Source organism: Tenacibaculum finnmarkense genomovar ulcerans (assembly GCF_900239495.1).
GTDB lineage: Bacteria > Bacteroidota > Bacteroidia > Flavobacteriales > Flavobacteriaceae > Polaribacter > Polaribacter ulcerans.
This window is the reverse complement of sequence record NZ_OENE01000010.1, coordinates 1-57,671: the sequence shown is the minus strand read 5'-3', so window position 1 is coordinate 57,671 and position 57,671 is coordinate 1. Positions and strand designations below refer to the sequence as shown.

The window sequence follows — 57,671 nt, the reverse complement described above, 5'->3', positions numbered from 1 at the left end:
TTACTGATCGCCTATAGTTATGAATTTAAAATCAATCAAAAATACCCCTTATTATAAAGTAATAACAAATCCTTATGCTCTTATTTTAACCGTGTTTGTAATTTGGATGGGGTTTTTTGATGAAAATTCATATCTTACACATAGAGAATTTAATAAAGAGATTGAAAAGTTAAATCTTTGGATAGCTTATCATCAAAAAAAAATAAAAAAAGATAAAGAAACCATAAATAAGCTTCAAAATTCTGTACAACTAGAGCATTATGCCCGAGAAAGGTATTTAATGAAAAAAGAAAATGAAGATCTTTATATTATAGAATTTGATACGATACCTAAATAATGAGTGACGACCTATTTAACGAGTTTCAAGAAAGTAGCGCTGCACAATGGAAGCAGAAAATTCAAGTTGACCTGAATGGGGATGACTATAATAACACGCTACTCTGGAAAACCGATGAAGGAATTACCGTTAGGCCTTTTTACACAAAAGACGATCAAACAAACACCAATATAAATACGCCTGAAAAAGGATTTACCATTTGCCAATCAATTTATATTGAAGATGCTGAAAAAGCAAATAATTTTGCAATCGATTCTTTAAAAAGAGGTGCAAAAGCCATTGAATTTAAAGCAAAAACACCTTTTGATTATAAAATTCTTTTAAAAAATATCGATGTAAAAAACACCTTATTATACTTTAATTTAAAGTTTTTAACGGCTGATTTTGTCATTGAATTATCAACATTTATAAACTCTAAAAATTGTTATTTCAATATTGATCTTATTGGTAATTTAGCAAGTACAGGAAATTGGTTTAGCCATTCGAGTAACGGTATTAAAGAGCTTAAAAAAATTATAGAACATAGCTGTAATACTATTTGCATCAACGCTTCTATATATCAAAATGCGGGGGCAACGATTACCCAACAACTCGCCTACACCCTAGCCCATGCTAATGAATATTTAAATTATTTTGGCGGTAAAATAGCCAATCAAATTCATTTTAATTTTTCGGTAGGTAGTAATTATTTCTTCGAAATTGCAAAACTTAGGGCTTTCAGAATTTTATGGGAAGCACTTTTAAAAGAATATGACGTTGTTAATAATAAAGCGCATGTATTTGTAAAGCCAACTTCCCGAAATAAAACTATGTACGATTATAATGTAAATATGCTTCGAAGCACGTCGGAATGTATGAGTGCTATTTTAGGAGGAGCTGATACCGTTAGTAATATTTCTTATGATGATATTTTTCATCATTCAAATGAATTTGGAGAGCGTATTTCAAGAAATCAACTGTTAATTTTACAGCAAGAAGCCGAATTGTCAGAGGCTCAAAATTTTGCTGATGGTACGTATTATATTGAATCGATAACAAAACAACTTTCACAAAATGCTTTAGTAGTCTTTAAAACCATTGAAAAAGGCGGTGGCTTTTTAAAACAATTAAAAGAAGGCATTGTTCAACGAAAAATTAAAGATTCTTCGGATAAAGAACAAGCAAAATTTGATGCTGGCGAAATCATATTAATAGGTTCTAATAAAACAGCAAACGATAAAGATATAATGAGTCATAATTTATCGCTTTTTCCGTTTATCAAAATTAGAAATGATAAAACCCTTATCTTACCTATTATACAAAAAAGATTGGCAGAAAAGCTAGAGCAAAAAAGGTTAGGCAATGAGTAGAAAAAACATCGCTAACATACAGTTAAATTTAAACGAAAAACAAACCGTTGCACACAAAAAACATGAAGATTTTGTAGCTGGTATTGCACCAAATCTGCGAGGTCCTTACGCTACAATGTATGTTAATAAACCTTGGACGATTCGTCAGTATGCAGGATTTTCTACTGCACAAGAAAGCAATGCTTTTTACAGAAAAAACTTAGCTGCAGGTCAAAAAGGACTTTCTGTGGCTTTTGATTTAGCAACACATCGTGGTTACGATTCTGATCATCATCGTGTGCAAGGAGATGTTGGTAAAGCAGGTGTAGCTATTGATTCGGTGGAAGATATGAAAATACTATTCGACCAAATCCCGTTAGATAAAATGTCTGTTTCCATGACCATGAATGGTGCAGTTTTACCCATTTTAGCCTTTTATATTGTAGCAGCCCAAGAGCAAGGTGTAGCTCCTGAATTATTATCAGGAACTATTCAAAATGATATTTTAAAGGAATTTATGGTGCGTAATACCTACATTTATCCGCCAACTCCTTCCATGAAAATTATTGCTGATATTTTTAAATATACGGCTGAAAAAATGCCTAAATATAATTCCATTTCTATTTCTGGCTATCACATGCAAGAAGCAGGTGCTACCCCCGAAATTGAATTAGCTTATACGCTTGCCGATGGTTTAGAGTATCTTAGAAAAGGGCTTTCCGTAGGAATGGATATTGATACTTTTGCTCCTAGACTCTCTTTTTTCTGGGGAATTGGCATGAATCATTTTACAGAAATTGCAAAAATGCGTGCAGGAAGAATGTTGTGGGCTAAAATAGTACAACAATTTAATCCTAAAAATCAGAAATCATTAGCTTTACGAGCACATTGCCAAACAAGCGGATGGTCATTAACTGCCCAAGACCCTTTTAATAACATAGCACGTACCACTATTGAAGCAATGGCTGCTGTATTTGGCGGCACACAAAGTTTACACACCAATGCCTTAGATGAAGCGATGGCTTTACCTACCGATTTTTCGGCACGTATTGCTCGTAATACCCAACTATATTTACAAGAAGAAACACATATTACCAAAACAGTCGATCCTTGGGCAGGAAGTTATCATTTAGAACAATTAACCCAAGATATTAGCAATAAAGCATGGGAATTAATTCAAGAAATTGAAGCTTTCGGTGGTATGACTAAAGCCATTGAAAAAGGAATTCCTAAAATGCGTATTGAACAAGCAGCAGCTAAAAAACAAGCACGAATTGACAGTGGTCAAGATGTAATTATAGGTGTTAATAAATACCCCTTAAGTAAGGAAACCCCAATTCCTATTTTAGAGGTTGATAACCAGGCGGTACGTTTATCTCAAATAAAAAGATTAAACGACATCAAAAGTAAAAGAGATAACGATCGTGTTCAAAAATCGTTAACTAATTTAACCAATTGTGCTATATCAAATAAAGGAAACTTATTAGATTTAGCCATAAAAGCAGCAAGAAATAGGGCTACTTTAGGAGAAATTTCAACAGCTTTAGAAGGTGTTTTTAAACGTCATAAAGCAGTCCCTAAAACTATTTCAGGAGTCTATGCTGCCGAAATTAAAACCGATAAAACATTTAAAGAAGCTGCTAAATTAGTTTATAAATTCAAAAAAACACAAGGCGTAAAACCCCGAATAATGCTAACTAAATTAGGGCAAGACGGGCATGATAGAGGCGTAAAAATAGTCGCTACCGCTTTTACCGACTTAGGTTTTGACGTATTTATTGCTCCTTTATTTCAAACACCTGAAGAAGCTAGCAAACAAGCTATTGAACACAATGTTCATATTTTAGGCGTTTCATCATTAACTGCGGGGCATAAAACCTTAGTTCCACAAGTAATTAATGCTTTAAAAAAACACGATTCTGAAAATATCATGGTCGTTGTTGGTGGTGTAATTCCTACAAAAGATTATCCATTTTTATTTGACACAGGTGCTGTTGGTGTTTTTGGTCCTGGAACCAAAATTGCACAAGCAGCCATTGATATTTTAACTATTTTAATTGATCGCACAGAAGCGTAAGCGTTATGAAAATACAATTTATTGACAGAAAATCAGGAAATAAAATTACAGAAACACCTCCAGGTGAAGGTTTTTTAAAATTATTATATCATAATCCATTTGGTAAAATGGCGCTTTTACCAATTGTAAAACGTAAATTTTTATCTTCTTGGTATGGCAAACTAATGAACAAACCCAATTCGGTTACTAAAATTGAAGGTTTTGTAAACGATTTAGGTATCGACATGAATGAAGCGCAAAAACCAATAGAAGAGTATGTTTCTTTTAATGATTTTTTCTACAGAAAACTAAAACGAGGCGCACGTCCTATTGAAAACGGATTCGTTTCGCCTGGCGATGGAAAAATGTTGGCTTTTGAAAATATTGCTGATATTGATAACTTTTTTGTAAAAGGACGACAATTTACACTAAAAGAGTTTTTAGGAAATGATGCTTTAGCCGAAAAACACAAAAATTCATCGTTAATTATTTTACGATTAGCACCAAACGATTATCATCGTTATCATTTTCCGTTTAAAGGAACGCCTTCAAAAATGACTAAAATAAAAGGTAGTTATTTTTCTGTTTCGCCCTATGCCCTAGCCGCTAATTTTACCAAAGTTTTTTGTGAAAACAAGCGAGAGTACTGTATTTTATCATCCCAAGTAAAAGGCGATATTATTATAGCCCCTGTTGGCGCTACCATGGTTGGAAGTATTATAGAAACCTATACAGCTAATCTACCTGTAAAAAAAGGAGATGAAATGGGTTATTTTGCTTTTGGAGGCTCAACGATTGTTTTAATTGTTGATAAAAAAAACATCAAAATAGATGCCGATATTTTAAAAAACACTAAAAATCGTATTGAAACCTTTGTTAAAATGGGTGAAAAAATAGGCTTATAATTTACTTTTATTTTAACTTTTTCTTTGTTTAAAAATGATTAAAATCTTAAACGTATTAACGCATTAATATGTAAATTTGCCAAGTTTTACACATAGCAGATTTACAGATGAAAAAAATCTTTGACATTCTTTACTCTACCCGCTTAACAGCCGTATTATTCTTCATTTTCGCAATAGCAATGGGAGTTGCAACTTTTATAGAAAATGATTTTGGAACACAAACTTCTAAAGCCCTGGTATATAATGCTTGGTGGTTTGAGTTAATTCAAGTGTTTTTCGTGGTTAATTTCTTTGGAAACATCTTCAGATATCGATTATACAAAAAAGAAAAATGGGCTGTACTATTATTTCACGTAGCCTTTTTATTGATTTTAATTGGCGCAGGAATTACCCGTTATATTAGTTATGAAGGATTAATGATTATTGATGAAGGAGAAACTACCAATACTTTTTTATCTGATATTAATTATTTAAACGTAGTTATTGATAATAACGAATTTCAAAAAGAAACAAATAACAAGCTACTATTAACTGCTTTAGGGAGTAATTCGGCAAATTTCACTGAGTATTTTCAGCCAAAAAAAGATGGTGAAAATCATAAAATAACATTTAATTTAGTCGATTATATTCCTTGGGCTGAAGAAAAATTGGTTGAAGACCAAAATGGTACTGAGCATCTTTTATTTGTAGAGAGTTCTAGCGGAAGCAGACATGAACACTATATTAAACGTGGTACAATTGAAAATATTCATAATATTTTAGTTGGTTTTGATGCTAAATCAGAGGACACAAATATTAATATTTTCAAACAAAACGATACCTTAAAAATACAAACCAAATCGGCAGGTAGTTATCAAGTAATGGCAACCCAACGCAAAGGATTGGTTAAAAAAGATAGCATTCAAAATTTTAACCTTCGATCTTTATACCAAATTTCGGGGCTTCCTTTTGTGGTTCCTCAGCCTGCTGTTAAAGGAGAAATGAAAATTCTTAGAGGTGAAAAAAATGACCAAAAATTTGACATGGTTGTTTTTGATGCTACTTTTAATAACAAAACAGAACGTGTAAAATTAACTGGTGGTAGCTTTAATGTTGAAGGAAAAAAGCAATTTAGTATTGATGGCTTAAATTTTAGAGCTTGGTACGGTGCAAAGCAACGCCAAACACCTTTTAGTGTTAAATTAAATGACTTTCAATTACAAAAATACCCTGGTTCAGAAAATGCCGCTTCTTTTGCTAGTGAAGTAACGGTTATCGACAAGAAGGAAACATTTGATTATCGAATTTTTATGAACAATATTTTAGATTATAAAGGCTATAAATTATTTCAATCTAGCTATAAAATTGAAGGAGATAAAGAACAAACTCACTTATCTGTAAACCATGATTATATGGGAACTTTGGTTACTTATATAGGTTATTTCTTATTGTTTTTTGGTTTAATTGCATCATTATTTGTTAAAAATACTCGTTTTGATTACTTGAAAAAATCATTAATTAAAATTAGAACAAAAAAAGCGACCCTTACAATCTTATTTTTAGCAAGTAGTTTTTTAAGTTTTTCACAGCATCAGGAACAACAACATCAACAAGCTAAAAAGTTATCAGAAAACGAAATTGAAACGGTTTTAAAAAAATCGGTTGTAAACAAAGAACACGCTGCTTTATTTAGTGAATTGGTAATACAAGATACAGGCGGACGTATGAAACCCGCACATACTTTTGCTTCAGAATTGGTTCGAAAAGTAGCGCATACTAACAGCTTTAAAGACTTAACACCAAGTCAAATTTTAGTTTCTATTACCGAGTCGCCCATGTTTTGGTTAAATGTTCCTTTTATTTATCTAGAGAAAGGAAACACCAAAATCCGTGAAATATTAGGTGTTAAAAAAGAGGCTGTATATGCTTGTTTTATAGATTTTTATGACAAAAACGGAACCTCTAAAATTAGCAATCTTGTTATTGAAGCTCAAAAAAAACAAATTCAAAGTAAATTTGAAAAAGATGTTATAAAAATAGAACATCGTGTGTGGCTGTTATCACAAGCATTGGGTGGTGGAATTTTAAAAATTTTCCCAATTCCTAATGATGAACAACATAAATGGGTATCACAACCTGAAACTTCACAAGCAAATTTTAAAGGAACAGATTCTGTTTTTGTAAGACAATCATTGCCTGTCTATTTTCAATTATTACAAGAAGCTAAAAAAACAGGAAATTATACCGAAACTAATAAAATTTTAGACGGAATTAAAAAATTCCAACGAAAATTTGGTAAAGAAGTTATTCCTTCTGAAAATAAAATAAGCCTAGAAATAGCCTATAATAAAACCAATATATTTGTAAAATTATCTAAATACTACGGATTTATTAGTTTTTTAATGCTTGTTTTTGTCTTTTTTCAAATATTTAACAACAAGCCTTGGATAAACTACGTTATAAAAGCCTTAATAGGGATTGTTATTATCCTTTTTATAGTGCATATTTTAGGGCTAGCTTCTCGCTGGCAAATTAGCGGAAATGCCCCTTGGAGTAACGCTTATGAGTCAATTATATTTGTAGGGCTTGCAACCATGTTATTTGGTTTATTATTAGGGAAAAATTCGGCATTAACAATTACTGCTACCACATTTTTAACGTCTATTATTTTATTTTTTGCGCATCAAAACTGGTTAGATCCTGAAATTGCCAATTTAGTACCAGTATTGAATTCTTGGTGGCTATATGTGCATGTATCAATTATTGTGGCTAGTTACGGTCCTTTTGCTTTAGGGATGATTTTAGGTGTTTTTTCTTTATTTTTAATTATTTTCACTAATAAAAAGAATAAAAAGAAAATGGATATTCACCTAAAAGAACTTACCGTAATTAACGAAATGGCAGTAACTGTTGGTTTAATTATGCTGGTAATCGGAAACTTTTTAGGAGGTATGTGGGCAAATGAAAGTTGGGGGCGTTACTGGGGCTGGGACCCGAAAGAAACTTGGGCGTTAATATCAATTATGATTTATTCTTTTGTGCTACACATGCGTTTAATCCCTGGGTTAAGATCAAGATACACCTTTAACCTATGGTCTATAATGGCTTTTGCATCTATTATGATGACCTATTTTGGCGTAAATTTTTACTTATCAGGACTGCACTCTTACGCTAGTGGTGACAAAGTAATTACCCCTACCTCTATTTATTATTCAATTGCTTTTGTTGCAATAATAGGCTCTTTAGCATGGGTTAAATATAAAAAGTTTTATAAAAAATAAAGCAACAATTTTTAACAGAAAAATGTACTTTTACAAATTGATAAAAAACAAAAATTAAAAAAAAATTAAAATGTTTAATAAAAATATAAAGTTAATTATAGCAGGTGTAATCAGTTTATGGGCTATTTATGAGTTTTCTCAGGTTCATATAATGAATGGAATATCAATTCTTTTATTAGCAGGTATTTTCGTGTTTTTCTACTTTAAAAATGAATTTATTTTACTTGCTTTTATGCAATTACGTAAACAAAATTTTGAAGGAACTAAAAAATGGTTAGACCGTATTAAAAACCCAGAAACAGCCTTAATTCCTAAGCAAGAAGGATATTATAATTACTTACATGGCATTATGCTAAGTCAAAAAAACATCACACAAGCCGAAAAATACTTGAAAAAAGCAGTTAAATTAGGTTTAGCGATGGACCATGATTTAGCAATGGCAAAATTACAGTTAGCAGGAATAGCGATGACCAAACGTAGAAAAAGAGAAGCAACTCTTTTAATGAATGAAGCTAAAAAGTTAGACAAACATGGCATGTTAAAAGAGCAAATGCAAATGATGAAGAAACAAATGGCTAAAATTTAACTTTTATTTTGTATTTTTAACATTTAATAAACAGATAATGCCAAAAAAAATTGCTTTAAAGTTTTTTGAACGATACGCCTCCAAATGGGTTGTTTTAAGTATCGACATCATTTTAGTATGTATATCTTTCATATTAGCATACTCCGTGCGTTTTAATGCTAGTTTAAATTTTGATCTTGATAATTTATATTATCAAATTCCGTTTATAGCATGTATAGCCCTTATAAGTTTTCTTGTTGTGGGCTCATACCGAGGTATTGTTAGGCATACAGGAACAAGAGATGCTTTTAATGTTTTTTTAGGAGTGAGCTTACTTTTTTTAACAGCAATTTCGATTGTTTTAATTAATAATTTATTTGCTTTCATTCCTCGTTTTACAATTCCTTTATCAATTTTGATTATTCATTATTTGATTTCAATTTTAGCATTGGTTATTAGTAGGTATGTTTTTAAAGCGTTTTTTAAAATGATATCAACTAAATTAAGTAAATCATCAAATGTGCTTATATATGGATCAGGAGATTCAGGATTAGCAACTTATGAAGCTTTAGATAGAGACACCAAACACCAATATAATGTTTTAGGTTTTATTGATGACAATAAAAAAAAGGCTGGAAAAAAAATAAATCAAGTTAAAATATATAACAGAAAAATCATCAATAAAGAGTTTATAGAAAATAAACAAATTGATGACGTTATTATTTCTATTCAGAATATAAAATCTGAAAAATTACTTTTTATTACCGATACCCTATTAGATTTAGGCGTAAAAGTTAAAATTGTTCCACCTATTTCAAAATGGATTAATGGCGATTTAGAAGCCAATCAAATTAAAACGGTAAAAATAGAAGATTTACTAAATAGAAAACCTATTTCTATTGAAAATCCGATTGTTAAAAAAGATGTAAACAATAAAGTCGTTTTAGTAACAGGAGCGGCTGGTTCAATAGGTTCAGAAATTTCAAGACAACTAAGTGCTTACCAACACGAACATTTAGTACTAATCGACCAGGCCGAATCGGCATTATACGATCTTCAGCAAGAACTTGTTCAAAAAGGCAGACAAAACATCACTTCTATCGTTGCAGATGTTAGAGATGAAACAAGAATGTCTAAAATTTTTGAACAATATAAACCGCAGAAAGTATTCCATGCAGCAGCTTATAAACACGTTCCTTTAATGGAAATGACTCCTTATGAAGCTGTTAAAATAAACATTGCAGGAACTAAAAATATTGCCGATTTATCAATAAAACACCAAGTAGAACGCTTTGTTATGGTTTCTACGGATAAGGCAGTAAACCCGACAAACGTAATGGGAGCAACCAAAAGAGTTGCTGAAATGTACATCAGTTGTTTAAGTAATGATACAAGTCATCATACTAAATTTACCATTACACGATTTGGAAATGTTTTAGGTTCTAACGGTTCTGTAATTCCTCTTTTTAAACGTCAAATTGAAAATGGAGGACCTTTAACAGTTACTCACAAAGATATTACACGTTATTTTATGACTATACCAGAGGCTTGTTGCTTGGTTTTAGAAGCAGGAACTATGGGGAATGGTGGTGAAATTTATATTTTTGATATGGGGAAATCTGTAAAAATATATGAAATAGCCAAAAGAATGATTCATTTATCTGGATTAAAATTCCCAGAAGATATTGATATCAAAATAACAGGATTACGCCCTGGTGAAAAACTATACGAAGAGCTTTTAGCTGATGGTGAAAACACAGCGCCTACCTATCATGAAAAAATAATGATCGCTAAAAATCAGGTTATAGATACTCTTTTTATACGTCATAAAATTGCAGAATTATGTGTTAACAATAAAAACCATGACAATCAGAAAACAGTACAACTTATAAAAGAAATTGTTCCTGAATATATCTCTAAGAATTCTATTTATGAAAAATTAGACGCTAAAGTTCTTTAATTTTAAAGAACAATTACTTTACTAATTGTATATAAAAAACTCCGATATTTTATCTAAATATCGGAGTTTTTTTATGCCCAGAATAATTCATTAAAAAACACTAAACTAACAAAGTTCAACCAGCCTTTCCAACGCCATACCTCTAGAACCTTTTATTAAAATACTACTTTCTTTTACAGGGCTTTTTTGTAAATATTCTTTCAGCGCTTCAAAACTTATACATTTTTGAGACTTTATTTCATCTTTTATTTGACACTTTATTTCGGTTTTATTAAAATTTTCACCTACAAAAAAGGCTTTATCAAAATTAAAACTAAGCGTTAAATCGACAATAGTTTGATGGGCTGTTTTACTGTAATTTCCTAACTCAAACATATCACCTAAAATAACCGTTTTATGTTTTGCTTCTAAACTATTAAAACTTTCTAGCGCCACTTTCATACTCGTTGGATTGGCATTATAGGCATCTAAAATAATACTGTTATTTTGAGTTTTAATAACTTGTGAACGATTATTTGACGAAGTGTATTTCTCTATCGCGGCTTTAATTTTTTCTTTAGATATCTTAAAATAATCTCCTATTGTAATAGCGGCTGATATGTTTGAAAAATTATACGTTCCTATCAAATTACTTTGTATTTCTAATGATGCAAAAGATAATTTCACAAAAGGATTTGCCTTTATAAAACCAATAGACTTTTCAAACAAAACAGTATTTGCATCTTTAGTTTTGGCTACCTGAATAGCATCTTCTGGATTTACAAAAATATTTTTATTGTTCTTGATAAGAAAATCATATAATTCTGATTTTGCTTTTATAACACCTTCTAACGACCCAAAACCTTCTAGATGTGCACTTCCAAAATTAGTAATATACCCAAAATCTGGCGTTGTTATTTCAGTTAAAAAAGCAATTTCATTAGGGTGATTTGCGCCCATTTCAACAATTCCTATTTCCGTTTGGTTTGTCATAGAAAGCAACGTTAAAGGAACGCCTATATGATTGTTTAAATTCCCTATTGTTGCAGTCGTTTTATATGTTGATGACAATACAGCATTAATTAACTCTTTAGTGGTTGTTTTCCCATTGCTACCTGTTATTGCTACAATAGGTATTCCTAATTTTTTTCGATGATAACTCGCTAAATCTTGCAGGGTTTTTAATACATTTTCAACTAAAATAGTTTTATCAGAAGTTTTAAATGCTACTTGATCAATAATAGCAAATTTAGCACCTTTTTTTAAAGCTTGTTCTGCAAACTTATTGCCATTAAAGTTCGCGCCTTTTAAAGCAAAAAACAAGGTGTTTTCTCTAATATTTCTAGTATCGGTATCAACTAAACCATGTTGAATATATAGGGTATATAAATCAGCTATTTTCATTGTGTAAAAATAAAAAACCTCATTGAAAATTCAATGAGGTTAGTATATAAAATATTTAATTGTTTATCTTTTATTCATTGAATACCTTGGTGTAGCAGTCTTACGCTTATTTAACATCATTGGTCCCATTTTATCAGTAGCACATCTAAATCCGATAAAATTCGTAGCCATATATTCAGGGAAATACCTTCTTTGAGCTGGGTCTAACCAATACTCTCTATCTGCCCATGAACCACCTTTATAAACTCTAGATTTATCACTAATTAAAGTTGCTCTGTTTTTTGAATCGTATTTATAGTTATTAACTACGTTTCCTAATGAGTCTCTATCTGCTTCAGGTTTTTCAGGTGAGTTGTACATTCTTGACATCTCTCCTAATTGATCTTTTTCTAATTGATAATCTTTTGAAGAAGCTTGATCTCCATCACCTAAACTTGAATTATCCGCTAAATTATAGTTTCTTCTCATGTAAGTATCTTCCTTTGTAATAGGGATAAACTTAACACTACCAGGTAATTCTTTTGGCACGATTCTTCCATTTTCTAGAGTATCGTATTCAATTTCACCCATTTCATCACCAACAATAACTACTTTACCATCTTGATTTATTAATTTTTTAGTAAAAATATTTCCTCTAAAATAGTTGAAATCATTTGCTTCAGAATCAATAATAGGACGGTATACATCTTGCACCCATTCGGCTACATTCCCTGACATATCAAATAAACCAAAAGCATTTGGCGGATAACTTGCTGCTGCATTAGGAATATCCGATCCATCACTACTCCAACCTGAAATACCACTATAATCTCCTTTTCCTTGCTTAAAGTTTCCTAACTGATCTCCTCTTCTTCTTTTATCTCTATCACGTGTATATTTACCGTTCCAAGCGTATTTTTTTCTTCCACGAATATTGTTATACTCACGGTTTTCAAAAATTGCTTTTGAAGCATATTCCCATTCAACTTCTGTTGGAAGCCTAAATTTCTGTGCTAAAATACCATCTGATGAAGTAACCTGTCTTCCTGAAAATTTATCTTTATCGGGCCTTGAGCTTCCTTTTTTCCTATATACAGGAATTCCTTTTTTATAAATAGTAGAATCTCCGTCAAACAATGCATACGGATTGGTTAAATAGGTATCGGTATCAAAATTATTCTTTCCTTTAAAGCTCAATGAATCTTCTTTAAAGATATTTTTAATAACACCTTTATCCATTAATATTTTTAAATTCACGGCATTAGTACGCCATTTACAGTACTTACTAGCCTGTAACCAACTTACCCCTACAACAGGATATTCGGCATACGAAGGATGTCTTAAATAACTTTCTGATAATAAATTAGTATTTCCTAATCCTTTTCTCCAAACTAATGTATCTGGTAAAACAGCTTTATAAATATTTTTAAATTGAGGATCTTCCGGAGGAAAAACATCTTTAGTATATTGCATGAATAAACCATATTCCGCATTTGTAACCTCTGTTTCATCCATATAAAAAGAACGAACATGCATTTTTTGAGGTGTAGTGTTCCAGTCAAACATTACATCATCCTGCACTAGCCCCATAGTAAAGCTTCCACCTTCTATATGTGTCATTCCTGGAGGAGTTTCTTTTCCTTTTTTATCCTCTCCTTTTATATAACCACCGTAATTAGGGTCATTAAAATTCCATCCGGTTAATGAAGATTTACTTGAACCACCACTATTGCTCTTACAGGAAGCAACCATTAACGCTGTGATAACCAATAAACTAAATAATTTTAACGTGCTTTTCATGTGTTTTTAACTATTTTAAGGCTGGCGCAATTTACAATATTTCTAATTCCTAACAACTAATTTATTTATAAATTGAAACATAAACAGCCTTACTCTTATAGAGTGTAAACGATCGTTTTTTATATTTAGTATTAAATAAGGAATAAATAGCTGCTATTAATAGTCAATTTTTCATCTAAAAATAACCTATTTTATTACAAATAAAAATAAATATATATCCTTTATATACTAGATACTTTTTTCTAGCGTTTTATTTAATGTTAAAAAACAAATTTAACTTTTCATAAATATATTCTATATTTGTTGAATTTAATAACCAAACCCTTACATGAAAAAATTATCATTTTTTTTGTTCCTTGCTTTTTTTGCCTCTCAAGTAAAAGCGCAAATTACAACAGCAACCCCCTTTTTATTAATTTCATCTGATGCACGTGCAGGCGGTATGGGAGACGTAGGAGTAGCAACATCAGCAGATGCTTTTTCTATTTTTCACAACCCCGCCAAAACAGCTTTTAATAAAAATAAAATCAATATTGGTTTAAACTATACGCCTTGGCTTCGAAATTTAACTGATGATATTTTTGTAGGAAATATTTCTTATGTAAATAGATTTCAAGAAAACTCCGCTTTTGGAGTAGATCTTAAATACTTCTCTCTTGGTCAAATAGATCTTAATGAAGTAAAAGTAGGTGGAGGAATCCGTGACTTAGGCTACAAAAATCCGAATGAATTTTCAATTACAGGAATTTATTCAATGAAATTAAGTGAAAACTTTTCAATGGGAGTTGGCTTAAAATACATCAATTCAAACTTAGATGTTAATGACAATAACACAGGTGCTGTTAGTGCTTTTGCTGTAGATATTTCTGGTTTTTATCAATCTGAAGAAAGAAATTTTGGAAACTTTAATGGACGCTACCGTTTAGGTTTTAATATTGCAAACATTGGTCCTAAGGTTGCTTATACTCCTGGTGAGGAATATTTTATTCCTACAAATGCTAAGTTTGGAGGAGGTTTTGACTTCATCTTAAATAGTGAAAATACGGTTGGTTTAAATTTAGAATTTGCCAAATTATTAGTTCCTTCAAGCAGCGCAGCATCAAGCAGAGGTTGGATAGAAGGAATGTTTACTTCTTTAGGCGATAGAGATTTTAGTGAAGAACTTCAAGAAACTACCTGGGCGTTAGGAACTGAATACATATACAATAATGCCTTTGCTCTTAGGGCTGGTTACTTTCATGAAAGTAAAGAAAAAGGACAACGACAATTTTTAAGCTTAGGAACAGGTTTTACTGCCAAAGCCTTTACCTTAGATTTGTCTTATTTAGTAAACACCTCATCGGTTAATAACCCTTTAGAAAATACCTTACGTTTTTCTTTATCATTTGATTTAGGAGAAATTTACGACGATTATTAAATTTCAGTTTTACTTAAATAGCTTCGTATCAAATACTATAAAAGCAGTCGTTTAGACTGCTTTTTTGACTAATATAATTTTTTTATGGAAAAAATAGACTTAAAAACAACTGTTACCGTTTTTGAAAACACAACAGAATTAACAGCAGAAGATACCTTATTAATGAATAAAGCTATAGAAGCAAGAGCCAAAGCTTATGCGCCTTATTCTAAATTTAACGTTGGTGCCGCGTTTTTACTAGAAAACGGTGAAATTATTTTAGGAAACAACCAAGAAAGTGCAGCATATCCTTCAGGAATGTGTGCTGAAAGAGTTGGTGTTTGGCGTGTAGGCTCTGAATTCCCTGGGGTAAAGATTAAAAAACTTGCCATTACTGCCGCTTCTCAAAACATGACAGTAGACAAACCTATAGGTCCTTGTGGTGCTTGTAGGCAAACCTTATCGGAATATGAAATTAATCAAAAAGAACCGATGGAGGTCTTATTTATGGGGGAAGTTGGAAAAATTATAAAAACAACCTCACTACTTTCTTTGCTTCCTTTTTCTTTCGATAGTGAATACCTATAAAAAAATAGTATTGAAAATGTAAAAAAAATGTTATTTTTATGTGAAATATACAACTAAAGTGTTATTTTATAAATAAAACATAATTACAGTAAATAGAAAAGTAATTAAAGTGTTTTTTAAATTTAAAATGCTTTACTTGTATGTTTTTACAAAATTTCACGGAAAAATAACCAAAATAATTAAGATGACATCAGCAGTAATTACAGGAACAGGTTCATATATCCCTGTTATAAAAAAAGAAAACAATCAATTTTTAGAAAATTCTTTTTTAAATGCTGATGGAACTTCTTTTAGCAGCCCGAACGACATCATTATTGAAAAATTTAAATCAATAACAGGTATTGAAGAACGTCGGTATGCCAATGATGATTACCAATCATCTGATTTAGGGTATTTAGCGGCTAAAAAAGCCATTGAAGATGCCAATATTAACCCTGAAAGTTTAGATTATATCATTTTTGCACATAATTTTGGTGATGTAAAAAAAGATGCTATCCAAAGTGATATGTTGCCTAGTTTGGCAAGCCGTGTAAAACACTTACTAAAAATAGAAAACCCAAACTGTGTTGCCTACGATCTTTTATTCGGATGCCCCGGATGGGTGCAAGGTGTTATTCAGGCACAGGCCTTTATTAACGCAGGAATTGCCAAGAAATGTTTGGTTATTGGAAGTGAAACATTGTCAAGAGTTATTGATGCTTACGACAGAGATTCTATGATTTACAGTGATGGCGCTGGAGCATGTATTTTAGAAGAGAAAGAAAATTCTAGTAGCGGAATTTTAAGCCACGCCACCCAAACATTCACCAAAGAAGAAGCCTATTTTTTATTTTTTGGAAAATCTTTTAATCAAAAATTAAATAATTCTGAAGAAAATACCCGTTACATAAAAATGCACGGGCGTAAAATTTATGAATTTGCACTTAATAATGTGCCACAAGCCATGAAAACAGCTTTAGATAAAAGTGGCGTTGCAATTAATGATGTGAATAAAATTTTTATACATCAGGCAAATGAAAAAATGGACGAAGCAATTATCAAGCGTTTTTATCGCCTTTATAAGAAACCTGTGCCTAAAGAAATAATGCCAATGAGTATTCGTACCTTAGGAAATAGCTCTGTGGCAACCGTGCCAACACTATTAGACTTGGTTTTAAAAGGAAATATCGAACATCAGCAAGTAAAAAAAGGTGATGTAATTATGCTTGCATCCGTAGGATCAGGAATGAATATAAACGCTATTGTGTATCGCTATTAAAAAACCTTGAAAAAAGTTTAAAAAATCTAAAATCAAATACTTAAAATCTGAAATCTAAGTACTATTTTTGCGCATGCAACAACACAACGTACTTATTTTAGATTTCGGATCGCAATACACACAGCTTATTGCCCGCCGAGTGAGAGAATTGAACATTTACTGTGAAATTCATCCGTATAACAAAATTCCAACAAACTTAAACGACTTTAAAGCCGTAATTTTATCTGGTAGCCCAAACTCTGTTCGTTCAGAAGCGGTTTTACATCCAGATTTAGCAGAAATTAGAGGTAAAAAACCTGTATTAGCTGTTTGTTATGGAGCGCAATATTTAGCCCACTTTTCAGGTGGATTAGTAGCGCCTTCAAATACTAGAGAATATGGTAGAGCGAATTTATCTTTTGTAAAAGAAGGAGAAGCTTTTCTTAAAGGAATTTCAATAGGAAGCCAAGTTTGGATGAGTCATTCAGATACTATTAAAAATTTACCAACAAACGGAACTTTATTAGCAAGCACCAACGATGTTGAAAATGCTGCTTATAAAATTGAAGGAGAATCAACATACGCGATTCAATTTCATCCAGAAGTATACCACTCTACCGATGGAAAACAATTATTACAAAACTTTTTAGTTGATATTGCTGATGTAGCTCAAACTTGGACTCCTGATTCATTTGTAGATGAAACAGTAGCCAATATTAAAGCAACAGTAGGAAACGACAAAGTAGTTTTAGGCTTATCGGGAGGAGTAGATTCTACCGTAGCAGCTGTATTATTACACAAAGCAATTGGCGCAAACTTACACTGTATTTTTGTTAACAATGGTTTGTTACGTAAAAATGAATATACCGATGTATTAAAACAGTACGAAGGTATGGGCTTAAATGTAAAAGGTGTTGATGCTTCGGCACGTTTTATGAAGGAACTTGAAGGATTAAGCGATCCTGAAGAAAAACGTAAGGCTATCGGTAAAGCTTTTATCGATGTTTTTGATGCTGAAGCAAATCAGATTGAAAATGCTAAATGGTTAGCTCAAGGAACTATTTATCCTGATGTAATTGAATCGGTTTCTGTAAACGGAGGACCATCGGCAACTATTAAAAGTCATCATAACGTAGGTGGTTTACCTGACTTTATGAAGTTAAAAATAGTAGAGCCTTTACGAATGATCTTTAAAGATGAAGTTCGTCGTGTAGGAGCTTCAATGGGAATTGATAAAGAATTATTAGGGCGTCATCCTTTTCCTGGTCCTGGATTGGCTATTCGTATTTTAGGTGATATTACCCAAGAAAAAGTACGTATTTTACAAGAAGTAGATGCTGTTTTTATCAACGGATTAAAAGAAGATGGTTTATACGATAAAGTATGGCAAGCTGGCGCAATTTTATTACCAGTAAACTCTGTTGGAGTTATGGGTGATGAAAGAACTTATGAAAAAGTAGTTGCTTTACGTGCTGTTGAAAGTACTGATGGTATGACTGCTGATTGGGTAAATTTACCGTATGAGTTTTTACAAAAAATATCGAACAAAATAATAAATAATGTAAAAGGTGTTAACAGAGTTGTTTATGACATAAGCTCTAAGCCACCCGCTACAATTGAATGGGAATAAATTCCTTACACTAAAAAGCTACTAGATGAAGAAGTTACAATTTTTACTTTTAATTTGCATTTTAACCTTTGCCGTTTCTTGCGGTCAACAAAAAAGGTATGTATCTTATAAGGTTCAACAGGGTGAAACAATGCGCCAAATTGCCAAGCGATTGGATATGAAAACCAGGGATTTATTACGTTTAAATCCTCATGTTGATAGACGTCCGAGTGCCAATACGGTTATTATTATTCCTAATATTGAAATAAAAAAAGGAACTTCTTCGTCTAATAGTACTAAAGAGGTTGTTACAAGTACTACTGAAACCGAAAATTCAGATACTCCTGTAAAAACCGATACTCAAAATACACCTACCTCTCCAGGTAAAACTGTTTTTAAACAAACCGTATATGAATACAAAACACATACGGTTAATGCGCAAGAAACAGTGTATCGAATTACTAAAAAATACGGTATTTCTAAAGATGATTTAATAAAATGGAACCCAAAACACCCTGGTATTCAAAAAAATATTTTAAGTGTTGGACAGGTTTTAAAAGTTAAAGCAATCGCTAAAACAATTGCTGTTGATAAAGAAACTGTTCTTAAAAACTTTTTAACACACACGGTAAAAAGTAAAGAAACCGTGTATAGCTTAACACGGTTTTATAATATTTCTAAGCAAAATTTAATTCAACTAAACCCTGAATATGCCGAAATAGCAAACAACGAATTAACCGTTGGGCAGTTATTAAAAATAAAACCAATTGAAGAGGTAAATTCAAGCGATAATTACACTTTTTATAAAGATCATATTGAAAATGACATTGCTATTAATTTAGCTATTTTACTTCCTTTTAAAGCGCAAGATTATAGCAATACTACGGCTACTGATATTTTTAGTAAAGAAAAAAACAGTTCAGCTAAATTAGCCAATATGGTTACTGAATTTTATTTAGGTGCCGAAATAGCTATAGATTCAATAAAAAAACAAGGTATTAATGTACATGTAAATCTTTTTGATACTGGAAATAGAGGTAAAAATATTACTTCAATATTAGCTAAAGATAAATTAAAAGATACTGATGTTGTTATTGGTCCTTTTTATGCTGATAAAGCAGAAATTGTTGCTAATAAAATTAATACTCCTGTTATGTTTCCTCACTTTTCTAAGAGTCAGCATAAATTTTCAGCAAAAAAACTAATTAAAACAGCACCCGATAAAAATAACTATACCGATTATTTAATTTCTTATTTAAAAGAAACCTATAACGGACAGCAAATTTTTGTAGTTGGCGATGGAAAAACAGCTTCAAACAGCAAAATAAATAAAATTGTAGCCCAATTAAAAAGCCACGATTCTATTCAAAACATCCATGTTTTAAAACCTAAGAAAGGCTATATTAAAAAAACATTATTTACCAGTAAAATGAGCGCCAAAAAAGACAATTGGGTACTTATAACTTCTGATGATAATGTTGCTATTGCCGATGTTTTAAACAGTATGATTGGTATTCCTGACAAAATAAACCTACAGGTTTTTGCCGTAGAAAAACATAAATCATACAATAAAATAGAAAACAACAAATTAGCGAGTGTTCATTTTACTTACGTATCTGATTCTTTTACTGATGACGCTTCGAAAGAGGTTAACGTTTTTAATAAAAAATATTACCAAAAAAACAATACCATCCCTTCGGATTATGCCATTAAAGGTTTTGATATAACCTATGATGTTTTAATGCGTTTAGCTTCAGGAAAAGCCTTAACCGATACTTTTAAAGAAGGTGTTTCACTTCGTTTAGAAAACAAATTTGATTATACTAAGAAAATGTTTGGAAGCACTAGCAATAAAGGGTTATTCATTATAAAATACAACAAAGATTTAAGTTTAAAAAGACTGAAATAATACTAAAACAATAAAGTTTTAACACTATAAATACCTAAAAAAGCACCCATTTTAAATGAGTGCTTTTTTTTATCGTTTTGAGTTTTCAAAATATAGCAAAAACCCCTAGCCCCGATTGAAGCAATTGTTTGAGCTCTTTTTTGTTTTTTTCTTTTAAAAAAACAAAAAAAGCGAGTGCGGAAAGCGGGAAATAGCTCCAAAAAAAATTACTGCTTCTTTTTAGCGATATTCTTTAACCATTCTTGATTTTCTAAATACCAAATAATTGTTTTTTGAATACCCTGCTCAAACTGCAAAGATGGCTGCCAACCGAGTTCATTTTTAAGTTTTGAAGCATCAATTGCATAGCGATAATCATGCCCTGCCCTATCGGCTATATGCGTTATTAAATTAGTTGAAGTTCCTTGTTTTCGCCCTAATAAAGCATCTGTTTCTTTTATTAAAAGCTTTATTAAATCAATATTTTTCCACTGATTATCGCCACCAATATTATAGGTTTCGCCTGTTTTTCCTTGATGAAAAATTACATCAATTGCCGCTGCATGATCTTCTACATAAAGCCAATCTCTAATGTTTTCACCTTTTCCATAGACTGGCAAGGGGTTATTTTTACAGATATTATCAATAAATAATGGAATTAATTTTTCGGGAAATTGATTTGCTCCGTAATTATTAGAGCAATTAGAAATTACAATCGGTAAATTATAGGTATCATAAAAAGCTCTCACAAAATGATCGGAAGATGCTTTTGATGCCGAATACGGCGAGTGCGGATCGTAGGCGGTTTTTTCAGTAAAAAGACCTGTTTCGGCTAAACTTCCATACACTTCATCGGTAGAAATATGATAAAATAATTTATCATCAAAATTATCTTTCCAGCTATTTTTAGCGTTTTCTAATAAGTTTAATGTTCCAAAAACATTGGTTTTTACAAATGAAAAAGGATCAGAAATAGAGCGATCAACATGCGATTCTGCCGCCAAATGAATAACCGAATCTATTTTATAATCTTTAAAAATATTTTTGACTAAAACCTGATCACAAATATCTCCTTTGATAAATGTGTAGTTGGAGTTATTTTGAATATCGGTTAAATTATCAAGATTTCCTGCATAGGTTAAAGCATCTAAATTAATAATTTGATATGTTGGATATTTATTCGAAAATAATCGAACAACATGTGAACCAATAAATCCTGCACCGCCTGTAATTAAAATACTTTTCATTAAAAGAATTGTTTATAAAATATATTTCAAATTTACGATTCTTATATCAATTTAACTTTGATACCGCTGCCGTCATGCTGAATTTAGTTCAGCATCGCATAATTGTGGCAAATCAGGATGTGAATCTGAAATAAATTCAGATTCACAGATTCGATGCTATTTCTAATACGGCGTTTAGCTAATAGTATTAAAAAGGCGAATAAAATTGATTAAAATTGCCTAAAATTTCATCTTTTGCTGATAAAATCACTTTTTCTTGGGCGATATTCCAATCGATATTTAAGGTTTTATCGTTCCATAAAATACCGTCTTCATACGAAGGAGCATATGTATTATCTACTTTATACGAAAAAATAGCTTCTTCGGATAAAACCACAAAACCATGAGCAAAACCTCTTGGCACAAATAATTGTTTTTTATTTTCTTCGGATAACAAAACCGTAATATGCTTGCCAAAAGTTGGCGATTTTTTACGTAAATCGACTACAACATCTAATACTTTTCCTTTATTACATCGCACTAATTTTGCTTGTGAAAAAGGTGGTTTTTGAAAATGCAAGCCTCTTAAAACGCCAAAAGTAGATTTTGATTCATTATCTTGAATAAAATTAATCGTGCCTATATTTTCGCCAATATTTGCATTAAATTTTTCTTGATTAAACGATTCGTAAAAATATCCTCTTTGATCTTTAAAAATGGTTGGTTCGATAATAACCACATCAAGAAGTGCTGTTTTGATAAATTTCATTTAAACTTTATTAGCCTTTATTAGTTCTCTTTTACTAAATTTAATAAATACTGTCCGTAGCCGTTCTTTTTTAAAGGTTCGGCGAGTTCTCGTACTTTTTCTTTAGAAATATAGCCCATATATAAAGCGATTTCTTCCAAACAAGCAACTTTTAAACCTTGTCGTTTTTCGATGGTTTCAATAAACTGACTTGCCTCTAATAAGGAATCGTGTGTGCCTGTGTCTAACCAAGCGAAACCACGTCCCATAAGTTGAACTTTTAGTTGTTTACCTTCTAAATATTGTTGATTTACAGACGTTATTTCTAGCTCTCCTCTTTCGGATGGTCTTACTTTTTTTGCAATTTCTATCACATCATTCGGATAAAAATACAGCCCTACAACAGCATAATTTGACTTCGGATTTTCAGGTTTTTCAATAATTGATATTGCGTTGCCATTAGCATCAAAATCAACGACTCCGTAGCGTTTTGCATCTTTTACATAATAGCCGAAAATAGTTGCTTTTTTATCATTTTGAACATTATTTATTGCCGACACTAACATTTCTGGTAATCCGTGACCATAAAAAATATTATCGCCTAAAATTAAACAAACATCATCGTTTGCTATAAATTCTTCACCAATAATAAAGGCTTGTGCTAAGCCATCTGGAGATGGTTGTTCTGCATATTTTAGAGTGATTCCTAAATCGCTTCCATCGCCTAATAATGTTTTGAAGTTAGGTAAATCGGTTGGGGTTGAAATTATTAAAATTTCGGTGATTCCTGCAAGCATCAAAACCGATAACGGATAATAAATCATCGGTTTATCGTACACAGGAAGTAATTGTTTTGATACGCCTTTTGTTATCGGATATAAGCGTGTTCCTGATCCGCCTGCTAAAATTATGCCTTTCATTTTTTTTATGATAATATCGTCTAATTTATAAAAAACAAAGCTCAGAAATTATCCTGAGCTTTTATTTTTTCAATAAGTAACTTATAAGTATTTTTTACTGATTTTTTTTCAATAATTTCGCTACAGATTCTTTTATTCTACTTCTATCATCAGCCGTTAAATTAGAGCCTGAAGGCAAACATAATCCGTCAGTAAATAATTTTTCAGACACATCAGTTCCATAGTAATCAGTATTTTCAAAAACTGGTTGTAAATGCATCGGCTTCCATAAAGGACGAGATTCTATATTGTCTTCCGATAAACTTAATCGTAAATCTTCTCTAGAAAAACCTGTGATAGTTTGATCAACAACAATAGCACTCAACCAATGATTTGAATAAAAATCTTGCGTTGCTTCTTTAAAAACAGTTATTCCTGCAACATCTTTAAATAACTCTTGATAAAATTCATTGTTAGCTCTTCGATAACCGATGTGTTTATCTAAAACTTCCATCTGTCCTCTACCAATACCCGCTACAACATTACTCATTCTGTAGTTATATCCTACTTCTGAATGTTGATAATGTGGTGCATCATCTCTTGCTTGAGTTGCTAAAAATATGGCTTTTTGTTTATCTTTTTCTGATTTACAAACTAAAGCACCACCTCCTGAAGTGGTAATAATTTTATTTCCGTTAAACGATAATATTCCAAAATCGCCAAAAGTCCCACATTTTTGACCTTTATAAGTAGCTCCTAATGCTTCGGCGGCATCTTCAATTAAAGAGATACCATATTTTTTTGAAATCGCGACAATTTCATCCATTTTTGCAGGCATTCCATATAAATGAACTACAATAATAGCTTTTGGTTTTTTACCTTTTGATATGCCTTTTTCGATAGCTTCTTCTAAGGCTATCGGGCACATATTCCAAGTATCTTTTTCACTATCGATAAAAACAGGATTAGCTCCTTGATATTTAATCGGGTTTGCTGATGCTGAAAATGTCATGCTCTGACAAATAACGTCATCATTTAAGCCAACTTCTGATAATATTAAAGCTAAATGTATTGCTGATGTTCCTGAAACCAAACAAGCAACACTTGAATTTTCACCAATATAATTTTCTAAATCTTTTTCAAATCCGTTTACATTTGGTCCTAGTGGTGCTATCCAATTCGTATCAAATGCTTCTTGCACGTATTTTTGTTCTGAACCTCCCATATGTGGAGAAGAAAGCCAAATTTTATCCATTATTTTTTTTCTTTAAATTTTATAATCCTACCTGGATTTCCTACAACAACTGCATAATCAGGAACGTCTTTAATAATTACAGTTCCTGCGCCAATAGTAGCCCATTTTCCTATTTTAACACCAGGTATTACAATAGCTCCAGCACCAATATGAGTTCCTTCTTTTATTGAAACAGCTCCCGTTATTGTTGCATTTGGTGATACATGAACATAATTTTCAATACTACAATCATGCTCTATAATTGCTCCCGTATTAATAATACAATGTTTTCCGATAGTAACATCAGCATTAATAACAGCACAAGGCATTATAACTGTTCCTGCTGCTATTTTTGCTGATTTTGAAATAATAGCTGTTGTATCAATTAAACTTGAAAACTTAACACTTAATTTATTTGCTATTTTTTTTCTAATTTCATTATTTCCTATTGATATAATAAAATTTTCTGTATTAACAGATGCTATTTCTGCTGATTTTATTACCGAAATATTATGTAATACTTCTAGTTTTGGATTATCATCTACAAAAGTAAAAACCTCAACATTATTATTAACAGCGATGTCTTTAATTACCTTTCCATGACCGCTAGCTCCAAACAAACAAATTCTTTTATCCATTACCTAAAAACTTGGTTGTAGTCACTTCTCCTTCTTTATTAATCCCTTCTGATTTAAATACTTTTAAAAAGGTTTTAAAAAATATTTTCACATCTGAAATAAAAGAGATATGATCAACATATTGAACATCATATTCAAATTTTTTCTGCCAACTAATTGCGTTACGCCCATTAATTTGTGCTAAACCTGTTATTCCTGGTTTCACATCGTGTCTTCTTTGCTGCTCATTACTATACAGTGGTAAATATTCGATTAATAAAGGTCTTGGACCTATTAAACTCATATCGCCTTTTAAAACATTTAATAATTGCGGAATTTCGTCTAATGATGTTTTACGAACAAAGTTACCAAATTTTGTTAATCTTTCTGCATCGGCTAATAAATTTCCATCACTATCTTTTTTATCGTTCATGGTTTTAAACTTGATAACCTTAAAGATTTCTTGGTTTTTACCCGGTCTTTTTTGAAAGAAAAAAGGTTTCCCGTTATTATAAATACTCAATAAAAGTAGCACAATTATAAATATTGGTGATAAACAAATAAGCCCTACAAGTGCGATAATAAAATCGATAATTCTTTTGAAAATATTTTTATACATTATTTAATAGAGAGTTTTATATTCATTTAACAAGGCATCCCAAACAACTTTTTGTTCAAAGCGAGTTGCTATCATTTCTCTTGCTTTTAATTTCATATCTGAATTTAGCATCATTTTTAGCATTGCCTCATATAAAGCATCACTATTTTTAACAGGAACAATAAACCCATTTATATTTTCTTCAATTATTTCATTACAACCATTTATATTGGATACAATACTTGGCAATCCCATAGCTCCTGCCTGCATAACTACATTAGGAAACCCTTCTCGATAACTAGGAAATGTTAAAACATCTGCTATTGAAAAATAAGGACGTACATCATTTTGATAACCAACTGAAATTATTTGTTTATTTGTATTTATTATATTTTTTGTTACCTCCTGTAAAGGATCTAACTCGTCTTCAAATGAACCAACTAATAATAACTTTATTTTATATTTGGTTTTTGATAATTTGTCAAAAGCTTTAATTAATTCATTAATTCCTTTATCTCCAACTATTCTTCCTACAAATATAAATACAAAATCGTCTTCTTTAATTTTTAATGTTGTTTTTAATCGTTGCTGTTTTTCTTTTGAAAACAATTCTGAATTAAAATGTGCCGTATCTATTCCATTAGAACTACCATTTGCAATTACATTTAATTTTTCAGAAGCTATAAATTTATTTTCTAAAATAATATCTTTCAATCCATTTGAATTAGGATATACTCTAGTGGCACATTTATACGTTAATTTTTCAACAAAATTTAAAATAGTTCTTTTAACACCTTTTGCCTCTAACAAAGGTAAACCTGCTACGGTATGTAGCCTGTTTGGCACATTTGCTAAATAAGATGCCAACATACCTATAATACCCGCTTTTGGTGTATGTGTATGTACTATAAAAGGACGTTCTTTTTTTAACAGTCTATACAATTCCCACAGTGATTTTAAATCTTTTAATGGGGTAATTTTACGAGTCATTTCAATAACCTTAACGCGTATCCCTTCATCATCAGCTACATCTTGTAAATATTTTCCTTCGGATGAAACACCAACAACTTCAAACCCATTTTGTGACATAAATTTGTGCTGTCCTTTTAAAAGGGTTTTTAAGGATTGCGGTACAGTGGTTATTCGAACTATTTTTTTATTTTTCATTTTAAGCCTTTTCTAGAAATTTGATAAACTGATTTTTAAAATTTGAAATATCAAACATTTTAGAATTTTTGCAATACGCTTTCATTGACTGGATATCTATTTCTTTTGTTAAAATTTCTTTGAAAGAAATCACCAAATTATCTAAAGATGAATTATCTAATAGAAAACCTGTTTTTCCCTGCTCATAAAAATTAACAATACTACCTGCCGAATTGGTTAAAACAGGAGTTCCGCAAGAAATTGCTTCAACATATTTTGTAGGAAACCCTGCGCTTGTTGTTAAATTTTCATCCCTAACAAAAACCTGATAATCTGATGCTTTTACTTGACTAAGAACTTCTAAATGAGTCAACCTTCCTTTAAAATTAACAAAACTATCTATAGCTGTAAAACAATCGTCTTTAATGTTAAAATTAGCTTTATACTGCTCTTTGGTTATACCTATAACAGTAAAAATTATTTTTAAATTTGTATCTTTTAAAATCCTTTGTAAGGCTTCAATAATTAAATCTAGCCTATCTTTTTGTCCTGCTCCTGGAGAACCAGCATAAATCAAATTTATAGCATTCTCTTTATTAGCTACAACTTCAATATCCCATTTTTTCATTGATAAATCAACTAGTGGTGGAACATTAATAATATTATCAACTTTATCTTTATAAAAATCAAATAAAAAGTCACTAATTACCATCAAACCATCTAGCTTAGGTTGTACGGTATTCATTCTTAAAGAAACATCTATTTTTTTAATGATTCTTCGAATTGGACTACCTGTAGCTTCATACCATTCTGTACAATCTGAAAGTAATTTAACTCCTTTTTTCTTACAAATATTATGTAGTCGATAAAGTGCAAATCCAGGGTAATTGTACGCAATAACATGTGTTATTGCGTGTTTATCAATTAATTTAATTATATATTCAATTGTTGTAATATAGTGTAACCACGCTTTATATCCTTTTGGATACTTCACGTTATAGTACAAAATACCGTCAAAAGATTGTGGCTCACTCAAAAACTCAACTTGCCCCTGATCTTTACCAACTCCTGCCAAAACAACTTCTTCACATATTTCATGAAGAATTTTAGCATTCGCAATTACTCGCTGTGCCGCTGCGTTTTTATCGGGTAATTCAAACCCTCCTATATATAGAACTTTCTTATTCACTCCAAACGACTCTTTTAATATAATCGGTATAACTTAAAATAATTCGAACCATTTTAGCAGAAACATTCGGCATAGAGTAATCTGCAACAGGACGGTAGTTTCTTGTAGCCCCTATTTCTTGTTGTAAAACTTGTGCTAAACCTTGCATAATACGTTCTGGCGATAACCCAACCATCATTACAGATGCTTCTTCCATCGCCTCTGGACGTTCATGTGCCTGACGGATGTTCAATGCTCTAAAGTTTAAAATAGAAGACTCTTCTGAAATTGTTCCCGAATCTGATAAAACAGCATACGAACGCATTTGTAAAGCATTATAATCGTGAAATCCTAGTGGCTTTAAAAGCTGAATTTCTGGACGCATTTTAATCTTCTTTTTCTCAATCATATTTCTTGTACGAGGATGTGTAGAAACAATAATTGGATATTTATATTTAGTTGCAATTTCGTTTAACGATTGCATTAAATCTTCAAAATTCTTTTCTGAACCAATATTTTCAGCTCTATGTGCTGAAACTACAAAAAACTTTCCTTCCTCTAGGTTCAACGTATCTAAAACTGACGATGATTTAATTTGAGGTAAATAATGGTTTAATACCTCAAACATTGGCGAACCTGTTTTGATAATTCTATCGGCAGGAAGCCCTTCTCTTAACAAATATTCTCTTGCTATATCTGAATATGTTAAATTAACATCGGCTGTATGGTCTACAATTTTTCTATTGGTTTCCTCAGGAACACGTTGATCAAAACAACGATTTCCTGCTTCCATATGGAAAATAGGAATTTGACGTTTTTTTGCAGGAATCGCACACAGACATGAATTTGTATCTCCTAAAACTAAAAATGCTTCTGGATTTAATTCTTCTAAAAGTGGATCAATTTTAATAAGGATATTCCCAATTGTTTCCGTTGCAGTTTTTCCTGCTGCCTCTAAAAAATAATCAGGTTTTCTTAAGCCTAAATCTTCAAAGAAAATTTGGTTTAATTCATAATCATAATTTTGCCCTGTATGAATAATCGTATGTTCTATTGCATCAGAAGCATCTAAGGCAACTAAAACTCTTGATAATCTAATAATTTCTGGACGGGTTCCTACAACCGTTACTACTTTTAGTTTTTTCATTATATTTTTTTAATTATACCTCTACAAAATAAGTATCAGCATCTTCTGGATTATAAGGCTCGTTTATCCAAAAAATTGTTAATAATTCTTCATCGCCTATATTTTTAATATTATGCGTGTACCAAATTGGCATATCAACATAAGCAGGTTCGTTTCCATCTAAATAAAAATCTAAAACCTCATCTGAATCAATTTTTCTTAGTTGAATTAGGGCTTTTCCTTTAACAACTGAAAAACGTTCTACTTTTCGAGTATGAAAGTGATTTCCTCTTGTAATTCCTGGAACTGTTGTTGAAAATGAACACTGTCCTCCAATTCCTAAACGAATTACCTCAACAAAAGCACCTCTTGGATCAGTATGTTCTGTGAATTTTATTGGAAAATGTGTTTTATAATCAATAAATGAACGATATGTATTAAATAAATTTAAATCGAATTGCGATTTCAGTTCCGGAATTTCTCCTTTTTCGAAATACAAATTTTTAAAATTTTCTAATTTTGATAGCACTTCAGAAACCTTATGTGTAGATGTAAAGGGAATCACATAATTTTCATTGGTTTTTCCTAATTCAATTTGATTGATTATTTGCGCTACTAATTCGGTAACATAAATCAAATTTACTTCTCCATCAACATTAATTTCAGGCATTTCATTAGTTACCAACTTATGACAAAAAGTAGCAATAAATGAATTATAATTTGGTTTACCAAAAGCACCAAATACATTTGGAATTATCATTCCAGTAAATTTTCCGCCTGCTTTTTCTGCCCATTTACACAATAACTCTCTACCTTCTTTTTTTGATTTCCCGTAAAGATTATCTTTTTCTTCTTGTGAAGAGGATGAAAATAAAACGTGTGCTTTTGAATTGGTTCTTTCTAACGAATCAACCAATAACTGTGCTAATTCAATATTTTTATTATAAATAACCTCAGGGTCTGGGTGACGGTTCATCGCCGCTAAATGTACGATAACATCACATTTTTTTACGAATTCATCTAATTGTTGAACATCGGTAAAAAAATCTTTGCTAAATACGACTCTTTCGTATTTTTCTGGTGATAATCCTAAGGTATTATATAGGTGAGAACCCACAAAACCTCCTTGACCTGTAATTCCTATTTTTTTCATTTTCTTGAATTAAAATAATCTAATGGATAACGTACCACATCATCAACTTCACCTAACTTATAGTCAGACATTGATACTAATTTTGCGTCGTTACTTAATGTTTGTATTGCAGTAACATAGCCCGCCGGAATATGTAAAACATCCAAAGATTCACTTGATAATATAAATTCTTCGATTGGTAAATCTTTATTTGGTTCTTCAGATGAATCTAACTCAATACATTGAACCTTAATGCTTCCTTGCAAGCACGAAAACCAACGCTGTTCAATAGTATGCCCTTGCCAACCTCTTACAAAGTCGGTTGTTGTATTTTGTAAGGTATATATGCGTTTAACCGCAGACATATCAAAATCGTTATTAAATGTTAACGTTCCTCTTTGGTCAGAAAAATTTCCTCCTGATAAAATTTTCGTTTTTTCCATTTTTAACCTGGATATTGCATTACGTCCTCTCCTAAAACTTCTTTACGGATAAGAGGTAATTTTAGTAATAATTCTTTCATTCCTTCAACACCTAACTGTTCTGTATTGTGCGAATGATAATCTTCTATTTTTGAAACATCTTCAGCTCCTTCTGAAAAATATTGAGCATAATTTAAGTCGCGATTATCTGCAGGAACTCTATAAAAATTACCCATATCTTGGGCTTTCATCATTTCTTCTCTTGTACATAAAGTTTCGTACAATTTCTCTCCATGACGAGTTCCTATAACTTTTATAGGAGTATCTGCTTTAAATAGTTCTTTCAAGGCTACTGCTAAATCTTCAATAGTTCCTGCGGGTGCTTTATTTACAAATAAATCTCCTGAATTTCCATTTTCAAAAGCAAATAAAACTAAATCAACAGCTTCATCTAAAGACATTAAAAAACGGGTCATTTTTGGGTCTGTAATTGTTAATGCTTCTCCATTTTTAATTTGATTAACAAATAATGGTATTACAGAACCTCTTGATGCCATTACATTTCCATATCGTGTTAAACACACTGTTGTATCTTGAAGGTTTCTTGCTGCCGCTACGGCTACTTTTTCCATCATTGCTTTAGAAATACCCATTGCATTGATTGGATAAGCTGCTTTATCTGTACTTAAACAAATTACTTTTTTAACTTTATTTATCCCTGCTGCATCAATTACATTTTGCGTACCAATTACATTTGTTTTTACTGCTTGCATTGGAAAAAATTCACAAGAAGGAACTTGTTTTAATGCCGCTGCGTGAAAAATATAATCTACACCTCTTGCTGCAAGCTCAACACTATTAAAATCTCTAACATCTCCAATATAAAATTTCAGTTTATCATTATTAAACTGTATTCTCATATCTTCCTGTTTTTTTTCATCTCTTGAAAAAATTCGAATTTCTTTAAAGTGGTCTGTATTTATAAATCTTCTTAATACCGCTGTTCCAAAAGAACCTGTACCTCCTGTGATTAATAATACTTTATTTTTTATTTTCATAATTAATGATCTCTAAAATTATTTTCTTAAGTTAATTTATTCTTCAATTTATCTAGAAGAAATATAGCATCTTTTTGTTTAACTACAAATAACATTATTACATATAATACTATTGATGGAAAAAAAACAACAAGTAATAAAATATACTTATTTGTTATATTTATATAGTTATATATACCAAATTGCATTAAAACAAATACCATTATTGGAAGTATTAATTTTAAAACAAATTCCCCTAGTACACTTAATTTAATCTGTATAAAATCTTTTTGTATTAGAAACAAAATTAACACAATAATACTGACAATAGTAGCTAGTAAATTTGCTAATGATAATCCCTGAACCCCTAAAAAACGAACAAAGACAAAACTTAAAACAACATTCAGTATTATTGACACCCCGCTAGAAATTAAAGGCTGCTTTGTATTGTTATAAACATAGAAAATGCGAAGTAAAAATTCTCTTACCGATAAAATTAATACATTTATAGCGTAAAAGAAAAAAACACTAGAAGTTAAATTTACCGCAGCATCGTCAAAACTACCTCTATTAAAAATTACGCGTATAACCAATTTACTATTTATAGCAAAAAAAATAGCTACCGGTAACATTATTAAGATAATCGCTCTTATACTTTTATTTATTAAAATAATTATTTTTTTAGTATCGTTTTTAGCAACTAATTCTGACATTATAGGATAAACTACAGTAATAATTGCCGTAGAAATAGTACCTATTAATGTAAACTGTAAACGCTGTGCATAGCTCAACGCTGATAAATTACCTTCGGGAAGCCCTGAACAAATAATACTATTTACTAATAAGTTAATTTGATCAATAGAATACCCTAATAAAATAGGCAATGCCAATATTGTCATTTTTTTGATATGCTTATCAAAAAATGCAGTCTTAACCTTATAGTGAAAATGTTTTTTTGAAATAATTATTTGAATTATTAACTGAAATATAAAAGCCACAACCCCTACGGTAGCAAGTGTATAAATACCATAAGTAGGTGCAAAAAAATACAGCCCTATAATTAAAAACAACGAAGAAAATATAGGAATAATTTGTGTCGCATAATATTTTTTATTTGCATTCGATATATTTGCCAATATAGTAGTAACACTTGAAAAAGGAAAAGATAATACTAAAATTTTACCTAAATTTAACGCTAATTCATGTGTTTTATCATCAAATCCTGGGGCTACTAATTTTATCAAATACTCCATACTAAAAAAACCAATTGCAGATAGTAATATGGAAGCTAAAAGTATAAAGTTGATTAGTCCTGATCCAAATTTATTTGCCGCTTCAACGCCAGATTTTACTTGAATATTTTTATAGGTTGGTATTAATAAAACTAGGTAACTAGATATTAAAGCCGTAAACAATAGGCTTGGCACACTGTTTGCTGCAAAATAAGCATCTGTATTTCCCGTTGCTCCAAAATAATAAGAGACAATAATATCTCTAAAAAAAGAAAGTCCTTTACCTAAAGCAATTAGTACTAAAACTATAATCGAATTTTTTATTATTTTTTCAGACATTACTTTCTTTTATTTCTTGTATGTTAGGTGATAAAACCGAAGAAACCCTCTCTTCTAATTTAAATATTAAGCTTGCTTCTTTTTTATCTTTTAAAATTGCAATTTCAATTAGTACAATAAAATAAAAGAAATAATAATTCACCACCATAAAAACAGACGCGTTCGTTGCTAAACTTAAAAACACCGTTAATTGCATTGCTATTATTGAACGGTATTTTACACTTTTAACACTTCTTATTCTATTAGTTAAAAACAACAAGTAAAAAGCAGAAAAGGCTACCCCTATATATCCTAATTTAAGTAATGTTTCAAGATATGAATTATGAGTACCTGCATGTGCAGCTATTCCGTCGCCTATATCGAATTTAGCCTTATCAAACCCTAAACCAAACAATTCTGTTCCACTAGAAAAGAATCGATCATACGCTCTTTCAGTAATTATATCTCTACCATTTGCATCTAATCTTAAAAGTCTTGTACCTGATTTTACCTCTTCTGATTCTACTACTATCTCTACAATAAATGCGGCAATATCTAAAGCATAAACAGAGACAAACAAGCAACTCAATGCTACCCCCCAAATACCGAGAAAACCAAACTTAAACCTCTTAACTGTTAAGTATGCTATATAGCCTAATAACAAAGCCATTAATGCTCCTCTAGATGCTGTATATATGATTAAACAGAGAACATTTATTACCGCAATCGTTTTTATTTTTTTAGATGAAGAAAACATTAATATTAATGATAGTAATGTCAACGCCATATATGCTGTTGCATTGGGGTTTCCAAACAAACCTGCTGATCTTCCATTCCACCCAACTGCATTGTAGTAAAAAGCAAACATTCCAAAAGTTATGTATTTTGCAATGGTTTCTAAATCGTTTTTATCAATTTTTTGGCGCATTACAAAATTACCCACAAGAAGCATTGCCACAACCATAATAGTTGCCTGTATTGTTGCTAAAAGTTTCCCTTGCAATACTAAAAATTGTACTAACGGATAAACAGCAAATATTAAAAGTACTAAATTTGCTACTGTTTTCTTTACCTTAACAACCGAATTTAATCCTACTATTAAAATAAATAGTAGGAAAAGAGGTAGCCTAAATATTTCTAAACCAGGAACCCCTATTATTGCCGAACTAATAATAGTAAACCACAAAAAAAGACTTAATGGCGAAAACATAATTTAACTTTTACTTGTTATTTTTTTTTAAAAAAATTAACAAAAAGTTTATATTTCACTTTTTATTAAAATATTCAAAAAAAACACTCTACAACTTACTATCACTACTTTCTAAAATCCCTTTCACATCATAAACAATAGAATTTTCTTTTCTTATAGCTTCTAAATCTAAGGTTTTAAACTCATTATGAGCAACTCCTAAAACAATAGCGCTAAACTGTTTTTTAGGTAATTCTTGAACACTTTCTATTCCATATTCATGCTTTACTTCTGCAGGATTCGCCCAAGGATCATACGTTGTTACTTTCATTCCATAATCTTCTAAGGCTAAAATCACATCAATAATTTTAGTATTACGAACATCAGGACAGTTTTCTTTAAATGTAACTCCTAGCATTAATACTGCTGCTTTATTTACAGGAATATCTTTCTTAATCATGGTTTTAACAACCTGCTCTGCAACATATTTCCCCATAGAATCATTTAACCTTCTTCCTGCTAAAATAATTTCTGGATGATAACCAAATTCTTGTGCTTTTTGTGCCAAATAATAAGGATCAACACCAATACAATGCCCCCCAACTAAACCTGGTTTAAACGGTAAGAAATTCCATTTTGTACCCGCTGCTTCTAAAACTGCGTGTGTATCAATATCCATTAAATTGAATATCTTTGCCAATTCATTTACAAAAGCGATATTAATATCTCTTTGTGAGTTTTCAATTACTTTCGCCGCTTCGGCAACTTTAATGGTTGGCGCTAAATGTGTTCCTGCGGTAATTACCGATTTATAAATTCCATCAACTACTTTTCCAATTTCTGGAGTAGAACCTGAGGTAACTTTTAATATTTTTTCAACAGTATGCTCTTTATCACCTGGATTAATTCTTTCTGGAGAATATCCAGCATAAAAATCTACATTAAATTTCATCCCCGAAATTCTTTCTAACACAGGAATACACTCCTCTTCAGTAGCTCCTGGGTAAACGGTAGATTCATAAATAACAATATCTCCTTTTTTCAAAACCTTAGCTATTGTTTCACTCGCTTTCACTAAAGGAGTTAAAATAGGACGGTTATTTTTATCCACAGGCGTTGGAACTGTTACTACAAATACATTTGCCTCTTTAATATCATCTATATTTGCAGAACATAATAATCCGTTCTTTTCGGCATTAAAAGGGTTTTCATTTATCAATGCAGATTTCAATAATTCGTCAGACACCTCTAAAGTATCATCATGTCCTTTATTTAAATCTGAAACTCTTGCTTGGTTTATATCAAAACCAACTACAGGATATTTTGTAGCAAATAATCTTGCTAACGGCAATCCTACATAACCTAAACCTATAACTGCTATTTTTTTACTCATCTTTTATCTTTCTAAATTTTCCCAATACCAAGAAACAGCTTCCTTTAATCCTTTTGCAAACTCATGTGTTGGCTCGTATCCTAAATTTTTCTTTGCTTTTTCAATAGATGCTAATGAATGAGGAATATCTCCTAATCTGTTAGGACCGTGTGTAATTTCAACATCGCCTATTTTAGCATCAAATTCAGATAGATATTCTTTTAATAAACCTGCCATTTCTTTGATAGTTGTTCTATCTCCAACAGCCGTATTATAAACGGTATTTATCGCAGTTTTAGAATCGGCAAGCATTGCTCTTTCATTCATTTGAATTACATTATCAATGTATGTAAAATCTCTAGAGTAGGTTCCATCTCCATTAATAAGCGGACTTTGATAATTCATTAATTGAGTTACAAACTTCGGAATTACCGCAGCATATGCGCCATTAGGATTTTGTCTTCTTCCAAAAACATTAAAATAACGTAAACCAATACATTCTAAACCATACATTTTACCAAAAACATCGGCATATAATTCGTTTACATATTTGGTAATAGCATAGGGTGATAAAGGTTTCCCTATTACATCTTCTACTTTTGGTAACGATTCTGAATCACCATAAGTTGATGAACTTGCTGCGTAAACGAAACGTTTTACACCTGTATCTCTTGCGGAAACTAACATATTTAAGAACCCTGAACTATTAACATCGTTACTTGTAATAGGATCTTCAATAGAACGAGGAACCGAACCTAAAGCTGCTTGATGCAAAACAAAATCTTTATTTTCACAAGCTTTTTTACAGGTTTCTAAATCTCTAATATCCCCCTCGATTAAGTTAAAATCTGGGTTTTTTAAAAAAGGTTCAATATTGTGATGATATCCTGTTGAAAAATTATCCAATACAGTTACTTTATATTTTTTTTCTAAAAAATGAGATACTAAATTAGAACCGATAAAACCTGCTCCACCTGTTATTAATACCATCTTAGCTTTTTTTTCTTTTTCCATCTTATTATATATAACTCTACCCTGTATGGTAAATAAATTTTTATAGTGTTTAATTTAATTCTTAAATGGCTAATTTAAAATACTTTTAAGTTTTATAATTATAAAACTTAAAAGTATTTTGTAGTTTTTTAATGATACGTACTATTTATCTTTTAACTTTTTCAGCCAATCTTTTCCAAAAACAAACCCCATTCCCGCTATAATCCCTAAAAACAACCAAATTATGAAAATCATACCTCTTCGAGGTTTTGATTTTATAACAGGTACGCTCACAGGCTCTAAAACTGTAAACACAGGGGTGTTTTCTTTTAATTTGATTTTTTGAGTTTCTAATTGCTTTGCTAATTCGTAGTAAATAGTAGCAGCTAAATTATATTCTGACTGTAAACTTTCTATGCGAGATTTTGAACGAGAAGTAATTAAACCTTGATTTCTATCCCTGAAACTAGCTAAAGTTGCCTGTTTATTTTCAAAGTCTTTTTTTAATTCTTTATAGCGTTCTTCTATAAAAATATACTCTTCTTTTGTTTTTTGCACTTTAAAATCAGTGATTGATTTTTGTAACAACTCCTTCACTTTTTTAGTCATTTGAGCTGCTGGCAAAGCCTCTGGCATCGAAAATGCTATTTTTACATATCCTTCTTTAGGATTAATATCTAAAGATAATTGATTTCCTAAGCTCTTAAAAAGAGCTATTTCTTGTAAGGATACTCTATAAATAGCATCTTTCATAACCTCATCTTTAACAATTACCTCTTTTTTACTTTTAAACAAGCCTATAAACTTAGCAGGAAGCCCTATAGTATATTGTTTGATAAAAGAAAGTACATTTGTTTTTTGATATTTTAAATAATATTCTTGATAAGTAACTTCTTTTTCAAGGTAAGAAAATTTTAAAGGAACGTTTAATAATTCTTTTTTAAAAAGAATGCTTTGCGTGATTTTAGGATATAAATGTGGGCTAATACTTTCGGTACTTCCTCCTGACCCTAAGTTAATCCCAGCCATAGCAGCTAAGCCTCCTAAAGCACCACCAGGTTTACTACTTGAGGTTTGAGGCACTAAAGTTGTTGACGCGGTATATTCTTTGGCTGTAAAAACGGCAATAAATAAGCCTATTAATGCAAAAACAACTGTAAAACGAATGATTGTTTTTTTACCTTTTTTAAGTGTTCTAAATAATGCTACTAAATCAATTTCATCTTCAGTGTTATTGTACCTGTTATTATTTTCCATTATTTTTTTACTGCAAAAAGGTGTTAATATATTTTAAATTTTCTCTTCATTGACAAACGAATTTATATTCTTTTTAATACTAAAAAAACATATAAACACCGTCAGTAATTCATACAAATATAAATAATAATTCATGAAAAATACAAGAAAAATAATTTATAAAAATAGTAAAATAAAATGTAATAATCAACTGATAAAAGCAGGTGAATTATTGCCGAACTACTTGATTATTTACAATACGATATACACTATTGTCATATAAATCAACAGCGTTACCACTTTCATTAAATTTTAAGGTGTTTCCAGCCTTACTTACCCAGCCTATTTGTTTCCCCGGTACGCCAACTATTAACGCATACGGTTTAACATCTTTATTTACAACAGCACCAGCGCCAATTAAGGCGTATTCACCTATAGTAACACCGCAAATAACGGTTGCATTTGCCCCTACCGAACAGCCTTTTTTAAGTAGCGTTTTTTTAAACTCTTGCTTTCTGATGATAAAACTTCTTGGATTTATTACATTGGTAAAAACCATCGACGGACCTAAAAACACCTCGTCTTCTACCTCAACACCCTGATAAATAGAAATATTATTCTGTACTTTTACACCGTTTCCTATTTTCACATTAGGACCAACAACACAATTTTGTCCAAAAGAACAATTTGAACCAATTTTTGTATTCGATAAAATATGACTGAAATGCCATATTTTAGTATGTGCACCAATTTGCACATCCTGGTCTATAAATGAAGAGCTGTGCACAAAAAAATTATCCATTAATAACGTTTTTACAAAATGGGTGATACGCTCCTTTTAAGCCAATAGCTTGCGAATTTATAATAGTCGTAACAGTTCTTATAGAAGCATAAGCCTGATCTAAACCAAAGCCATTTCCTTTTAAAATCTCTTCATAGCTACGGGTGTGTAAATCTGTAAAACCATTACTAAATTCTATTTCTTGTCCATCAACAATTATAGACCTAAAAGTTGTTAAACCACTCGCCTTAATATCTTTTGGAATATAATCATAATTAACAGACAAAAACCAGCGTACATTTGCATTTTTTAATTTAAAACTTCCCGCATTAGCATCGGCTTGTTTTAAATGTACAATAGTCTCTTGAACATCGCCAAAAATCCAACACAACATATCGTAAAAATGAACCCCAATATTAAAGGTAATACCACCTGATTTCTCTTGATTTCCTTTCCAAGAAGCAAAATACCATTTCCCTCTAGAGGTTAAATAAGTTAAATCAATATCATATACTTTCGATGGGTTTACTCTTAACTCTTTAGTAACTTTTTCTTTTAAAGCTATGATTGAAGGATGCAATCTTAACTGCAATATATTATATACCTTTTGCCCTGTTTCTTGTTCAATAACTTTTAATTGATCAATATTTTCAGTATTTAAAACTAACGGTTTTTCTGAAATTGCATCAGCACCATTTTTTAAGGCAAATCGAATATGAGCATCATGTAAATAATTAGGCGAACAAATAGACATATAATCAATTCGTTTGCTTTGATTATTTCTATGCCAGGTATCTATAAAACTATCAAATTTTTCAAATTCTGTAAAAAAATCTGCTTGCGGAAAATTACGATCCATAATTCCGATGCCATCATAAGGGTCTAAGGCTACGATTAGGTTATTTCCTGTTTCCTTTATCGCCTTCATGTGTCTTGGAGCAATATACCCTGAAGCTCCTATTAGTGCAAAATTTTTCATTTTATGATTGCCAACTTAGATTTTTTACAATTCCTTTTATCCATTATTACAGGAATTTCTTTTGATATTATTTAGTAATCAGCTCTTTTTATTAAAAAGCAAAAAGAGTTGTATAAAAATAAGGATGTTTTTCTTTAGTTAAATTTGATCAAAACATTTATAAACACAAACTTTAAACACCTCTTAGTTATTAAATAAAAAAGTAACACACCTTAAAAGCATGTTACTTTTTTATTGCTAATTTATATATGCAATTACTATTTATCTGTTAATGTTTTTACTAAAACCCCTAAGGTCGCTAAACCTGTTGTTATAGCAATAACCTCTTGTGTTGAAATTTCTCTAACATTTTCAGGTTTATTAGGCACTAAAATAACCGAACCTGGCTTTACTTTCGGATATGATTTAAAAAACAAAAAGCGTTTTGTTGTTTTAATATCACCATTGGCATGAATTACATATGCCCTACTTTTCTTTGCATTTGCAGAAAAACCACCAGAATTTTCGATATACTGCTTAAAGCTTTTTCTTTTTTCATATCGAACTAACGACGGCGATAATACCTCACCTTCTACTTTTACTGTTTGTCTTTCTGAAGGAATAAAAAGCTCATCTCCTTCTTCTAAAATTAAATTATATTTTGACGACACACCACCCTTCGCTAATATCTTCTTTAAGTTAATCCCTATTTTAAACGATTTCCTCACATTAACTCGCTGCTTACCTGTACCTAACATGTCTTTTTTAACAAACTCAGTAAGTATTTCTGATTGCTTTTTATCTTCTATGGTATTATTTCTTCTAGTTAAAAAAGCTCCTTCAACATAGGCGAATTTTGTTAACCCACCTGCTTTTTTAATTAAATCTGATATTTTTTCGTTTTTTAAACCGATCGCATATTCTCCTTCAAAATTAGTTTCTCCTTTAATAAAAACAGTTTTTTGCTTGGTATATCCTTTTAAATAGCGAACCGAAATAATATCAAAAGGCTTCAAGATAAAATGATTGCTAGCTGTTCCTTCTAAGCTTGTATTTGCACTAAGGTTAAAATTTTTACTAATAGTCTCAAAACTTCCATCTTTTAATCTTCTTGATACGTCGATTGTTTTAGCATCGGCTCCATCTTTCAAACCACCTGCAAGCACTATTAAATCTTCAATTTGCATTCCTTGCATAAAATCAAATTTCCTTTCTTTATTTACGGCTCCATTAATAGTGATAAATTCTTTTTCTTTTAATTCTTCTTTACTAAAGATATAAATACTATCATTTTGCTTTAAAAATAACGTATCATTATTTTCTTTTAACGAAAAAGAAATAGTCTCTTTAGTTATTTCATCATAAGTTCTTGTAATGATTCCTCTATCTAAAAAAGCTTCTTTGGTAAATCCTTCTGCTTTATTTAATAAATCGGTTACTGATAAGTTTTCGGTATATTGATAATTCCCTGGTTGAAAAACAGCCCCTATTATGGTTATTTTGTTTGAAAATTCATCAGCAATTTTATTAATTTTTATAAAATCACCATCTTTTAACTTTTCTATAGCTAATTTTTCTTGAGGTATTTCTACCATTTCTTTTTGAATACCGTTAACTCTTTCAACAACGATATTTTGTTTATACGCATTTGAAACAAAACCACTACAATAGTTTAATAAATCTGAAAGTGTTTCAGAAGCTTTCATTTCATATAAACCAGGTCTTTTAACAGCACCTTCGATGGTCACTAATTTCTCGTAGGGTTTTACAATGATAACATCCTGATCTTGTACGGTTATATTTCCTTTTTCTAGTCCGTTTACTAAAAACTCATAAAAATCGAAATCAGCAATTTTTTCTCCCGCTCTAAAAAGTCTAATATTTCTAAGCGTTCCATTTTTTGTTGGTCCGCCAGCAGCATATAACGAGTTTAAAACTGTTGAAAAAGCACTTAAAGAATACGACCCAGGCACTTTTACCTCTCCTACAATGTTTACCTGAACATTTCGTACTTCTTTTATCGAAACAGCAATATTCACTTTATTATAACTATTTGAAGAGGCTGTTATTCCGGCATAAATTCTCTTTAAATAATTTTTTATTTTTGATTTTGCCGCTTTAATAGGTAATCCTACTAAATGAATATAACCAACACCTTGAATATTAATAGCACCTTGCTTGTTTACTTTTTTCTCGTAATTAGCTTCAGCTGCTCCCCATAAATCAACAGAAATAACATCTCCTGCTCCAATAATATAATTCTCAGGAGTTGCTACATTTAAATTTGGCGTAAACGAAATATTTGGATTATTAAAAAAATCATAGCCAAAAAGTTTTTCTTTTGGTTGCGCTTCGCCTTGCTCACCTGTTAAACCAAAATATACATCATCAGAGCCTTTGGTTAAAACTTTATCTTCAGGTTTATCGTCAACTTTTGAATCAACAATGTCATTATTTCCTAAATTAAGGATTCTAGTTTTTAATTTTTGAGCTTGTAACTCAGACATCCCTTTGGTTTTAGCCATTACTAAGGCCTGTTCTAAGGTATATCCTTGTTTTTTACTTTTATCGCGATAGCTCGCTACTTGTTTATCTGATAAATTATCAACCTCAATATTATTTAATTGTGATTGTGTAGCCTGACCGTATGTTGCTATACTAGCAAATGAGATAAAAAGCATACAAACAACTTTCATCAATTCTTTTTTCAATGTTCTTTTCTTTTTCAATGTTTCTGTTTTATAATTAACAAATTATCTCTGCAAAGCAATGATAATAACTTATCTCTTTTATAATAAAAAAAGCAGCGCCCGCAAAATAATTATTTTTTTCCTATTTGATAGTATTCAAAACCTTTTTCCTCTAAGTTAAATGCGTTATATTGATTTCTACCATCAAAAATAACAGGAAAACTCAACTGCTGTTTTATTTCTGTAAAATCTGGCGAACGAAACTCTTTCCATTCTGTTAACATTATTAAAGCAGTTGCCTTTTTTAAAACATCATATTTTGATTCGAAGTAAGAAACTCCTTCAACATCTTTTAAATAAAAATGCTGTGCCTCTTGCATTGCCTTCGGATCATAGGCTTTTATTTTAGCACCTCTTTTTACCAATTCTTTTACCACATAAATAGCGGGCGATTCTCGCATATCGTCTGTTCCTGGTTTAAATGCTAATCCCCAAAGAGCAAAAGTTAACCCTGATAAATTTTCACCAAATCTTTTAATTATTTTCTCTGCAATAACAAATTTCTGACGATTATTTACTTCCTCTACCGAGGTAATTAATTGTGCATCATAGCCATTTTCTTCCGCTATTTTCTTTAAAGCTTTTACATCTTTTGGGAAACAAGAACCACCGTAACCTGCACCAGGATAAATAAAACTGTAGCCAATTCGACTATCAGAACCAATTCCTACACGTACATTATTTACATCCGCACCTACTTTTTCACAGATGTTTGCAATTTCGTTCATAAATGAAATTTTAGTAGCTAACATAGCGTTTGCTGCATATTTTGTCATTTCTGCCGAACGAATGTCCATGGTTATAAAACGCTCATGTGTTCTAAAAAACGGACTGTACAACTCTTTCATGCGATCAAAAGCATATACTGTTTCTGCACCAATAACAACTCTATCGGGCTTCATAAAATCACTAATAGCATCTCCTTCTTTTAAAAACTCAGGATTTGAAACGACATCGAAAGTAATATCTAAAGCTCTTGCGTCTAATTCTTTTTGTATGGTTGCTCTTACTTTATCGGCTGTTCCGATTGGCACAGTTGATTTATCTACAACCACAAGCCTTTTAGTCATTTTAGCTCCAATCTCTTTTGCTACGGATAAAACATATTGTAAATCTGCAGAACCATCGTCACCCATAGGAGTTCCTACAGCAATAAAAACAATAGCAACATCATTGATAACCTCTTCTAAATTTGTAGTGAAAAACAAGTTTTTTTGAGCAACATTTTTAAGAACCATTTTTTCTAATCCTGGTTCATAAATAGGAATAATTCCTTGGTGTAGTTTATCTATTTTATTTTGATCAATATCAACACAAGTAACCTTATTTCCCATTTCTGAAAAACACGCACCCGACACTAAACCTACATAACCTGAACCTATAACCGCTATATTCATCTACTAGTTATCTTTTGACTTTTTTATTGCAAATATACTTTTATCTATTTAAAAAAAATATTTTTTTAAGCTTATTAAAAACAGCCCAAAACTATTATAAAACAAAAAAAGTCTCATCAAAAATGATGAGACTTTTAGTGGGCGCGAAGGGATTCGAACCCCTGACCCCTTGGGTGTAAACCAAGTGCTCTGAACCAACTGAGCTACGCGCCCAAAATACTTTTTAGGACTTTTATTCGGTAATCTATGTGGGCGCGAAGGGATTCGAACCCCTGACCCCTTGGGTGTAAACCAAGTGCTCTGAACCAACTGAGCTACGCGCCCTACTATGCAATTAACCTTAGGTATTTTGGTGGGCGCGAAGGGATTCGAACCCCTGACCCCTTGGGTGTAAACCAAGTGCTCTGAACCAACTGAGCTACGCGCCCTATACGCTAATTGCGGGTGCAAATATATAACTCTTATTTAGATTGACAAAACTTTTTTTCAATTATTTTTATAAAATTTCTGCAACAACAAAGGTACTTCCACCAATATAAATACAATCCTCGGAGTTTGCCTGTGTTTTTGCCGCCTCAAAAGCCTCATTTACAGAACCAAACAAATCCCCCGTTAAATTAAACACCTCAGCTGTATCTTTTAATTTTTTTTCTGATAATCCTCGTATAATATTTGGTTTACAAAAATAATACCTCGCATTTTGAGGAAACATCGGTAAAATAGCTGCTAGGTCTTTATCAGAAACGACTCCTAAAACAATGTGTAAATTTTTATATTGTTCATTTTTAAGTTGTGCTAAAGTATAAATTAAGCCTTCTTTATTATGTGCAGTATCGCAAATTACTTTAGGATGTTGCTGTAAAATTTGCCAACGACCTTTTAAATTAGTGTTTTCGACTACTTTTAACAAGCCATTTTTGATATTTTGTTCAGAAACAACAAAATCTTTTAATTGACGAATCGCCTTAACTGCCGTTTTTACATTCTTCGATTGATAATCTCCTAACAAATCGGTTTTATAACTATAATCTTGATCAGAAGCAAATACTATTTTTGCATTACACTCATTTGCTTTATCTATAAAAACTTTTTCAACTTCTTTTTGACGCTCGCCAACAACAACAGAAATATTATTTTTTATAATTCCTGCTTTTTCATATGCTATTTCGGGCAATGTTTCGCCTAAAAACTGCGTATGATCTAAGCCGATATTGGTAATTACAGCAACTTCTGGAGTAATAATATTTGTTGAATCTAATCGACCACCCAATCCTACTTCAATTATAGCAATATCTACTTTTTGTTTGGCAAAATAATCAAAAGCCATACCTACGGTCATCTCAAAAAACGATAATTTTTGAGCTTCTAAAAATTGTTTATTTTGAGAAATAAAATCAATAATACTTTCTTGCTCAATTTCCTGCCCATTAATTCGAATACGTTCTGTAAAATTTTTAAGATGTGGCGAGGTATATAAACCCACTTTATAGCCAGCCTCTTGTAAAACACTAGCAATTAGATGACTTGTAGAACCTTTTCCGTTAGTTCCGCCAACATGAATGGTTTTAAATTTTTTTTCAGGATTTCCTAATTCATTACTTAAAGCAATACTATTGGTTAAATCTTTTTTAAATGCCGTTTTACCTTCTTTTTGATACATTGGTAATTGGGCAAACATCCAATCTAAAGTTTGTTGATATGTCATCTATATATTGTTTTAGAACCTCTCGATGAATATCGGAGGTTCTATTTATTTAAATAAAAAAATAATTATTCTGATAAAGAGAACTTGTAGATAATTGTACCTCTTTGTTTTTGGGGTGCATCATTAGCGGCATTCCAAATTGTTTTTAAAGCGGCTTGTTTTGCTGCTTTTTCTAAACAAGGAGCCGAACTTGTACTACCTTTTAAACCGCCTGTTTGTGCTTTGGTTACTATTCCATTTTTATTCACCTCAATACTCACTACAATTGTACCTTCTTCCTGGCAATCTGGTTTTTTTATAGGTTTTGATAAGGCTTTTCGCCCTGCTAAATTATAATTACCGCCAGTTCCACTTTTTGAATTCCCGTAGTATTTACTAGCCTTCGAATCGCCATTTTTGTTTCCTTTTATACCAGATTCAGTATCGTCACCTTCGCCTGTTTTTGCGCCTGTGTTTGCTGTTCCGTTTAGTAAACTATTTAAAGCATCTGTGGTTTGTTTTGAAGGTTTTGGCTTCTTTTTTGGCGTTTTCTTTGGTTTCTCTTTAACCTTTGCTTTAATTTTTTCTTCGGATTTATCTTCGGATGTATCTTCGGATGTATCTTTTACAACCTCTTTTTCCTTGGTTGATTTAGCAATACTAGGAGCATCTTTTGCGGTATCATCTGTAATAATATCTTCCTGAATTTCTTGAGAAGATTCATTTAATGGCGGTGTTTGCTCCGTAATTTCCTCTTCAACCTCTTCTTCAGGCTGATCTTCAGTGTTTTGGTCAAAATCTTGCGATTCATTTTCTTCTGAAACAGCTTGTGATGCAGCTGCTAATTCCATTTCTTCCACAGGTTCACCGCTTCCAACATCCGAAGAACCTAAATTAATTGCCACCCCGTACTCAATCGGCGGATCTAAATATTTTATTCCGAAATTAAAAACTCCGAAGAGTAAAAGCATCAAAATAACCGCAGTAATTACCGCCGCCTTACGTTGATGTGCTGTTTCTAATATTTTCATTACTTAATTTATCGATACTATTTTTACACTCCTTTTTGCAAAAAACAAGTTAGAAATACAGGTCATTATTACTTTGCTTTTACCGCTAAAATCATCTTTAATTTATTTCGATTGGCAATATCAATCACTTTCATCACATTTTTATATGCTACGTTTTGATCGCCTCGAATTACCACTGTTTTCTTTTTATCTGTGCCAACTTTACTTAATATTGTTTTTTCTAAATTAACAGCACTTACTTTTGTTTTATCAATATAAAAAGCAGAATCTTCGGTAATACTCACTGCTATTGCACTATTATTTTCTGTTTTTCCGCCTGCTTTTGGCAATAAAACATCAATGGCATTTACCGTAACTAAGGTTGATGTTAGCATAAAAAATATCAACAATAAAAAAACAATATCCGTCATTGACGACATATTAAAACTTGGATCTACTTTATTTCTTCCCTTTAAATTCATTTTATGCAGGTTCGTTTAATAAATCTAAAAAATCAACCGATACGGCTTCCATTTGATACACCACTTTATCGGTACGAACCACCAAATGATTGTAGGTTATATAACTTATAATTCCTACAATTAAACCTGCAACCGTTGTTGTCATAGCGGTATATAATCCGTCAGATAATAATTTAATATCAATTTGCCCACCTGAATTTGCAATTTCATGAATAGCAATAATCATTCCAATTACGGTTCCTAAAAACCCAATCATAGGAGCTGCTCCTGCAATAGTTGCGATAACAGAAACATTTCTTTCAAGTTTATAAACTTCTAATTTCCCAGCGTTTTCAATCGCTTTATTAATATCTTCTAAGGGTTTTCCGATTCTTGAAATTCCTTTACTAATTAATCTTGCGTTAGGTGAATTGGTGTTTTTACACAATTGCTTTGCACTGTCTAAATCTCCACTTGTTACAAAATTTCTAATTTCATCCATAAAATTTTTATCTATTTTTGAAGCTGATTTAATGGCAAAAAATCGCTCAAAATAAATGTATAATGCTACGGCTAATAACACAAATAGGATAGCGATAATAATTTGACCTCCTAGCCCTCCGTCTTTAATTAACTGAATAATAGATAATGTTTTTTCAGCTGATATTTCATCAACTAAACCCGTTTCTTTTTGAATGTATGCGAACATGAACGTCATTTTGTTTTATATAATACTAAAAAAATCCTGAATATAAATTCAGGATTTAAAAATACACTATTTTTTTTATTTATTTAAGACAATAATAGTTTTACCATTATATAACCTAATCCCCCTAAAACTATGGTATAAGGAAATGCCATTTTAACCATTTTACCGTACGATAAATTAATTAACGGCGCTAATGATGATGTTAATAAGAATAAAAATGCTGCTTGCCCATTTGGTGTTGCAACACTTGGTAAATTAGTTCCTGTATTAATTGCGATGGCTAATTTCTCAAAATGTTCTCTTGTTATATCGCCATTTTTAAAAGCTTGTTCTACCTCACCAATATATACCGTTGCTACGAATACATTATCGCTAATTGCTGATAAAAATCCATTAGCTACATAAAATAACCCTGGTTGAGATGCTGGGTCTTGACTTAATGCCCAGTGAATTATTGGGCTAAATAAATGCTGGTCATGAATCATTGCTACTACTACAAAAAAGACTACTAATAATCCTGTAAAAGGCAATGCTTCTTCAAAAGCAGGTCCTAATTGATGCTCATCAGTAATACCAATAAAAGCTGTTTGTACAATAATCAATGCCAAACCGATAAACCCAACAGGAGCAATATGTAAAGCCAATCCTGCAATTAATAATATTGCAGATACTCCTTGAACAATTAAAGCATATTTTTCTTTAGCTGTTCTTTTAGCATCTTCTTGCTCGGTATATTTATCTATAATTCTTGCAGCTACTTCTGGCATTTTAGCTCCAAAACCAAACCATCCTGTTAATTCTAACACAACAGTTGTTGCCATTCCTGCTGCTAAAACAGGTAACGTAATAGGTGCCATTTTTAAGAAAAACTGAATAAAATCCCAACCTAATCGTTCACCAATTAGTAAATTTTGAGGCTCACCAACTAAGGTACAAACTCCTCCAAGAGCTGTACCAACAACACCGTGCATAATTAAACTACGTAAAAAACTACGAAATTGCTCTAAGGTTTCACCACTTAATTCTTCTCTATCTAAAACTCCATCATGATCGTAATCTGAAGAGCTCGAATGTATTTTGTGATACACTCCGTAAAAACCAACGGCAACACTAATTAATACTGCCGTTACAGTTAAAGCATCTAAAAACGCCGATAAAACTGCTGATAAAAACACAAATAATAATGACAATAATACTTTCGATTTTATTTTTGTAAAAACTTTACTAAAAATAAACATCAATAAAGGTTTCATAAAATAAATACCCGCAACCATAAATACTAAAAGTAATACTACTTCCAAATTTTGAGCTACTTCATGATAAGCATTTTTAGCGGTGGTTAAACCCAATGCAACTGCCTGAATAGCTAGCAAACCTCCTGTTAAAAGCGGATAACACTTTAGTGCCATTGCTAGGGTAAAAATAAACTCTGCTATAAAAAGCCAAGCGGTTATTGTTTTTCCTAATACAAAGAAAGAAAACACGTTAAAAACTAAAAAACTAAGCATGGTTATTTTAAACCACTTAGGGCTACTCCCTAAAAAATATTTAAACATCATTTTTATTTATTGTGCCTTTAAACCAACTCTTTTAGAGCTATTTCGAAAGCTGTTGAACAAATTTTTGTTTTTGAAGCACTTTTAGAAAAAGTTCGTTGTAATGCTTTTTTTATCGTGTTTGAGGTATCTTCAAAAATAGCGCTATCCTCCATTGGTAAAGCTATTTTTGCTTCCATTAAGTAAGCAAATACTCTAGCAATACCACAGTTAGAAATAAAATCAGGCAATAAACTTACATGATTATCGGTATATTCCATAATAGATCCGAAGAAAATTTCTTTATCAGCAAAAGGAACATTTGCTCCTGGCGATATCACTTCTAAACCTGTGTCAATCATTTTTTGTACCTGGTCTTGAGAAACTAATCGTGAGGCTGCTGCTGGAACAAATATTTCCGCTGGCACATTCCAAATTTTCTCATTAATTTCATCAAAAGGAATCATTTTTTCAGACACTAACTGATTACCGTCTTTTGCTAAAAATAAGGCTGTCATTTCTTCCATAGAAAAACCAGCTTCATTAATAACACCGCCTTCTCTATCAATAATTCCAACCACTTTAGCACCTAACTGTGTTAAGTAATAAGCTGCTGCCGATCCTACATTTCCAAAACCTTGAACAATAGCTCTTTTTCCTGAAATTGAACCTCCGTAAAGGTTGTAGTAATGTTTTACTGCCTGGGCAACACCATAACCTGTTAGCATGTCTGCTACGGTATATTTTTTTGATAAATCAGGTGAAAATTGCTTGTCTTCTATAACCTTAATTACTCCTTGGCGCAATTGTCCAATTCTATTAATTTTATCGGCTTCAGTTGGTTTAAAATGTCCGTTAAAAATTCCTTCCTGCGGATGCCAAACACCACAACTTTCTGTTAAAGGAATTACATCTTTATCGGCATCAACGTTTAAATCACCACCAGTTCCGTAATAATGTTTTAATAAAGGTGTTACCGCTTTATACCAACGCTCTAAAACACCTCTTTTTCGAGGGTCGTTAGGGTCAAAATTAATTCCTGATTTTGCACCACCAATAGCAGGTCCTGAAACAGTAAATTTCACTTCCATTGTTTTTGCTAACGACAATACTTCATTTTTATTTAAACCTTTACGCATTCTGGTTCCTCCACCTGCTGCACCACCTCTTAAAGAGTTGATTACCGTCCATCCTTCTGCTTCTGTTTCTTGATCTTTCCAGTGAAAAACGATTTCTGGCTCTTTATTTTCGTATATTTTTAATAATTCTTTCATATTCTATTTTAATAAATGTTTACCTTAAAATTGCTACTATCTTGTTTTTGAAATACGCTATTGAGCGAAGCTAAAGTTGATTCATTTAAATTATTTTTTGAATTATTATGATACTTAGTTGAAAACATACTGTCACAAATTTACTATAAAAAAATGATAGGTAACAATTTTTTATTTTAAAAATAAATAGCTATTTATTAAAAATAACACCCGAAGAATGGTCTTTTTTTGCACCCGTAACACTTTTTAAACAATTCACCTGATTTTCAATACGTAACAGCCCTAAAAAAGCAAAAATTAACGCTTCTTTGTAATTAATAAGTGCTTTTGATGGTATTTCAATTTTTTGTTCGGCATAAAATTCAATTCTGTTCATTAAGAAATCGTTAAAAACGCCACCTCCTGTTATTAAAACAATGTCATTTTTATGAATTATTTTACCTATTTGAATTGCAGCATGTTCAATAAAAGTGCGTAAAATAGTTGGGATATCTTTTTCTAAAGTATCAATCAGCGGAAAAATAATCAAACGAACCCATTCTAATCCTAACGATTTTGGTGCTGATTTTTTATAAAAATCTAACGCGTTTAACTTCGTTAATAATTCTTGGTTTATTATTGCCGATTTAGCAATTTGTCCTTTATCGTCATACTCAAATCCTAATTTTTGCACATAATGATTCAAAACAATATTTACAGGGCAAATATCAAAAGCAATTCGGGTATTTTCTTGATTATTTTCATCTGAATTATCTTTTAAACTATCTTTTACATTATTTTGATTTTTTTTCTGATACGAAACATTGGCAAAACCGCCTAAATTCACACAAAAATTATAATTGGAAAATAATAACTCATCACCAATAGGAACAAGCGGTGCTCCTTGACCGCCAAGCGCAACATCTTGAGTTCTAAAATCACAAATCACTTTTTGATTGGTTTTTTCTGATATAATTTTTCCATGACCAATTTGAAGCGTAATTCCTTTTGCTGGTTGATGTAAAATTGTATGCCCGTGCGAGGCGATAAAATCAATATTATCTATCTTGTTTTTTTCGATAAATTGATTTATTTCTTCTGATAATAAAACCGCATATTCAATATCTAAACGAATTAAATCATCTTTAGAAAAAGAAATAGCCTCTTGTAGTTTACCCTTCCAAGCATTCGAATATGCTATTGTTTCTGCCGCTAAAATTTTAAAATCCTTATAGTTTTTTTTATCAAACTTTACAAAAACCAAGTCAATCCCGTCTAAGGATGTACCAGACATTAAACCTATTATAAAATAAAAATCATCATTCATATCTGTAAAAATAATAAAACACGGTTAAAAATACGCTATTAAAAAAGTATCTTTGGATGAATTTTTTACGGATTTAACAATTATTAAACAATCATAAATTATGGATTTTAGTTTAACAGAAGAACATATAATGATTCGTGATGCAGCTCGTGACTTTGCTCAAACCGAATTATTACCAGGCGTAATTGAAAGAGACAACAAGCAAGAATTTCCTGATTCTTTAGTAAAAAAAATGGGAAAACTTGGTTTTATGGGAATTATGGTCGATCCAAAATACGGCGGAAGCGGCATGGACGCAATTTCGTATGTATTAATTATGGAAGAATTATCTAAAATTGACGCATCGGCATCGGTAATGGTTTCTGTAAACAATTCCTTAGTTTGTTATGGTTTAGAAGCTTTTGGAACGGAAGATCAAAAGCAAAAATACTTAACAAAATTAGCCAGTGGCGAACAAATTGGCGCGTTTTGTTTGAGTGAACCTGAGGCAGGTTCTGACGCAACATCGCAAGCAACAACTGCCCAAGAAAAAGACGATCACTACCTAATTAATGGTACAAAAAACTGGATTACAAACGGTGGGCGTGCCGATGTTTATTTGGTAATCGCACAAACTGACCGAAGTAAAAAACACAAAGGAATCAACGCTTTTATCGTTGAAAAAGGTGCCGAAGGTTTTCATGTTGGTCCTAAAGAAGATAAATTAGGAATCCGTGGTTCTGACACGCATACCTTGCAATTTAACAACGTAAAAGTGCCCAAAGAAAATAGAATTGGCGAAGATGGTTTTGGCTTTAAATTTGCCATGAAAACTTTAGCTGGAGGAAGAATCGGAATTGCTGCACAGGCCTTAGGAATTGCTTCCGGAGCGTATGAATTGGCGTTAAAATATTCAAAAGAACGTAAAACTTTTGGTACAGAAATTTGCAATCATCAAGCAATTGCTTTTAAACTTGCCGATATGTACACTGAAATTGAAGCCGCAAGAATGTTAGTAATGAAAGCTGCCTGGGACAAAGACCAAGGAAATAATTATGATATGTCGGGCGCAATGGCAAAATTATACGCCTCAAAAGTAGCGATGGAACAATCGGTTGAAGCTGTGCAAATTCATGGAGGAAATGGTTTTGTAAAAGACTATCATGTAGAGCGTTTAATGCGTGATGCAAAAATCACTCAAATTTACGAAGGAACTTCAGAAATTCAAAAAATAGTAATTTCGAGAGGGCTTATTAGAGGGTAAGAAATAGTTTGATCAACATACCTAAATAAATTAAAAGTCCATTATTTTTATAATGGACTTTTTTTTGGGCGTTACCACAAGGGTCGCGCTTTACGTACTCGCTTTTTATTCATTCTTCATAAAAGAGCTCAAACAAAACTTCAATCGCTAACGCAAAGAGCAACTATCTCGTTAATCCAAATCTTTAAATTCTAATTTATGTAAATGCAATCCTGAAGCAGGCGCGATATTTTTAATAAATTCAATATCTGATTCAGGATTTAAACTATCTTTTATAAAATCTAAACCGTATTCCCCTTTTCCTAAACTGTGTAATCCGCCCATTATTAAACGGATTTGATTTCTTAAAAAACCTTCGCCCCTAACAATTAAGACAAAACTCTCTTTCGGGAAAAAAGAAGCTGTTAATTCGGTGTTTTTTTCAATGCGACAATATTCAATACTTCTTTCCACCTTTGTTTCTTCCGATGGTTTTGTACAATATCTTTTAAAATTATGAAAACCTTCAAATAATTTTGCACCTTCTTTCATAATATCAATATTTAAATCATCTCTAAAACGGGTTAAAAAAGGTGCGGCATACGGATGATTTTTTTCACCATAAGAAAAATAATAACGATATTCTTTTATCTTCGGATGCTGAATTATATTGAATTTTTTATCGATATCTTCAATTTTTAATGCCCGCATATCGCCTGGAGCATTGGCATTAAAATCAATCATAAATTGCTCGAAATCTACGGTTTGATCAATAAATAACTGAAACGCAAAATGAGTAGCCGATACTCTGGCATCGGTTCTACCGACACCCAAACTTTTTAAGCGGATTCCTTTAAAAATAAATTTTAACGTTTTATCTAAAAATAAATGACCTGTTTTTAAATTTGGCTGTTTTTGCCATCCATGAAAACGAAATCCTAAATACTGAATGGTAACTAAATACGTGTTTTTATAATTCATTTATTGTAATAAATCGTATGCTTGTGTTGCTATTTCTAATTCTTCATTGGTTGGGATTACCAATACTTTTACCTTGGATGTTTCTTTATGAATTTCTGTTAATTCTCTGGCTTTTACATCATTTTTATTTTCATCTAACTCAATACCAAAATATTCTAAACCTGTACAGGTTAATTTTCTGATAAGTATTGAATTTTCGCCAATTCCTGCGGTAAAAACAATCGCATCAACGCCATTCATGACCGCAATATAAGAACCTATATATTTTTTAATTCTATAAGCATTCATATCTAAGGCTAATTGACAATTTTTATCGCCTTTTTCAGCCGCATCTTCAATATCACGCAAATCACTAAAACCTGTTAAACCTAACATTCCGCTTTGCTTTTGCAACATATCTGATACATATTTGGCATCATAGCCTAAATTTTCTATTAAATAGAAAATTAAAGAATGGTCAATATCACCCGAACGGGACCCCATAATTAAACCTGTAACAGGGCTAAAACCTAAACTATGGTCAATACTAATTCCGTTTTCAATAGCCGTAATACTACAGCCGTTTCCTAAATGAATGCTTATAATTTTAGATTTTTCTTGCTGTAAACAGTTGTTTTTATGTAAATATTCGATGGCTTTCTCAGAAACATATTTATGACTTGTTCCGTGAAAACCGTATAATCGAATTTTATTTTCTGTTAAAAATTTATTTGGAATAGAAAATTTATGCGCTTTTTCAGGAATTGTTTGATGAAATGCCGTATCAAAAGCTGCCACTTGAATAGCATTGGTAAAAATAGTTTCGGCAACCTGTATTCCTTCTAAATTTGCAGGGTTATGAAGCGGTGCTAATGAAAATAACTCTTCAATTTTCTTTTTAACCTGAGCAGTTACTACAGCCGTTTCTTTAAAAGAATCACCACCATGAACAACTCTGTGCGCTACTACATTGATTTGATTTGTATTAGTAAGTACGCCTATTTTTTCATCTAATAATAAATTGACTACTTTTTGTAAACCTTCTTTATGATTTTTAATATCAGAAATTTCTTTACTTTTATTTTCTTCTGATTTATAATGAACAACGCTGTTTTTCAAACCAATTCTTTCAACTAAACCTGTACAAATAACCTGCTGTTGTGGCATTTGAATTAATTGGTATTTTATTGATGAACTACCTGAATTTATAACTAGTATTTTCATGTTTTATTTTGTATTAGAAAGCTTATTGATCTTGTGCTTGAATTGCGGTTAAAATTATGGTATTAAAAATATCATCAACAGTACACCCTCTACTTAAATCGTTTACAGGTTTGTTTAAACCTTGTAACATTGGTCCGATTGCCAATGCTCCTGTTTCTCTTTGCACGGCTTTATAAGTATTATTTCCTGTATTTAAATCAGGGAAAATTAACACGTTTGCCTGCCCTGCTACTTTTGAATTTGGCATTTTCTTTTTTCCGATAGATGGATCTACAGCCGCATCATATTGAATAGGACCTTCTACTTTTAAATCGGGTCTTTTTTGTTTGATAATTTCTGTTGCTTCTCGAACGGTATCGACATCTTCTCCTTTTCCTGAAGCGCCTGACGAATACGATAACATCGCTATTTTTGGGTCAATTCCGAAGGCAATACTCGAATCTGCCGATGAAATTGCAATTTCTGCCAATTGTACCGCCGTTGGATTCGGGTTAATTGCACAATCGCCAAAAATAGAAACTCTATCTTCTAAACACATAAAAAATATTGATGAAACTACCGAATATCCAGGTTTTGTTTTAATAAATTGTAATGCGGGTTTTATGGTGTGTTGCGTAGTATGTGCAGCCCCTGAAACCATTCCATCAGCCAAACCTTTGTGAACCATCATGGTTCCAAAATAAGAAACATCAGCCATTAAATCTTCTGCCATAGCAGGGCTTAATCCTTTGTGTTTTCTTAATTCGAATAAAGTATTTGAAAAATCATTAAAATAAGATGATTCAATAGGATTTATAATATCTATTTCATCAAAATCAAAAGAAATATTTAAACGTTTTACAGCTGCCTGAATAAGTACTTTTTTTCCTAAAATAGTTAATTTAACAACATTTGTTTTTTGAAGTTGTGATGCCGCTATTAATATTCTGTCATCATTTCCTTCAGGTAATACAATGTGTTTTTTAACCTGTTTTGTTTTTTTCAATAAATTATATTGAAACATTCTTGGTGTAAGAATATCAGTTCCTTTATAGGTTGTTAATTTTTCGTTTAAAGCAGCAACATCTACGTGTTTTTCAAAAATATTGATAGACATTTTTATTTTATCAACATTTTCGGCATAAATATGCGCTCTTACGCTTCCTAACTTTGTAGTAACCGCAAAAGTTCCTTCTTTTACCCATAAAATAGGCACGGTTTTCTCTAAACCTTCAATTAATTTAATTATTGATGGATTTAATGCAATTCCTCCTGTTAAAACAATTCCAGAAATTGACGGGTAATTCGTAGAAATATTTGCCTGTAAGGTAGCTAGCAAAATATCCGACCTATCGGCAGGTGTAACCACAACACTACCTTCGGTTAAGTGCTGTAAAAAATTAGCCAATTGCATGGCTCCTACTTTTATATCGCCCGATATATTGTTTAAAAATTCTTTACCAAACAAAATTTTTGCTTCAATGCTATTTGAAAGCTCTTTAATGGTCGGGTTATTTAACTTTTTATGAATTGGAATGGCGTTTATAGAAACATCTTTGGGTAAGTTTTTACCAACCTCTTTAATAATGGCATCAATATTTGAAGCTTCAATTTTATTGGCAACAACCGAAATTACTTTAACTTCTTTATTCACAAAAGAATCATAAGTTAAGCGTAAACCCTGAATAAAATCATCTAACGTTTTATTTAATCCGCCAGAAACTATAATTACAGGAATCCCTAAGTTCTTTGCAATTAAAACATTCAAATCCATTTCAATAACAGCTCCGTGATCTGAAAAATCAGTTCCTTCTACAATTACAAAATCATTTTCTTGTTCTAAAATTTTATATTTTTCAATAATTGTGCTAATCACCTCATCTTCCTTATCATCATTTAATTTATTGATTAATTCCGATCGTGTAAAAGCATAACAATCATCATAAGCACACTTAATATTAAAGTAATTAACAATGGTATTTATATGATTGTCTTTTTTACCTGCTATCGGATTATCAATAATCGGTCTAAAATAACCAACCTTAGGTTTTTTTCTGAGCAATAATTGCATCAACCCTAAGCTCAGCATTGATTTACCTGAATTAGCTTCACTTGCAGCAATATAAACAGCTTTATTCATTTTTATTTTATTTTTTTGCAAAACTAGAATAATTAAAATTACTTTTTTATGATAATTGTTAGTATAAATTACAACTTTATAATACACAAAAAATCATGGAAATTACAAGGCTTAAAATAGCTATTTTTTTTAATAAAACTATTCAACTCATAAAAAAACCTCTTAAAATATTTTAAGAGGTTGTTTGTTAACATTGTTCATTTTACTATAAAATTTCATCAACATTAAAACGAAGCAATATTTCATGTGTTCCGTTTTGATAGGTACTTAAATCATTTAAATACAGGTTGTATCCGT

At 31.3% G+C, this 57,671-nt stretch carries 47 protein-coding genes and 3 tRNA genes (1 of these 50 running past the window's edge); 14 read left to right on the top strand and 36 right to left on the bottom strand.

Annotation, left to right across the window (positions count from 1 at the left end):
• The 8 genes from udk to DPIF8902391_RS03925 all read left to right on the top strand — a co-directional run.
• On the top strand, positions 1 to 17 hold the end of the coding sequence (gene udk, locus DPIF8902391_RS03960; RefSeq protein ID WP_339327385.1) for a uridine kinase. 631 nt of this gene lie to the left of the window's left edge; 17 of the gene's 648 nt are visible here — the last part of the coding sequence; its start codon lies off the left edge, out of view; the stop codon is at positions 15 to 17.
• A 2-nt stretch (positions 18 to 19) separates the two neighbouring features.
• On the top strand, positions 20 to 337 hold the full coding sequence (locus DPIF8902391_RS03955; protein ID WP_058884387.1) for an FtsB family cell division protein: 318 nt from the start codon (positions 20 to 22) through the stop codon (positions 335 to 337).
• Positions 337 to 1,686, top strand: a complete 1,350-nt coding sequence (locus tag DPIF8902391_RS03950) for a methylmalonyl-CoA mutase subunit beta (protein ID WP_172505095.1) — start codon at positions 337 to 339, stop codon at positions 1,684 to 1,686. The genes DPIF8902391_RS03955 and DPIF8902391_RS03950 overlap by 1 nt, the downstream gene beginning before the upstream one ends.
• The gene (gene scpA / locus DPIF8902391_RS03945) at positions 1,679 to 3,742 is read left to right on the top strand and encodes a methylmalonyl-CoA mutase (protein ID WP_058884385.1); all 2,064 of its coding nucleotides are present in this window, start codon (positions 1,679 to 1,681) and stop codon (positions 3,740 to 3,742) included. The genes DPIF8902391_RS03950 and scpA overlap by 8 nt, the downstream gene beginning before the upstream one ends.
• A gap of 5 nt (positions 3,743 to 3,747) precedes the next feature.
• Complete coding sequence (gene asd / locus DPIF8902391_RS03940) at positions 3,748 to 4,626, top strand: archaetidylserine decarboxylase (protein ID WP_172505094.1); 879 nt, start codon at positions 3,748 to 3,750, stop codon at positions 4,624 to 4,626.
• 107 nt (positions 4,627 to 4,733) lie between these two features.
• A complete protein-coding gene (gene ccsA, locus DPIF8902391_RS03935; RefSeq protein WP_172505093.1) occupies positions 4,734 to 7,886 on the top strand; it encodes a cytochrome c biogenesis protein CcsA in 3,153 nt (1,050 codons plus the stop codon).
• A 70-nt stretch (positions 7,887 to 7,956) separates the two neighbouring features.
• Positions 7,957 to 8,472, top strand: a complete 516-nt coding sequence (locus DPIF8902391_RS03930; protein ID WP_058884382.1) for a tetratricopeptide repeat protein — start codon at positions 7,957 to 7,959, stop codon at positions 8,470 to 8,472.
• Positions 8,473 to 8,509: 37 nt separating this feature from the next.
• On the top strand, positions 8,510 to 10,411 hold the full coding sequence (locus DPIF8902391_RS03925) for a polysaccharide biosynthesis protein (RefSeq protein ID WP_058884381.1): 1,902 nt from the start codon (positions 8,510 to 8,512) through the stop codon (positions 10,409 to 10,411).
• Between the two features lie 105 nt (positions 10,412 to 10,516).
• Here the strand turns inward: DPIF8902391_RS03925 and DPIF8902391_RS03920 are convergent, their stop codons facing one another.
• On the bottom strand, positions 10,517 to 11,794 hold the full coding sequence (locus DPIF8902391_RS03920) for a UDP-N-acetylmuramoyl-tripeptide--D-alanyl-D-alanine ligase (protein ID WP_058884380.1): 1,278 nt from the start codon (positions 11,792 to 11,794) through the stop codon (positions 10,517 to 10,519).
• Between the two features lie 63 nt (positions 11,795 to 11,857).
• The gene (gene gldJ / locus DPIF8902391_RS03915; RefSeq protein WP_058884379.1) at positions 11,858 to 13,573 is read right to left on the bottom strand and encodes a gliding motility lipoprotein GldJ; all 1,716 of its coding nucleotides are present in this window, start codon (positions 13,571 to 13,573) and stop codon (positions 11,858 to 11,860) included.
• Positions 13,574 to 13,901: 328 nt separating this feature from the next.
• Between gldJ and porV the strand changes: the two genes are divergently transcribed.
• The 5 genes from porV (at position 13,902) to DPIF8902391_RS03890 (ending at position 20,312) form a co-directional block, all read left to right on the top strand.
• Positions 13,902 to 14,990, top strand: coding sequence for a type IX secretion system outer membrane channel protein PorV (gene porV, locus DPIF8902391_RS03910; RefSeq protein WP_058884378.1), 1,089 nt, complete (start codon positions 13,902 to 13,904; stop codon positions 14,988 to 14,990).
• Between the two features lie 84 nt (positions 14,991 to 15,074).
• Positions 15,075 to 15,557, top strand: coding sequence for a cytidine deaminase (locus DPIF8902391_RS03905; protein WP_058884377.1), 483 nt, complete (start codon positions 15,075 to 15,077; stop codon positions 15,555 to 15,557).
• Between the two features lie 184 nt (positions 15,558 to 15,741).
• Positions 15,742 to 16,815, top strand: a complete 1,074-nt coding sequence (locus DPIF8902391_RS03900; protein ID WP_101916157.1) for a 3-oxoacyl-ACP synthase III family protein — start codon at positions 15,742 to 15,744, stop codon at positions 16,813 to 16,815.
• A 73-nt stretch (positions 16,816 to 16,888) separates the two neighbouring features.
• Complete coding sequence (gene guaA, locus DPIF8902391_RS03895; protein ID WP_172505092.1) at positions 16,889 to 18,424, top strand: glutamine-hydrolyzing GMP synthase; 1,536 nt, start codon at positions 16,889 to 16,891, stop codon at positions 18,422 to 18,424.
• A gap of 25 nt (positions 18,425 to 18,449) precedes the next feature.
• Positions 18,450 to 20,312: a LysM peptidoglycan-binding domain-containing protein gene (locus tag DPIF8902391_RS03890; RefSeq protein WP_172505091.1), complete on the top strand. Its 1,863-nt coding sequence runs from the start codon at positions 18,450 to 18,452 to the stop codon at positions 20,310 to 20,312.
• A gap of 206 nt (positions 20,313 to 20,518) precedes the next feature.
• Here the strand turns inward: DPIF8902391_RS03890 and rfbB are convergent, their stop codons facing one another.
• The 31 genes from rfbB to DPIF8902391_RS03735 form a co-directional block, all read right to left on the bottom strand.
• Positions 20,519 to 21,538, bottom strand: coding sequence for a dTDP-glucose 4,6-dehydratase (rfbB, locus tag DPIF8902391_RS03885; protein ID WP_172505090.1), 1,020 nt, complete (start codon positions 21,536 to 21,538; stop codon positions 20,519 to 20,521).
• 187 nt (positions 21,539 to 21,725) lie between these two features.
• Positions 21,726 to 22,286: a dTDP-4-dehydrorhamnose 3,5-epimerase gene (gene rfbC, locus DPIF8902391_RS03880; RefSeq protein ID WP_172505089.1), complete on the bottom strand. Its 561-nt coding sequence runs from the start codon at positions 22,284 to 22,286 to the stop codon at positions 21,726 to 21,728.
• Between the two features lie 20 nt (positions 22,287 to 22,306).
• The gene (rfbA, locus tag DPIF8902391_RS03875; protein ID WP_172505088.1) at positions 22,307 to 23,185 is read right to left on the bottom strand and encodes a glucose-1-phosphate thymidylyltransferase RfbA; all 879 of its coding nucleotides are present in this window, start codon (positions 23,183 to 23,185) and stop codon (positions 22,307 to 22,309) included.
• Between the two features lie 94 nt (positions 23,186 to 23,279).
• Positions 23,280 to 24,422 carry a DegT/DnrJ/EryC1/StrS family aminotransferase gene (locus DPIF8902391_RS03870; protein ID WP_144430012.1) on the bottom strand — a complete coding sequence of 381 codons (1,143 nt, stop codon included), beginning with the start codon at positions 24,420 to 24,422 and terminating at the stop codon, positions 23,280 to 23,282.
• Positions 24,419 to 25,036, bottom strand: a complete 618-nt coding sequence (locus tag DPIF8902391_RS03865; protein WP_172505087.1) for an acetyltransferase — start codon at positions 25,034 to 25,036, stop codon at positions 24,419 to 24,421. The genes DPIF8902391_RS03870 and DPIF8902391_RS03865 overlap by 4 nt, the downstream gene beginning before the upstream one ends.
• Complete coding sequence (locus tag DPIF8902391_RS03860) at positions 25,029 to 25,634, bottom strand: sugar transferase (protein ID WP_058884368.1); 606 nt, start codon at positions 25,632 to 25,634, stop codon at positions 25,029 to 25,031. The genes DPIF8902391_RS03865 and DPIF8902391_RS03860 overlap by 8 nt, the downstream gene beginning before the upstream one ends.
• A gap of 3 nt (positions 25,635 to 25,637) precedes the next feature.
• On the bottom strand, positions 25,638 to 26,780 hold the full coding sequence (locus DPIF8902391_RS03855) for a glycosyltransferase family 4 protein (RefSeq protein WP_232112800.1): 1,143 nt from the start codon (positions 26,778 to 26,780) through the stop codon (positions 25,638 to 25,640).
• A 1-nt stretch (position 26,781) separates the two neighbouring features.
• Positions 26,782 to 27,948, bottom strand: a complete 1,167-nt coding sequence (locus DPIF8902391_RS03850; RefSeq protein WP_058884367.1) for a glycosyltransferase — start codon at positions 27,946 to 27,948, stop codon at positions 26,782 to 26,784.
• A complete protein-coding gene (wecB, locus tag DPIF8902391_RS03845) occupies positions 27,941 to 29,074 on the bottom strand; it encodes a non-hydrolyzing UDP-N-acetylglucosamine 2-epimerase (protein WP_058884366.1) in 1,134 nt (377 codons plus the stop codon). The genes DPIF8902391_RS03850 and wecB overlap by 8 nt, the downstream gene beginning before the upstream one ends.
• A gap of 13 nt (positions 29,075 to 29,087) precedes the next feature.
• Positions 29,088 to 30,206, bottom strand: a complete 1,119-nt coding sequence (locus tag DPIF8902391_RS03840; protein ID WP_172505086.1) for a polysaccharide biosynthesis C-terminal domain-containing protein — start codon at positions 30,204 to 30,206, stop codon at positions 29,088 to 29,090.
• Entirely contained in the window at positions 30,203 to 30,628 is a 426-nt protein-coding gene (locus DPIF8902391_RS03835; RefSeq protein ID WP_058884364.1) for a WxcM-like domain-containing protein, read from the bottom strand. The genes DPIF8902391_RS03840 and DPIF8902391_RS03835 overlap by 4 nt, the downstream gene beginning before the upstream one ends.
• A gap of 2 nt (positions 30,629 to 30,630) precedes the next feature.
• The gene (locus DPIF8902391_RS03830) at positions 30,631 to 31,665 is read right to left on the bottom strand and encodes a polysaccharide biosynthesis protein (protein WP_058884363.1); all 1,035 of its coding nucleotides are present in this window, start codon (positions 31,663 to 31,665) and stop codon (positions 30,631 to 30,633) included.
• 26 nt (positions 31,666 to 31,691) lie between these two features.
• Positions 31,692 to 33,215 (bottom strand): murein biosynthesis integral membrane protein MurJ, encoded by a 1,524-nt coding sequence (murJ, locus tag DPIF8902391_RS03825; protein WP_058884362.1) that lies wholly within the window; start codon positions 33,213 to 33,215, stop codon positions 31,692 to 31,694.
• Positions 33,208 to 34,404 carry an O-antigen ligase family protein gene (locus tag DPIF8902391_RS03820; RefSeq protein WP_058884361.1) on the bottom strand — a complete coding sequence of 399 codons (1,197 nt, stop codon included), beginning with the start codon at positions 34,402 to 34,404 and terminating at the stop codon, positions 33,208 to 33,210. Before DPIF8902391_RS03820 ends, murJ begins: the two co-directional genes overlap by 8 nt.
• A gap of 88 nt (positions 34,405 to 34,492) precedes the next feature.
• Positions 34,493 to 35,776 (bottom strand): nucleotide sugar dehydrogenase, encoded by a 1,284-nt coding sequence (locus DPIF8902391_RS03815; protein WP_172505085.1) that lies wholly within the window; start codon positions 35,774 to 35,776, stop codon positions 34,493 to 34,495.
• Positions 35,777 to 35,779: 3 nt separating this feature from the next.
• Positions 35,780 to 36,769 (bottom strand): SDR family oxidoreductase, encoded by a 990-nt coding sequence (locus DPIF8902391_RS03810; protein ID WP_172505084.1) that lies wholly within the window; start codon positions 36,767 to 36,769, stop codon positions 35,780 to 35,782.
• Positions 36,770 to 36,910: 141 nt separating this feature from the next.
• Positions 36,911 to 38,005: a Wzz/FepE/Etk N-terminal domain-containing protein gene (locus DPIF8902391_RS03805; RefSeq protein WP_058884358.1), complete on the bottom strand. Its 1,095-nt coding sequence runs from the start codon at positions 38,003 to 38,005 to the stop codon at positions 36,911 to 36,913.
• Between the two features lie 208 nt (positions 38,006 to 38,213).
• Positions 38,214 to 38,786: an acyltransferase gene (locus DPIF8902391_RS03800; RefSeq protein ID WP_058884357.1), complete on the bottom strand. Its 573-nt coding sequence runs from the start codon at positions 38,784 to 38,786 to the stop codon at positions 38,214 to 38,216.
• Positions 38,779 to 39,744, bottom strand: a complete 966-nt coding sequence (locus tag DPIF8902391_RS03795; protein ID WP_058884356.1) for a Gfo/Idh/MocA family protein — start codon at positions 39,742 to 39,744, stop codon at positions 38,779 to 38,781. Before DPIF8902391_RS03795 ends, DPIF8902391_RS03800 begins: the two co-directional genes overlap by 8 nt.
• A gap of 257 nt (positions 39,745 to 40,001) precedes the next feature.
• A complete protein-coding gene (locus tag DPIF8902391_RS03790) occupies positions 40,002 to 42,452 on the bottom strand; it encodes an SLBB domain-containing protein (RefSeq protein WP_058884355.1) in 2,451 nt (816 codons plus the stop codon).
• 92 nt (positions 42,453 to 42,544) lie between these two features.
• On the bottom strand, positions 42,545 to 43,870 hold the full coding sequence (locus tag DPIF8902391_RS03785; RefSeq protein ID WP_172505083.1) for a UDP-glucose dehydrogenase family protein: 1,326 nt from the start codon (positions 43,868 to 43,870) through the stop codon (positions 42,545 to 42,547).
• Positions 43,871 to 44,008: 138 nt separating this feature from the next.
• Positions 44,009 to 44,083 (bottom strand) — tRNA-Val (locus DPIF8902391_RS03780).
• 36 nt (positions 44,084 to 44,119) lie between these two features.
• Positions 44,120 to 44,194: transfer RNA gene (locus tag DPIF8902391_RS03775), tRNA-Val, on the bottom strand.
• Between the two features lie 26 nt (positions 44,195 to 44,220).
• A tRNA-Val gene (locus DPIF8902391_RS03770) sits at positions 44,221 to 44,298 on the bottom strand.
• 68 nt (positions 44,299 to 44,366) lie between these two features.
• Positions 44,367 to 45,575, bottom strand: coding sequence for a bifunctional folylpolyglutamate synthase/dihydrofolate synthase (locus DPIF8902391_RS03765; RefSeq protein WP_172505082.1), 1,209 nt, complete (start codon positions 45,573 to 45,575; stop codon positions 44,367 to 44,369).
• Positions 45,576 to 45,640: 65 nt separating this feature from the next.
• Complete coding sequence (locus DPIF8902391_RS03760; protein ID WP_058884352.1) at positions 45,641 to 46,585, bottom strand: energy transducer TonB family protein; 945 nt, start codon at positions 46,583 to 46,585, stop codon at positions 45,641 to 45,643.
• A gap of 68 nt (positions 46,586 to 46,653) precedes the next feature.
• Entirely contained in the window at positions 46,654 to 47,046 is a 393-nt protein-coding gene (locus DPIF8902391_RS03755) for an ExbD/TolR family protein (RefSeq protein WP_058884351.1), read from the bottom strand.
• Position 47,047: 1 nt separating this feature from the next.
• Positions 47,048 to 47,734, bottom strand: a complete 687-nt coding sequence (locus DPIF8902391_RS03750; protein ID WP_058884350.1) for a MotA/TolQ/ExbB proton channel family protein — start codon at positions 47,732 to 47,734, stop codon at positions 47,048 to 47,050.
• A gap of 83 nt (positions 47,735 to 47,817) precedes the next feature.
• The gene (gene nhaB, locus DPIF8902391_RS03745; RefSeq protein ID WP_058884349.1) at positions 47,818 to 49,290 is read right to left on the bottom strand and encodes a sodium/proton antiporter NhaB; all 1,473 of its coding nucleotides are present in this window, start codon (positions 49,288 to 49,290) and stop codon (positions 47,818 to 47,820) included.
• Between the two features lie 20 nt (positions 49,291 to 49,310).
• Complete coding sequence (locus DPIF8902391_RS03740) at positions 49,311 to 50,543, bottom strand: Glu/Leu/Phe/Val dehydrogenase dimerization domain-containing protein (protein WP_058884348.1); 1,233 nt, start codon at positions 50,541 to 50,543, stop codon at positions 49,311 to 49,313.
• Positions 50,544 to 50,733: 190 nt separating this feature from the next.
• On the bottom strand, positions 50,734 to 51,849 hold the full coding sequence (locus DPIF8902391_RS03735; protein WP_172505081.1) for an anhydro-N-acetylmuramic acid kinase: 1,116 nt from the start codon (positions 51,847 to 51,849) through the stop codon (positions 50,734 to 50,736).
• A gap of 100 nt (positions 51,850 to 51,949) precedes the next feature.
• Between DPIF8902391_RS03735 and DPIF8902391_RS03730 the strand changes: the two genes are divergently transcribed.
• A complete protein-coding gene (locus DPIF8902391_RS03730) occupies positions 51,950 to 53,092 on the top strand; it encodes an acyl-CoA dehydrogenase (RefSeq protein WP_058884346.1) in 1,143 nt (380 codons plus the stop codon).
• 171 nt (positions 53,093 to 53,263) lie between these two features.
• On the opposite strand, the gene DPIF8902391_RS03725 is transcribed toward DPIF8902391_RS03730, so the two are convergent.
• Genes DPIF8902391_RS03725 through pta form a run of 3 tightly spaced genes read right to left on the bottom strand, consistent with a single transcriptional unit; the run spans position 53,264 to position 57,374 of the window.
• Positions 53,264 to 54,052: a tRNA pseudouridine synthase A gene (locus tag DPIF8902391_RS03725; protein ID WP_058884345.1), complete on the bottom strand. Its 789-nt coding sequence runs from the start codon at positions 54,050 to 54,052 to the stop codon at positions 53,264 to 53,266.
• A complete protein-coding gene (locus DPIF8902391_RS03720; protein WP_172505080.1) occupies positions 54,053 to 55,255 on the bottom strand; it encodes an acetate/propionate family kinase in 1,203 nt (400 codons plus the stop codon). It abuts the gene before it with no gap.
• 22 nt (positions 55,256 to 55,277) lie between these two features.
• A complete protein-coding gene (gene pta / locus DPIF8902391_RS03715) occupies positions 55,278 to 57,374 on the bottom strand; it encodes a phosphate acetyltransferase (protein WP_172505079.1) in 2,097 nt (698 codons plus the stop codon).
• Between the last annotated feature and the right edge of the window lie 297 nt (positions 57,375 to 57,671).

Excerpts from the sequence above, each read along its gene's own strand:
- DPIF8902391_RS03755 (WP_058884351.1), bottom strand. The coding sequence starts at position 47,046 with ATGAATTTAAAGGGAAGAAATAAAGTAGATCCAAGTTTTAATATGTCG.
- rfbC (WP_172505089.1), bottom strand. The coding sequence starts at position 22,286 with ATGAAATTTATCAAAACAGCACTTCTTGATGTGGTTATTATCGAACCA.
- porV (WP_058884378.1), top strand. The coding sequence starts at position 13,902 with ATGAAAAAATTATCATTTTTTTTGTTCCTTGCTTTTTTTGCCTCTCAA.
- DPIF8902391_RS03795 (WP_058884356.1), bottom strand. The coding sequence starts at position 39,744 with ATGAAAAATTTTGCACTAATAGGAGCTTCAGGGTATATTGCTCCAAGA.
- DPIF8902391_RS03900 (WP_101916157.1), top strand. The coding sequence starts at position 15,742 with ATGACATCAGCAGTAATTACAGGAACAGGTTCATATATCCCTGTTATA.
- asd (WP_172505094.1), top strand. The coding sequence starts at position 3,748 with ATGAAAATACAATTTATTGACAGAAAATCAGGAAATAAAATTACAGAA.
- DPIF8902391_RS03725 (WP_058884345.1), bottom strand. The coding sequence starts at position 54,052 with ATGAATTATAAAAACACGTATTTAGTTACCATTCAGTATTTAGGATTT.
- DPIF8902391_RS03865 (WP_172505087.1), bottom strand. The coding sequence starts at position 25,036 with ATGGATAAAAGAATTTGTTTGTTTGGAGCTAGCGGTCATGGAAAGGTA.
- DPIF8902391_RS03955 (WP_058884387.1), top strand. The coding sequence starts at position 20 with ATGAATTTAAAATCAATCAAAAATACCCCTTATTATAAAGTAATAACA.
- DPIF8902391_RS03830 (WP_058884363.1), bottom strand. The coding sequence starts at position 31,665 with ATGAAAATAAAAAATAAAGTATTATTAATCACAGGAGGTACAGGTTCT.
- DPIF8902391_RS03720 (WP_172505080.1), bottom strand. The coding sequence starts at position 55,255 with ATGAAAATACTAGTTATAAATTCAGGTAGTTCATCAATAAAATACCAA.
- rfbA (WP_172505088.1), bottom strand. The coding sequence starts at position 23,185 with ATGAAAGGCATAATTTTAGCAGGCGGATCAGGAACACGCTTATATCCG.
- pta (WP_172505079.1), bottom strand. The coding sequence starts at position 57,374 with ATGAATAAAGCTGTTTATATTGCTGCAAGTGAAGCTAATTCAGGTAAA.
- DPIF8902391_RS03800 (WP_058884357.1), bottom strand. The coding sequence starts at position 38,786 with ATGGATAATTTTTTTGTGCACAGCTCTTCATTTATAGACCAGGATGTG.
- DPIF8902391_RS03905 (WP_058884377.1), top strand. The coding sequence starts at position 15,075 with ATGGAAAAAATAGACTTAAAAACAACTGTTACCGTTTTTGAAAACACA.
- murJ (WP_058884362.1), bottom strand. The coding sequence starts at position 33,215 with ATGTCTGAAAAAATAATAAAAAATTCGATTATAGTTTTAGTACTAATT.
- DPIF8902391_RS03765 (WP_172505082.1), bottom strand. The coding sequence starts at position 45,575 with ATGACATATCAACAAACTTTAGATTGGATGTTTGCCCAATTACCAATG.
- DPIF8902391_RS03760 (WP_058884352.1), bottom strand. The coding sequence starts at position 46,585 with ATGAAAATATTAGAAACAGCACATCAACGTAAGGCGGCGGTAATTACT.
- DPIF8902391_RS03750 (WP_058884350.1), bottom strand. The coding sequence starts at position 47,734 with ATGTTCGCATACATTCAAAAAGAAACGGGTTTAGTTGATGAAATATCA.
- DPIF8902391_RS03815 (WP_172505085.1), bottom strand. The coding sequence starts at position 35,776 with ATGAGTAAAAAAATAGCAGTTATAGGTTTAGGTTATGTAGGATTGCCG.
- wecB (WP_058884366.1), bottom strand. The coding sequence starts at position 29,074 with ATGAAAAAACTAAAAGTAGTAACGGTTGTAGGAACCCGTCCAGAAATT.
- DPIF8902391_RS03740 (WP_058884348.1), bottom strand. The coding sequence starts at position 50,543 with ATGAAAGAATTATTAAAAATATACGAAAATAAAGAGCCAGAAATCGTT.
- DPIF8902391_RS03855 (WP_232112800.1), bottom strand. The coding sequence starts at position 26,780 with ATGAAAAATAAAAAAATAGTTCGAATAACCACTGTACCGCAATCCTTA.
- scpA (WP_058884385.1), top strand. The coding sequence starts at position 1,679 with ATGAGTAGAAAAAACATCGCTAACATACAGTTAAATTTAAACGAAAAA.
- nhaB (WP_058884349.1), bottom strand. The coding sequence starts at position 49,290 with ATGTTTAAATATTTTTTAGGGAGTAGCCCTAAGTGGTTTAAAATAACC.
- DPIF8902391_RS03735 (WP_172505081.1), bottom strand. The coding sequence starts at position 51,849 with ATGAATGATGATTTTTATTTTATAATAGGTTTAATGTCTGGTACATCC.
- DPIF8902391_RS03950 (WP_172505095.1), top strand. The coding sequence starts at position 337 with ATGAGTGACGACCTATTTAACGAGTTTCAAGAAAGTAGCGCTGCACAA.
- guaA (WP_172505092.1), top strand. The coding sequence starts at position 16,889 with ATGCAACAACACAACGTACTTATTTTAGATTTCGGATCGCAATACACA.
- DPIF8902391_RS03785 (WP_172505083.1), bottom strand. The coding sequence starts at position 43,870 with ATGAATATAGCGGTTATAGGTTCAGGTTATGTAGGTTTAGTGTCGGGT.
- DPIF8902391_RS03930 (WP_058884382.1), top strand. The coding sequence starts at position 7,957 with ATGTTTAATAAAAATATAAAGTTAATTATAGCAGGTGTAATCAGTTTA.
- DPIF8902391_RS03805 (WP_058884358.1), bottom strand. The coding sequence starts at position 38,005 with ATGGAAAATAATAACAGGTACAATAACACTGAAGATGAAATTGATTTA.
- DPIF8902391_RS03810 (WP_172505084.1), bottom strand. The coding sequence starts at position 36,769 with ATGGAAAAAGAAAAAAAAGCTAAGATGGTATTAATAACAGGTGGAGCA.
- DPIF8902391_RS03840 (WP_172505086.1), bottom strand. The coding sequence starts at position 30,206 with ATGAAAAAAATAGGAATTACAGGTCAAGGAGGTTTTGTGGGTTCTCAC.
- gldJ (WP_058884379.1), bottom strand. The coding sequence starts at position 13,573 with ATGAAAAGCACGTTAAAATTATTTAGTTTATTGGTTATCACAGCGTTA.
- DPIF8902391_RS03925 (WP_058884381.1), top strand. The coding sequence starts at position 8,510 with ATGCCAAAAAAAATTGCTTTAAAGTTTTTTGAACGATACGCCTCCAAA.
- ccsA (WP_172505093.1), top strand. The coding sequence starts at position 4,734 with ATGAAAAAAATCTTTGACATTCTTTACTCTACCCGCTTAACAGCCGTA.
- DPIF8902391_RS03730 (WP_058884346.1), top strand. The coding sequence starts at position 51,950 with ATGGATTTTAGTTTAACAGAAGAACATATAATGATTCGTGATGCAGCT.
- rfbB (WP_172505090.1), bottom strand. The coding sequence starts at position 21,538 with ATGAAAAGTATTTTAATTACAGGCGGTGCAGGATTTATTGGTTCACAT.
- DPIF8902391_RS03860 (WP_058884368.1), bottom strand. The coding sequence starts at position 25,634 with ATGTATAAAAATATTTTCAAAAGAATTATCGATTTTATTATCGCACTT.
- DPIF8902391_RS03890 (WP_172505091.1), top strand. The coding sequence starts at position 18,450 with ATGAAGAAGTTACAATTTTTACTTTTAATTTGCATTTTAACCTTTGCC.
- DPIF8902391_RS03820 (WP_058884361.1), bottom strand. The coding sequence starts at position 34,404 with ATGTTTTCGCCATTAAGTCTTTTTTTGTGGTTTACTATTATTAGTTCG.
- DPIF8902391_RS03920 (WP_058884380.1), bottom strand. The coding sequence starts at position 11,794 with ATGAAAATAGCTGATTTATATACCCTATATATTCAACATGGTTTAGTT.
- DPIF8902391_RS03835 (WP_058884364.1), bottom strand. The coding sequence starts at position 30,628 with ATGGAAAAAACGAAAATTTTATCAGGAGGAAATTTTTCTGACCAAAGA.